Raw genomic sequence first — 57,671 nt, forward strand, 5'->3', positions numbered from 1 at the left:
GATGCCCTCGACATCGGACAAGGCGCGCGAGACGATGGCGGTCAGAACATCGGGCGAAATGCCGATGCCGTCAATCTTGATTTCCTGGGGCATGAGTCCTCCTAGAAGAGTTGGTTGCTAGACGCGGGAGACGAACTTGCCGTCGCGGGTGTCAACCTTGATGACCTCGCCCTCGTTGAGGTACATGGGGACCTGGATGACAGCGCCGGTGTCGATCGTGGCCGGCTTGGTGGAACCCTGGACGGTGTCGCCCTTAAAGCCCGGGTCGGTCTGGACGATGGTGGTCTCGATGAACATCGGCGGAGTCACGCCCATGAGCTCATCGTCGGCGAAGAGCAGCTGGCAGATGTCGTTCTCGCGCAGCCACTTGGAGTTCTCGCCCACCATGTCCTCGGGAACGGGAACCTGCTCATAGGATTCGTTGTCCATGAAGATGTAGTCGGTGCCATCGTTGTAGAGGTACTGGAACTCACGGGTGGTGAGCATGACGCTCTCGAACTTGGTGCCGGCGTTGCAGGTGTTCTCGACGACGCGGCCGCTCTTGATGTCGCGGGTCTTGTAGCGCACAAACGCGCCGCCCTTGCCCGGCTTGACATGCTGGAACTCGACGATGGTGTAGACCTTGTCCTTAATGCGGAGACCGAGGCCGTTCTTGAAGTCGGCGGTAGAAATGGTAGGCATAGCGACCTTTCTTGTTATGGGCAGAACGCACAAGCGTCCAAATTACATACGAGCGAAATTATACACTTGCAGACGGCGCCTGCAGCGAGCGCATAAAAAGAGAACGCGGGGCGTCCGAATTGCTCCGGAGGCCCCGCCCCAAACTATCTACCGAAGTAGACTAGCAATCGATGACGTGAAGGTCATGCGGCGTCTTGGTGAAGGGCTCGTAGCCGTTCTCGGTGACCACGCCGTAGTCCTCCAGGCGCACGCCGCCCACACCGGGCAGGTACACGCCGGGCTCCATGGTGATAACCGAGCCGACCTCGATGATGTTCTTGCTGCGGTTGAAGTTAGGCAGCTCGTGGATGTCAATGCCCACGCCATGGCCCAGACCATGGTTGTAGTAATCGCCATAGCCGGCATCGCCAATGATCTTCTTGGAAAGCTTGAAAATGTCGTTGCCCTCGACGCCCGGATGAATGGCGGCAACGCACTCCTCGTGCGTACGGCGCACGAGCGCGTACAGGTCGAGCTGCTCCTGGGTAGGCTCGCCCATCACGACGGTGCGCGTCATGTCAGAACGATAATCGCAGTAGCCCGCGCCGTAATCCATGAGGACGAAGTCGCCCTTCTCGATCACGCGGTCGCTCGGAACGGCATGCGGGTTGGCGGTATTGGGGCCGCTCGCCACGATGGAGCCAAAGGCCAGGCTGTCGGCACCGTTGGCGAACATAAAGTTCTCGAGCTCGTTGCGAACCTGCTTCTCGGTCATACCGGGCTTAATATAGCCGAGCATGTGCTGGAAGGCGGCGTCGGTGATCGACTGCGCGTGGCGCATGAGCTCGATCTCCTCGGCGTCCTTGATGGCGCGCATCTTACGGATGTCGTCATGCATCAGCGGCAGCATGCAGGCAACGGAGCGGTCCTCCAGGCCACGCTGAATACCCTGGTAGAAATTGATCTGCATGTCGTCCTCGACAGCGCAGACGCGGCACTTGTTGGCCGCGATCTTGCCGGCGACCCAACCGGGGATGGTGCCCTCGTCCATGTCGTAGACCCAGGGGCTGCCGGCGGGCGTGTTCTCCTCAAAGCTGTTGAGATAGCGCGAGTCGGTATGGAACAGGCACTGGTCGGCCGTAATAAACGCAGCATGCGGGAACTCGAAGGTGTAATCGAAGACGCCCTTGACGCCCGTAAGCCAACGAAGGTTGGCCTCGTCGCGCACCACGATGGCATCGTAGCCGCGCTCGACCATCAGGGCACGGACACGCTCGATACGACCGGCAGGACCGGCAGCAAACTCAGACATGCAGATTCCTTTCTTGTTGCCTCTATAAAGACGGGACGGGTCTCAACCGAACGACAGAATCGCATGCGATCCGCAACCGACTGAAAACCCGCCCCTCAACATGATACGAAAGACAATGGATGTCAATAAATCTTAGAGAAGTTCTTTGCGAGAAGCCAAGTAGGCGTGAGCATGGCGCTCAAGAACCTCGTCCTCAACGCTCGTGAGACGAATGGCGCCGAGTGCCGCGGGCAGCGGCAACATACTGCGGTTCGAACGGACAAACTGCTGCCTGCGGAACTCCTCGATATATGCGGCAGGCTCCAGATCGAAGGCAAGCTCCTCGATACCAAAGTCCTCCAGGCAGTCATCGACCTCAAAGACGTAATCGATATCGAAGTCGCAGGCATCATGTGCTAGGCGCGCCTCAAAGCGCATGCCCTCGGACAACAGCTGGTAGGCAGGGACCTGCGAAGCGGCATCGCCCAAGCAAGCGCGCAGGGTACGCTCCCCCGTCTTGCCAAAATCGAGCGCATGGCGAGCGCTCGGGTTCGTGGCCATCAGTACGTCCTTGCGGGCAGTCTGAGACCATTGGACGGCATTGACGAGCGCGACCTCCTCGCCCGCGAGAATCTCGGGGACGGTCTCAGCAAACTGATTCCAGCGGGATTTGCTGCTCGAAAGCATGGTGCCAACAAGTACCGCATAGCCGAGTTTGAGGTCCTCGGGGTCCGCCTCGCGAACAAGGTCGAGGTCGCACACGACCAAGCCCGGTTCGGGACGGAACGCGATGGCGGGATGCGCATTCGCCGACGATGCGACGAGCGGCTTCATGGTCGTCGCGACCGTGAGCATGGCGTCGAAGGTCGTCGGCAACAGCGCGCACTCAGTTCGGCCGCACCACTGGTTGGCGCACCAGCTAACAACCGAGCAGGTTGCGGCATCGCCAACGGCGACAACCAGATCGTCGCAGGTAACGCCGTTGGCAGACAGGGCGCCAAAGATAGCATCGGCATCGGCCAGCGTAGCACCGGCAGGCGAAACCTCGAAGACGAGCGGCGACACGGCAAAGCCGGCATCGACCAGAGCGTGCTCAACGATCTCGCCAAAGCAGTCGGAAACAGCGCTGTTCCAGACAACCATCGCACGCTTGGGCTTGCCCACGGCCGAGGCAAACATACGCGACAGCTCACTAAAAGCGTTAAAGCCGACGCGAACATCGACACTGCGATTTTGGAAATTGATCAGTTGACGGCGAATCATAGCAGTCCACGCTCCAAAAGCATCTCGGCACAAAGGTAGGAAACGTCCTCGAAGGACTTGTTGCGAATATCAAGGGTAATATCTGCGGCCTGGCGATACAGCGGACGGCGATGCTCAAACAGGCGCGCGGCATGCTCGGGCGAGCGGAAATCGGGGCGCGTGTCGGACCGACGAATCTGGCGAATCGAATCCTCGAAGTCGCCCTCGAGGTACACGCACGTACCCATATCGTGCATCAGCTCAATATTCACCGGTGTCTCGACGATACCGCCACCGCACGAAACCAACAGGCTGCGCTCGCTTTGGAGCGAACGGAGCGCCGAGGTCTCGAGCTCGCGAAAACGATCCTCGCCCTCGGTCTCAAAAATCTCGGTTACCGACTTGCCGCAACGGCGCACGACCAGGCGGTCGGTATCGATAAAACGCCGCTTGAACATGGTGCCGACGTTGCGCGCGAGCGTCGACTTGCCCGCGCCCAAAAAGCCGATAAAGAAGATATGGTCGCAGCCGTGTTTGATGTGCTGAGACATGGCGAAACCTATTCCTCGCAGGGAAGGTCGCGCAGGGCCCGGCGCTCAAAAATACGGAAGATCTGCGTATACCACAGGTCCTGCGTCGCCTGCGGCTTTACCAGGATGGTATCGACGCCGGCTAAATTGCCACTCCACACGTCAGTGTAGAGCTGATCACCGATCAGTACCGCCTCGTCGGCCGTGGCGCCGAGGCGCTTAAGACCCGCCTTAAGGGCAAACGGCGCCGGCTTCATGGCGTGGCTAATGGCCTCGAGTCCCAGCTCGCGTGCAGAGCTCATGACCTGGTCGCGATGCCAGTTGTTGGACACCATGCACAGCTTAAAGCCTTTGGCGCGGGCGGCGTCAAGCCAAGCGGAAACCGCGGCGGGAACCTGCTCGGTGTCGCGCGGCACCAGGGTGTTATCGCGATCGAGCAGAATGGCGCGTTTGCCGTCGGCCCACAGGGTATCAAGGTCGATGCGATCGACCGAGGCAACGTATCGTTTGGGGCTAAAAATCCTCATGCTAATTCCAAGACTGTTGATGCTCTTCGTAGGTTTGCGAGAAGTACTCCTCGTCCTGTGTAATGTAGAAATACAGGTCATCGGAGTCGGTCGGCTCAAGGGTGGCCTTGAGCGCCTCGAGCGACGGAGAGCAGATGGGCGTGGGCGGCAGGCCCTCGTGCTTATAGGTGTTATACGGGCTATCGCTCTGCAGGTCGTCGGCGGTAACCTCTCCGCCGGTGACATACATCATGGTCGCATCGCTATTGAGGTAACGCAGGCCATCGAGCTTGCCCGCCAGACGGTTATAGAAAACCGATGCCACATGCGCGCGCTGATCGGCGTTGAGGCCCTCGCGCTCGACGATCGAGGCAAGGTTAACGATGTCGTAATCGGACATCTCCACGCCATAGCGCTCCTTGATCTTGGCCTCGCAGCTCGCAAAGTCAAGCGACTTGTACTCGGTGTTGAACTGGTCAAGCATGGCGCGAATCACATCATCGGCAGAAGGGTCCTTACCCAACGAATAGGTCTTGGGGAATAGGAAGCCCTCGAGTGAATCGTTTGCAGCGTCTTTAAGGAAAGCGTAATCATTCACATAATTGCTCGCCTTGGCCTGGTTAAGGAAATCTTCCTTAGAAATGCTGTCGTATGCCGCGGCCACACGATCGGCGACCTGGTCGACCGTCAGGCCCTCAGGGATAGTCAGTGCATCGGAGCCCGCATTGGGGCCTTCCATGAGCTGCTGAACAACCTTGGTCGCGTCCATGAGCGTGGTAAACGAGTAGGTGCCAGGCTTAAGCGACATATCGGCATTGAGCTTTTTGACCGCCGCGTAATAATCCTTGGGGTCTTCGACGATATGGTTCTCGGAGAGAATCGAAGCGATGGCATCACCCGAGGCGCCATCGGGAATCGTAATAGTAACTTGCTGGCCAGCAGCGACTTTCGCATCCTCGCCGGCAAAGAAGCCCTTGACGGCCGGCACAACAAAGAAAACGATCGCGACAAGCGCAAGCACGGCGATGACGCCACCGATAATCATAGGCACCGGAGAGCTTTTCTTTTGGACGCCACGGCGGGCATGCGTGTTATAGCTCGAGCGCGTGGCCGGAGCAACGCCGTGCGAGCCATGAGCATGATGTGCGTGGGGGCGTGATTGCCGGGCCTGCCCCTGCGTGCGCTGGGCAGGAGCCTGCTGCTTAAAACGAGCGCCGCCAGCGGGCTGCGCGGGACGAGCTGCGGGCTGTTGAGCGGCACGCTGAGCAGGTTGAGCCGAACGCTGCGTCGGCTGCGCCGGGCGCTGGCCAGGCTGAGCAGGGCGCGGCGCAGGCTGCCGTGTACGATTCTGCTGGCGCGGATCGGAAGCGCTAGGCATGCGAAACCTCCTCGTTTTTACGATCGAGCCATGTCTGCAAGAACAGGCTGGCGGCGATCATGTCAATCTTGCCCCTCATCTGCTTTTCGTTGAGTCCCTGCTCTCGCAGGATTCGCTTGGCCTCCTGCGAGGACAGACGCTCGTCCTCAAACTCCAGCGGAAGTTCGAGCTCGTCGGCAATCTTTTGGGCCACTGCGGCGACGCGCTCGGCCTGGGGGCCGGGCTCACCTGCCATGGTCAAGGGACGTCCACTTACCAGGATATCGGGCTCATAGTCCTCGACCAGGTAGCGAAACGTCTTTGCCATACCAGTGACCTCGGCAGCCGGAAGCACCTTGACAGGCATCGCCATCTTGCCATCACGGCTCGAGACGGCAATGCCAATCCTGGTCTCCCCTATGTCCAGTGCGAGCGCGACCACAGCGACTACTTAGGTTCTTAGGCGCCGAGCGCGGTCTTGGCGGCCGCGAGGGCATCGGCGATACCGGCAGCATTCTTGCCACCGGCCTGGGCCATGTTGGGACGACCGCCACCGCGACCATCGACCAGGCCCGCGATCTGCTTGATCACGTTGCCGGCGTGGAAACCGGCCTTCACGGCGTCATCGGAGCCGGCGGCGAGCAGGGCCGGGGTGCCCTTCTCGGTAACGCTGGCAACGACGCAGGCGACGGGGCCGGCAACCTTCTGGTGCACGGTATCCCACACATTGCGCAGGTCAGCAGCCTCAAGACCCTGAAGCTCAGCGACGACGAGCTTGTAGCCGTTCAGCTCGACAGCGCCCTCGATGGCGCCAGAGATAGCGTCGGAGGAGCCACCGGTGAGTGCCTTCTTGAGCTTGTTGGACGTCTCGCGCAGCTCGGCCTGCAGGTTCTCCACGCGGGCGGGAACCTCGTCAACACGGCACTTGAGCGCAGCGGCAGCGGCGTCAACGAGCGCCAGGCGGTCGGCCATGTAGTCGAGAGCGCCCTTGGAGGTCACGGCCTCGATACGGCGGACGTTGGAGCCCGTAGAGGACTCGGAAATGATCTTGAACAGGCCGATCTCGGCAGTATTGGCGGCATGCGTACCGCCGCAGAGCTCACGGGAGAACGGCTGATCCTCGGCGCCCACGGAGACGACGCGGACGACGTCGCCGTACTTCTCGCCAAAGAGGGCGACAGCACCGGCGGCCTTGGCCTCGTCGATGCCCATGACGCGGGTCACGACCGGTTTGGAAGCGAAGATCTGCTGGTTGACCAGGTCCTCGACAGCCTTGAGCTGCTCGGAGGACAGGGCCTCGAAGTGCGTGAAGTCAAAGCGCAGGTGCTCGGGCGTCACCAACGAGCCAGCCTGGGAGACATGCTCGCCCAGGACCTGCTTAAGCGCGGCGTCGAGCAGGTGCGTGGCAGTGTGGTTGCGGCGCAGGAAGCCACGGCGCTCGGCGTCGAGCGCGGCTGTCACGGTAGCACCGACGGTCAGTGTGCCCTCGGCAACGTGCGCGACGTGAGCATACAGGCCATTGTGGTTCTTGGTGTCGGCAACAGTCAGCGCAACGCCCTCGGCGGAAAGCTCACCGGCATCGCCCTGCTGGCCACCCATCTCGGCGTAGAACGGGGTGCGGTCGAGCACGACCTCGACGTCCTCACCGGCGGAAGCAGACTCGACGGACTCGCCGTTGCGAACGATGGCGACAACCTTGGCACCCTCGATCACATCGTTGTCATAGCCGTCGAACTCGGTCGCGGCAACCTTGTCGGAAAGCTCGACCCACACGTCGTTGAAGCTGCCCCAAGCATCGCCCTTGGCGTTGGCGCGAGCGCGGGCCTTCTGGTCCTCCATGCAAGCGGTGAAGCCGTCCATATCGACGTTGTGACCGGCGGTGCCGGCGATCTCGACGGTCAGGTCGATGGGGAAACCAAAGGTGTCGTGCAGCTTAAAGGCAACGTCGCCCGGAAGGACAGTACCCTCGGCAAGCGCGGCCAGGGCCTCGTCCAGGTAGACGCGGCCGTTGTCGAGCGTCGTGGAGAAACGCTCCTCCTCGGAAGCGACGATACCCTTAACGAGCGCGACGTTCTTGAGCAGCTCGGGATAGGCCTCGCCCATCTGGGCGTTGACCTCGTCAATGAACTTGGTCAGGAAGGCGCCCTCGATGCCCAGCAGGCGACCGTGGAACACGGCGCGGCGGAGCAGGCGGCGAAGGACGTACTCGCGACCCTCGTTACCGGGGAGAATGCCGTCCGAGATCATAAAGTCGACGGCACGAGAGTGATCTGCGATGATGCGCAGGGAGCGGCTAGCACCGGAGTAATCGTCGGCGTCATAGGTCTTGCCGCTGATTTTCTCGCCCAGCTTGATGAGGTGCTGCATCAGATCGCCGTCGTAGTTAGCGGTCTTGTGCTGCATGATGGCGGCCATGCGCTCCAGACCCATGCCCGTATCGAGGTTGCGGTGCGGCAGCTCCGGCATGGAGCCATCCTCCTGGCGGTCGTACTGGGTAAAGACGAGATTCCAGAACTCCAGGAAGCGGTCGCAGTCGCAGCCGGGCTTGCAGTCGGGGCTGCCGCAGCCGACCTCCTCGCCCATGTCAAAGTAGATCTCGGAGCACGGACCGCAGGGGCCGGTGGGGCCAGCGGCCCAGAAGTTGTCGTCCTCGCCCAGGCGGGAGATGTGATCCTCGGCAACGCCCAGGGAGCGCCACACGTCATGGGTCTCGTCGTCCTCGGTAAAGACGGTGAAGTACAGGCGATCGAGCGGCAGCTTGAACTCCTTGGTAATGAGCTCAAAGGCCCAAGCGCAGGCCTGCTGCTTGGAGACGCCACCAAAGGAGAAGTCGCCGAGCATCTCAAAGAAGGACAGGTGACGGCCGTCCTCGCCGATGCAATCGATGTCGTTGGTGCGGACGCACTTCTGGCAGGAGATTGCGCCGATCTCCTTCATGGTCTTCTTGCCCTGGTAATACTCCTTAAACTGGTTCATGCCGGCGTTGGCAAGCAGCAGCGAAGGATCGTCGGGGACGAGGGACGAAGAAGGATAGAGCTTAAGACCGCGCTCCTCAAAGAAGTTGAGGAACTTAGAGCGAATCTCGGCCGTAGTCATTGACGGGTAGTCAGCACTCATAGAGGGAATCTCCTCGGTTTCACATCGAAACAGTTCAAACGTAACGATATTACCATCCCACCGCGCCTGTGCAAAAAAGAGGGCCGCCAAACAGCGACCCTCCAGCGAAAGTGCACGTTATATAGTACTGTGCGATCCTTTGAAAAAGGGCTGCTGTAGAATTACATATAAGAGTCACCCGGAAGGAGCGATCAATGAAAAGCAAACGATTTTTCCTCAATGCACTTCTGTTAGCGGCACTTTTAACGCTTTTGGCTTTCACCTGCTGGTACGCAAACCAACCAGCATTTGGCTACGTGTTGTATGCAGTAATGTCCGGCGATAAGGCTTATTACACTCTACGCGCAATTGACATTCTCTTTTTCTATGTTGCCGGCCCCTTATCAATCGCTTTGCTCGCGTTTCTTGTCATTTTCAACTTCAAGAAACGTTAATAGGACCTATTTAGAATCCGAGTCGTCCATGGAGCCGTCGATGCCGGTTTTGGTATCGTCGTCAGTGTTGGAGTCATCGTCCTTGGCAAAGGGGTTCTTGAAGAAGCCCGTGGCATCGGGCTGCAGACCAGAGAGCTTAATCCAGGGATTATCGAGTTCGGGCTTGGGCATGGCCTTGGCCTCGGGCGCGGTCTCGTTGCCGATGAGCTCGGACTCATAGATGAACGTATCGTCTCCAAGCGCGTCGTAGGCGGCGACCGGGTTGCCCTCGGTATCGCGATACGGCGTGCCCTTAAACACGGCGCCATCGTATGCCACGAGCTGACGCCCGGTCTCGTTCTCAAAGTAGTAGACGAAGACGCCCTTGAGGGCCGCGCACAGCGGAATGGCGATAACCATGCCGATGGGACCCATGAGTGCCGAACCGATAACGAGAGCCGTCAGGCTCATAACGGGATGCACCTGCACCGAGCTCTGCATGACCTTAGGCGAAATGACATTATCGGTGACGTTTTGAGCCACCATGGTCACGACAAGCGTCCATAACGCCAGCATAGGGCTGAACATAAAACCGAGCACCGTGGCGATCGCCGCGCTCACCCAGGGACCGACAACCGGAACCAAATGCATGATGCCGGTAAAGATGGCCATGAGCGCTGCGTATGGATGGCCAATGAGCGTAAAGCCGATAAAAGCCAAAAAGCCACCGCAGATGGACGTCACGACCATGCCGCGCATATAGCCGCCGACCGAGCGTGAAAGGATGGCAACCATAAAGCGGTACGAGGTCTCTTTTTCCTGTCCGATGATGGTGCAGACCTCGTGGTGCATGCGGGGATAATCGCAGGCAAGCCAGTAGGCAAGCACCAGACCCAGGAAGATGACGAACAGCTGCGAGGCCGTGTTGGTAATGAGCGGAAACACGCCGCGGCCGAGCTCCGCAGCGATTTGCGAGACGTACTTGGACGCTACGGTAACCAGCGAAGAAAGATTGTCGTCCAGATACTCCTTGAGCGGCGTGTTGTTGAGCGTCTTAGCGTGCGAGAGCATCTCGTTGAGATCGCCACCCGCAACACGAAGCTGCTCGGGCAGGCGGCTCAGGACTTCCATGATTTGACCGAGCAAAATAGGCGAGAGGATGCAGACGACGCCGACGAGCACGGCAACAACCACAATGAGCGCGATAAGCGAACCGATGCCGCGATTCACGCCGTGATGCTCGAGCCAGTTGGTGATCGGCGACATGACAAAAGCGATGATGGAACCGACTGCCAAAAACTCGATGACCGGTGCCAGGATGCCCATAAGGTTAAAGATGACGGCAGCGATGACAATGCAGCCGACGACGCCCCAAATGCGCAGCGTCAGAATACGGGTATCGCGAAGCGTGCGGTCGATTTGTTGGGGGTGCTCACTCATGAACGAACCATCACTCCGTCGGGGTCGATCTTATCTTGAATCTTCTTAAGCGTGCGGCGCAGCAGACGCGAAACCTGCACCTGCGAGATGCCCAGCTTCTTGGCAATCTCGATCTGGGTCATGCCCTTCACAAAACGCAGCTCGATAACCTCGCGCTCGCGCGGCGAGAAATCGCGGATGGCTTCCTCGATTACCAGACGGTCATCGGTAAAGTCGAGCTCGTTGTCATCGTCGGCGTAACGATCGAGAATCGAAGGCGCATCATCGGAATCGGACGCACCGGGGGCCTCGATGGGCACCGAGGTGTAGGCCGAGGACGATTCCATGGCTTCGAGCACCTCGTCGACGGTTACGCCAAGATAATCGGCGATTTCCTCAACCTTGGGCGAACGCTGAAGCTCGTTGGTGAGCTTGTCGGTGGCCTGGTTAACCTTGGCAGAGAGCTCCTGCAGACGACGCGGCACGCGCACACTCCAGCCCTTGTCGCGGAAGTGGCGCTTAATCTCGCCCAAGATGGTGGGCGTGGCAAACGTCGTGAACTCGAGTCCGCGCTCGGGATCAAAGCGATCGATAGCCTTGAGCAAGCCCAAGTACCCGACCTGCAAAAGGTCATCGAGCGGCTCGCCGCGGTTCTTGAATTTGTTGGCAAGAAACCTTACCAGGTTCATATGGGACATGACGAGCTGCTCGCGAGCATCCGGATCACCGGTCTCCTTATAACGACGAAACAGCTCGCGGGTTTTCTCCTTGTCCCAAGCGGTCTTGCCGCTCCGGGAGCGTTCGGTCATATTAGATATCCGCCTTGAGGTCGAGGGAAAGCGTTAGGGGCGCTGTAGTCTTTTCGTAGGAGTCGCACACACTCGCCAAAATGAGCTCGGCATACACGGCAGCCTGGTCATCCTCATCGACGGTCGCCTGGTCGCCAAAGGTAAAGATCATGCCCACATGCGATTCGTCGACATCGAATTTGATCGAGATATCGTCGGAATCAACAGCCGTGCAGCCAAAGATGAAGGCTTCTTCGGCAGCCATACGAATGTCCTCGATGCGATCGACGGACATAGAGCACAGGGCGCCGACGTTGGCGGCCGTCATGCGCACCAAGCGCGCGAGACGCGGATCACCGGCAACGCTCAGCGTAATGGGGCAGGTTGCTTCGCTACTCATCGCAGGACTCCTCGGAGGTCTCGGCAGGCGTATAGGTGTAATACTGAGCAGGCTTAGCAGCGGGCTTCTGAACATCATCGTCGTCAGCAGCGGCATCGTCGTCGCCAATCAGAACGCGCTCAGTGGGCTGCTCGGCCTCGGCAGCGGCAGCGGCGAGCTTGCGATCGGCGTCGGCTGCAGGAGCCTTCACCTTATTGAAGAGCTTCTGCACGGCGCCAGCAGCAGAATCAGTCACGCTCGATACGGCATTGCTGGCCTCGGCCACGCTGCCCGTGACCTCGGAAATGTCGCGAACGACCGCCTCAACCTCAACGAGGTTAGACGTCAGAGCATCAACGGCAGTCTTGCTCGACTTGAGGAGCGGCTCCATCTGGGCAAGTGCCGGCGTAAGCTCGTCAACGGCGCCATCAAGCTTTGCCACCACGGGCTGCGCCTCGGCAATCGTATTGTTGAGGTCGGTTACCGTCTTGTCGAGCGAGTCGACAACGGTGCGGGTTTTGCGCAGGGTGAGCGCAAGCTCAACGATAGCCCACACGCCGGCAACGGCAAGCAGCAGCAAGGCGATTTGAATGGGACTCATACAAGCCTCCCAAAGGAATCGAAATACAAACGCTTTCCATGGTACCCCAAAGGGGACCGAACATGCCAAGAGCAGCAACGTGGGACAAAATTATCAGCAGCTACTTCGGTGCATTCCCGCTGCGGTCGCGTTCGCTTTGCTCTACGCGCCATTCTTCCCAACCGCGGCCGGCAGACTGCCAAAATGCACCGCGTTCTAAGCCTTCGGGCAAATAGCGCTGGTCGACCCAGCCTTCGGGATAATCGTGCGGATACTTATACACACCGTATTCATCGCTGCCCGGGCGATGGCGATCGCGTAGATAACTCGGCACCTCGCGAAGCCCACTAGAGTGGATATCGGCCAGCGCCGCATCGATCGAAGCCTCGCACGCGTTGGATTTAGGCGCCAAGCACACATAGAGTGCAGCCTGAGCCAGGTTAATGCGGCACTCGGGATAGCCAATGACCTCGGCAGACTTAAACGCGGCATGTGCCACCAAAAGTGCCTGCGGATCGGCATTGCCAACATCCTCAGAAGCCTGAATCATAATGCGACGGGCGATAAACTTAGGATCCTCCCCCGCGTCAATCATGCGCGCGAGCCAATAGATCGTGGCATCGGGGTCGCTGCCGCGCATGGACTTGATGAACGCACTGATAATGTCATAGTGCATGTCGCCGTTTTTGTCATACGAAAAACCGCGGCGCGGGTTGGCAATCTTCACGTCATCGACGGTGATGGGATAACGCTCCCCCGCCGCCGGCGCTGGCGTTCCCTCCGTATCGGGACGCGTGACGGCAATCTCGCTCGCCAGCTCAAGTGTCGTCAGGGCCGAGCGTGCATCACCCGCAGCCAGCGTACAAATGGTCTTGACCGTATCCTCATCGGCCGAGAACTTACCGTTCAAACCCTGCGGCGCCTCGAGCGCACGTTCGATAAGCGTGGCGATATCCTCATCCTTCAGATGTTCAAGCTCCACCACGCGTCCGCGCGACAACAGTGCCGAATTGACCTCGAAGTACGGGTTCTCCGTCGTAGCGCCAATCATAATGACGGTACGGTTCTCAACTGCATGCAGCAGGGCATCCTGCTGCGACTTAGAGAAGCGGTGAATCTCATCGATGAATAGAATGGTGCGGCGGTCGTACGTATTCAGGCGCGTCTTGGCCTCGTCAATCACGCGGCGCAAGTCCTTTACGGTGCCCGTCACGGCGCTGACCTCGACAAACTCGCTCTTGGTATGGTTGGCGATAATGTGGGCCAGCGTCGTCTTACCCGTACCGGCCGGCCCGTACAGAATCACGCTCGAAAGCACGTCGTGCTCGATCGCGGCACGCAACCATGAGCCCTTACCGACGGCCTTTTGCTGGCCCACATACTCGTCGAGCGAATTGGGGCGCATGCGCACCGCAAGCGGCGCATTCTGAAAGGAACGCTCGCGCGTCGAAGCAGAAAAAAGGTCGTCCATAGCCATCCCGTGCATCAATCAAAAACGTTTTCCACAAACAGTATACCGAATAAATACGAACTACCGTTCGTTAATATAGGTACGATGCGGAAACTTTAGACCCGGGAACAGCTTGCTCGTCAGCTCGCAGAAATAACCGTCCGTCATGCTCGCGATGTAATCCACCACGGCTTGATCCTTGTCGTCCTGCCAGGCATAGGTACGATCGTAGTAGGAAAGCTGCTGCTCAATGCGCGAAATATGGTGCTTAAAGATATAAGAGGACTCGTCGCCACTGTTTAGATCCCGCAGGCAACGGTCGTAGAGCTTTTCGAACGCCTCACGCAGCTCCTCCTCGGAATCGCCTTCGATACCGCCCTTGCTATAGATCTTCTCGTAGTTCTCGCGCTTGGCTCGGCGAATTTCCTCAAACAGGTCCTCGCTCATCTCGATGCGCGGCTTACCATAGCTATGCTCAACGATATCGATGGAAGCGTGCGTGAGGATCCAGCTGTTATAGGCGCCGCCCCGACCATCGTCAAAAGCGTCGGGCGAAAGCAGACCCGCCGCGATCGCATCCTGACGGTCACGACCGACGTAGGCAAGAATATCCGAGATGCGAACGACGCAGCCCTCGAGCGTCATGGGACGCAGGTGCCCAATGGCGCCATAACCCGTGGCGATGCAGTCCTCGACCGCCTGATCGAACTGGTCAAAGGAGCCCATATCCGACAATTCAAACACGCGCTGCTCGTACTCGCCGTTATGGCATAGCACGCCGTCGAGCGTCTGGAGTGACACGTTGCGGCCGTACAGCGCGTCGAGCACGCGGACCGACTGCACGTTATGGAAAAAATAACGCCCCGTACACTCATGATAGATATCGTTGAGGAAGCGCTCGCCGGCATGGCCGAAAGGCGTGTGTCCCAAGTCGTGGCCCAGGCCAATCGCCTCGATCAGATCGCAATTGAGCCCCAGGGCGCGACCAATATCGCGCGCAATGCGGGAGACAAGCTGCACGTGCAAACCGCGGCGTGACAGATCGTCATTGCTACGGAAGCTAAAGACCTGCGTTTTGCCTGCATAACGGGTGTACGCCGGAAGATGAAGTATCTTTTCGGTATCGCGCATAAACGCCGGACGCATAAGCGTGCCTTTGTCGGCGGCGCGATCAATACGACGAATGACCTGATCGTCGTTGCAACGATACGGGTTAACATAGCCCGAAGCACGATCGGTGGCAATGCGCTCGAAAAGTTCGGGCGACAACGCCGAGGGAATACGGTCCATGCGCGCCTTAATGACGGCCGTTTCTTGATTAGTTGCCATGGCATGCTCCTTAAGAAGGATGCGCAATCGGTTACAAAGTGCAGCCCACAACCTCGATTATGGCAAAAATCGGCACCAAAAACGGGAGCAATGGCAGGGAGCGCGATTTCGTGATGAGGCAGGAGAGGGCCAGGGCCAGGAGCGCGCCGGCAAATGCCACGATGCCACCCATAGGGTCGAGCGTGCAAAGCGCGAAAAGTGCCTTAGCATCTCCCATGCCGATGCCCGGGGTTTGGCGAAGACGACGCCAGAGGGACTCAGTCAGCACGAGAGCAAGATACACGATGACAGCAAGACCTGCGTGGTCAAGCGCTGTGTTCAAACCGAGATCGAACCAAACACCCGCTAACGCCGCCACCGCACACGCGCCGGCAAGCGAATTCGGGAACCGCCGATCACGAGCATCGATAACGGCGCCAGCAATAGCAAACAACCAAAACGGGATATAGACCATCGAACGCCTCCTCGAGTTACATCGCATAAACAAAAACCACCACAAAGGTGCCCCCTTTGTGGTGGTTTTGGTGGTGATTATTTGGCGCCTTGCATGACCTCGTCAAGGGTGACGTTGACGGCGTGCTGCGTCGGAACCCAGTCGACCTTCAGGAACAGCGCAGCCACCGTGATGGGGATATAGCTGAACATAAAGATCGGGAAGGTAAACAGGTTAGTCACCAGGCGCCACTTTTGCGCGCAGTGAATATGCTTGTACTCAAAGATAGTCGTGAGCAGCGCCAGGATGAAGAAAGTCTGATACATCATGGCGAAGGTCATAATGAGCGAAGCGGCGCACGCCTGCATCTCGACTTCGGTTGCCAAGAAACCATGCGAAAGGCCACCCACAATCAAGAACGTCGCATTAGCGAGCATCGAGATCAAGGACAGCAGCATACCCGGGGCGATGGTCATAAACATGTCGTAGGCGGCAAAGCGATGATAGCGGAAGGTCGATTTGACCAGGTGCTTACCGTAGGTAAAGAACACCTGGTAGAAGCCCTTGGTCCAGCGCATGCGCTGTTTCCAGGACGCCTTAAACGTCACGGGCTGTTCGTCAAAGAACTCCGCCGGCGCATAACCGATGCGAATGCCGTGAATGGCACAGAACGTAGTGAACTGGATGTCCTCGGTCAGCGTATGGAACTGCCAGCCGTGCATGCCCTCAATTACGCTGGCGGAGATGAGGTAGCCCGAACCAGAGACGGCACAAGACGTCTTGCAGATGTTGCGCGCGTTGTTGAGGAAGCGGGCCTCACGCAGATACCAGGTGGCGTTGGCAGACGAAATCCACGAGCTGCCGAAGTTCTTGGAGTTACGATAGCTCGTAACCACATGGAAGCCCTGGTCAAAGGCATCATTCATCTTGGAGACGTAATCGCGGGAGATAACGTTGTCGGCATCGAAGATAAAGTAGCCCTCAAACGTGTCGGGATACTCGTTGAGAATGCGATCGAAACCAAAGTCCATGACCCAGCTCTTACCCTTGCGGGCCAGGTCGTTGCGCTCATAAACGATGGCGCCCGCCTCGCGCGCGAGCTGCGCCGTATTATCGGTGCAGGCATCGGCGACCACGAAGACCTCGATAAGCTCGGACGGATAATCCTGGTCCTTGATGGAGCGAACGAGGTTGGCGATCACGGCCTCCTCGTTATGCGCCGCGATAAAGAAGGCATAGCGGTGGAGTTTTTTGGCCTTGGGAGGCGCGACCTCGCCACGAAGAGCGCCAATGACAAAGAAGACCACCTGGTACAGAAAGCAGACCGTGAGTAGCGTAACCACAATCTGGTTAAAGATCACGATGGGCGTGTTAGTTTGTAAAAAGGCGAGCATGCAGGCTCCCGAGAACGCGTTACGTAAACAACCGTATATCTTACCGTAGGCTAACCGAGTTCAAGAAACCACCTAATACTGGTTAGGCTTCGAGCAGACCGAGCTGCGGAACGATTTCGTCGCCGGCGGCAGTGCGGCCGAGCGAGCGCGGGGCTAAGTCATCCAGAACGGCGGCGAGATCCCACGGCAGCTCATCGCGGCACTCAATGCGCTCCCCCGTCACGGGATGATCGAACGCCACACGCCAGGAATGGAGGAATTGCCTGGTCAAACCCTGGTCGGCACGCGCATCGCACTTACCGTAGAGCGGATCGCCCACGCAGGCGTGGTTGATATGGCGCATGTGCACGCGAATCTGATGCGTGCGACCCGTAAACAGGTGGCACTCGACGAGCGTATAGCCATCGTCAAAACGCGTGGAATCGAAGCGCTCGAGGACCCTAAAGGTCGTAATGGCCTGGCGCGCGAAAGGATCGTCCGAAACCGCCATCTTGACACGGTCGCGCGTAGAACGGGCAATGCCGGTGTTAATGGTGCCCTCGTCCATGGCAATGTGGCCGTGGACGAGCGTAATGTAGCGGCGGTCGAGCGTGCGCGTGCGGATGAGATTCTGGAGCGCGCGCTGGGTGTCGTCGTCTTTTGCCGCGAGCATAAGGCCCGAGGTGTCACGATCCAGGCGATGCACGATGCCGGGGCGGTCCTCGCCCTGCACGGTGCCCAGATGGTCAATGCCACAGTGATAGACCAAGGCGTTCGCAAGGGTGCCGCTCTCGTGGCCATGGGCGGGATGGCACACCAGACCGCGCTGCTTGGAGAGCACGATGAGGTAGTCGTCCTCGTAGCGGATATCGAGGGGAATGGCCTCGGGAATCACATCGGTGGGATCGTGCGGCTCGGGCAAATCGACCGAAATACGGTCGCCGGAGCGCACGGCATACTTTTTTGACAGGCATGTCTCGCCGTTGACGGCAACGGCACCGCCCTCGATCAGATGCGCGCAGGCAGAGCGCGTAGGGCAGCCGTCATTAGCGCCCAGATAGGCGTCAAGACGCTGACCAGCGGCATCGTCGGCAACAAGGATATGGATGTCGGCCATTAGCGCTCGCTCCTTTCGCGAATCTTGCGGGCACGCTCCCCACGCTGCTGGGCCTTGCGCTTAGCGCGGGCCTCGTCACGGGCGTTGAGTTCGGCGGTCGCGTCGACCTCACGGGCCGCAGGACTCAAGAACATGTAGCCGATGAGGGCAAGCACCACACCGACCGTAATGCCGACATCGGCCACATTGAAGACGGGGAAGTCGATGAAGGTGGTGGCAATAAAATCGGTCACAAAGCCAAAAGCCAGACGGTCGATCGCATTGCCAATGGCGCCGCCCACGACCATAGCCATGCCCACAACCTCAAAGCGAGCAAGCTGGGGCGCGCGAAGCAAGTACACCGCGATCGCAACGATAACGACAAACGCCAGCACGGCAAACGCGAGGCCATGTCCCTCGCCCATGCTAAAGGCAGCACCGATGTTACGCACGAAAAGGAAGTCGATCACACCGGGGATAATAGTCACATGCAGAGCATCGCCGACGGCACGAACCGCAAGCTTGGTCAGCTGGTCAACAAGCAGCACGGCCAACGCCACGCTACCAGCAACACCCAACCGCCAACGCAAAGGCGGCGTCATATCCGCAGAACGACCCAAATCAATCCCCTACCCTCAAAAACATCGAATTACGTTTAACGCAATTAACCATCTTATATTGCCACACGCAGAACGCACGACATATCCACCAACGCAAGCGAAATAACCAGCTAAAAACGAAAGCGGCATTCCGAAAAACGGAATGCCGCTTTTATTCAGCGGAGCAAATGGGCCGAAGGCGCCCAAATTCTCCCTATAACTAAAATGCCGAGTTACCGTGCCTTAAAGGGCATTCGCACACCTCTCGCAGATGTGAGCGTGGCCGTTGTACTCGCCGACAGTGGTGCGGTAGTTCCAGCAACGGTCGCAGCACTCGCCCTCGGCAGCCTCAATGGCAACGGAGAGCTCCTCGCCCTGGGTCAGTTCAACAGCGGAGACGATGTAGAACTCGGCCAGGTCGACGGCCTTGTCGCCGGTCAGCAGCGCATACATCTCGGCGGGAACGACCGCCTTGACGCGGACCTGTTGGCTCTTAGTGAAGGTGCCGGCGGAGCGGGCATCCTCAAGGGCCTTGGTCACGGCGCTACGGAGCTCGAGTGAAGCCTCGAGCACGCCCTCAAACTCATTGGCCTCGTCGATCGTGATGGGCGACTTGTACCAATCGAGCAGCGCGGCGTACTTCTGGTGATCGACGCAGCCGGCGGGCGCATAGGCCATGGCCTCGTCGACCGTGTAGGACAGAATCGGCTGCAGGTCGCGCATGAGCATCGAGAAAAGCTCAGCCAGCACGGTCTGGGCGCTGCGGCGCTCGAGCGAGCCGGGCTTTTCGCAGTACAGACGGTCCTTCAGGGCGTCGAGGTACACGTTGGAGAGCTCGGTAACCACGAAGTCGTAGAGTGCACGGTAAGCGCGCGGGAACTCGTAGCTGGCATAAGCATCGTCAACCTCGGCCTGGACCTGAGTCAGGCGGGCAACCATGAGCTTGTCGAGCGGCAGCAGGTCGGCAAAGGCGACGCCGTCGGTCTCGGGCTCAAACTGACCCTCGAGCTCGGAGAGCAGGAAGCGCAGCGTGTTGCGGAAACGACGGTAGGCATCGGACGTACGGGCAAGGATCTCGTGGTCGATGGACACGTCGGAGCTGGTATCGACGGAGGCGACCCACAGGCGGATGATGTCGGCGCCCATCTCGTCGCAGACCTTGTTGGGGTCGATGACGTTACCGAGCGACTTGGACATCTTGCGGCCCTGGCCGTCGAGCGTGAAGCCCTGCGAGACGACCGCCTTGTACGGAGCGTGGCCGTTGGCACCCACCGAGGTAAGCAGTGAGCTCTGGAACCAACCGCGGTGCTGGTCGGAGCCCTCGAGATACACGTCCGCCGGGTACTCAAGCTCGGGGCGATACTCGCAGACAGCCTTCCAGGAGACGCCGGAGTCCCACCACACGTCGAGGATGTCCTTATCGGCCTTGAGGTGATGGCCGCCGCACTTGGGGCAGACGCAGGCCTCGCCTAGGTAGCTCTCGGGAGCGTCGGTGAACCAGGCGTCGGAGCCCTTCTCGTGGAAGAGCTTGATGACGGCGTCGAGCGTGGCGTCGTTCATGACCTTCTCGCCGCAGTCGGCGCAGGTGTAGCTGGGGATAGGCACGCCCCAGTTGCGCTGACGGCTGATGCACCAGTCAGGACGCTGCTCGACCATGGCGCCAATGCGGTTGGCGGCGTGAGCCGGATACCACTTGACGTTCTCACGGACCTCCTTGCCAGCCTGCTCACGCAGACCCGTCTTGTCCATCGAGACAAACCACTGGTCGGTAGCACGGAAGAGCACCGGGTGCTTACAGCGCCAGCAGTGCGGGTAGCTGTGCGTGATTTTCTTCTCGAGGACCAGGGTGCCGCGCTCGCGCAGGAACTCGATGATGTGCGGGTTGGCCTCGTCGGTATCCATGCCGCTGAAGGGGCCACCGGTGCCAAACTCCTCACCGGTGTAGAACTTGCCGTCGTCATCGACTGGCATGCAGATGTCGGTAATGCCCTCCTTGAGGCAGGCAAAGTAGTCGTCGACGCCGTGGCCGGGCGAGTTGTGGACGATACCGGTACCGTCATCGACACCGACGTAATCGGCCAGCAGCGCCACGCCCTCAACACCGTCAAAGATCGGCTGCTTGTAGTGGATGTGGTGGAAGGTCTCGGCGGGAACCACGTAGGGCTTGCCGTCGACCATAACCGGGGTGTACTCCCAGCCAAACTCCTCGCAGCACTTGGGAGCCAGGTCCTCGAGCATGACCTCGGCACGACCATCGTGCTCAACGGCGACATAGGCGGCGCCGGGCTTAAGGGAAACGGCCTGGTCGGAGGGAATGGTCCACGGCGTGGTCGTCCAGATGATAAAGTCGACCGGGCCATCGAAGCCCTCGAGGCCGGCGGGCTTGGAGGTCATCTCAAAGCGGACGAAAATGGAGGGGCTCGTCTCGTCGGAGTACTCGATCTCGGCCTCGGCCAGCGCGGTGTGGCAGTGCTTGCACCAGTGAACCGGCTTGTGGCCACGATAGATCATGCCCTTGTCGAACATGGCCTTAAAGACCTCGATGTCGGCAGCGTCATGCTGGTGATAGAGCGTCAGGTAGGGGTTGTCCCAGTCGCCGAGCACGCCCAGACGACGGAAGCCGGCCTTCTGCAGCTCGATGTTCTCGACAGCGAACTTGTTGCAGAGCTCACGGATCTTGGCCGTGGAAGTCTGGTTGAACTTCTCGGTGCCGAGCTTCTCCTCGACCTTGTGCTCAATCGGCTGACCGTGGCAGTCCCAACCGGGGACATAGGGAACCTCATAGCCCTGCATCATCCAGTAGCGGTTGATCATGTCCTTGGAGATCTTGTTCATGGCGTGGCCGATGTGGATCGGACCGTTGGCATACGGAGGGCCGTCGTGCAGCACGAACTTCTTGTGACCCTCGTTCTTCTTCAGAACCTGCTCGTAGACTTTGTTGTCCTGCCAGTCCTTGAGTCGCTTGGGCTCGGACTTGGAAAGACCGGCACGCATGGGAAATCCGGTTTTGGGCAGATTCATCGTCTGCTTGTACTCGTTTGCCACGGTACCCCTTTCATGTCATGGGCGCGCACGCCCTCTGGGCACCAAAAAAGCGCCCGTCCCTACAAGCTGGGACGAAGCGCCGCAAAACGGACTGTACGCCCGCAAAAGCTCTTCGCTTAACCACCCAGCTTAGATGCCCTCGCCCGCGTATTCGCGCGCTCGCATCCGTTACTCGGCTGGCCTGTATCGACGACCATCTCGGCGATATCTACTAAGACGAACCTGCGCGGCACGTCCGTTGGGACCGCAGCTCCGGGGTGATTTTCATCGGTCGCATGCACGGGTTCTCAGCGCTCCCCGCTCTCTGTAGCATGCGGACGGCCGACTACTCGTCCCCATCAACGCTTATGCGGAGTATGCTAGCACGTTCCGCGCCAGCGAAAAACCCTCAACACTGGTTTTATACGTTCGAAATTTCTTGCGGCCGTGGACTTTCTCCTGGAGCAAAATACCTGTAAGCACTTTATCGAACGAAAGAAGGTTGCTATGCGCACGATCGGAATGAGCGACTACACCGTTGGCGAGGATTGCTTTATCGAGCTGCCCGCCGCACTGGCAGAGTACGGAGCGACCAAGGTCGCCATCATTGGCGGCAAGCGAGCCCTGGCTGCGGCGCTGCCGGGTATCGCGGCGGCGCTTGAAGGTACCGATGTCGAGGTTCTGGAGACGCGCGTCTATGGCACCAACAGTACGCGTGCCAATATCGCCAAGGTCGTGAACTCCCCTGCCTGCCAGGAAGCCGACGTGCTCATCGCATGCGGCGGCGGCAAGGCGCTCGACACCGTGAAGACCGCTGCCATTGAGCTCAAGAAGATCGTCTTCACCGTCCCGACGATCTGCTCCAACTGCTCGGCCGCGACCGCCATTGCCGTTGTCTACAACGACGACGGCTCGCTCGAGGGCTATTCGTACCCCAACCGCCCCGCGCACATCTTCATCAACCCCAAGATCATCGCCGAGGCTCCGGCGGAGTACTTCTGGGCCGGCGTGGGTGATGCCCTGTCCAAGCAGCCCGAGGTCGAGTACGCCACGAGCGCCGGCAACCTGGAGCACACGGCAGGGCTTGGCCTGGCGCTCGCACACACCTGCTCCGAGCCGCTGTTTACCTATGGCGTGCAGGGTCTTGAGGACGTCCGCCAGGACCTATCCTCCGAGGCCGTCAAGCAAATCGCGCTCGATATCGTGGTCAACACAGGCTATGTCTCCAACCTGACCAACCAAAACGATTACTACTACAACTCGAGCGTGGCGCATGCGTTCTACAACGCCACGTGCAGCATTCCGCGCGAGGGCACCTACCTGCACGGCGAGGTCGTGAGCCTGGGCGTGCTCGTGCTTTTTGCCTACACGGGCGACACCGAGAACCTTGAGCGCTACGCCGCCTTTAACAAGCAGATGGGGCTGCCCGTAACGCTTGAGCAGGTCGGGCTTTCCGAGGCCGCTATCCCCGCCCTGTGTGAATACGCGCACGCCACCAACGAGTGGAAGCAGGGAAACCCCGAGCCCTTCACCGACGAAAAATTCGCCGCCGCCATCAAGGCTGCCAACGCTTACGGCCACACAATCTAGGACTGGCCCAAAACCACCACAAAGGGGGCGGGCACCTTTGTGGTGGTTTTTTTATTGCTCTAGCATTCAGTTCGTACTCGAACCCGATTCTTTACGAGAAAGGGCTCGGGTATGTTTTTTGTTTATCGGTAATCCTGCGGAAGGACTACTCGGAACGGTAAACAGGAACGAACAGAGGCAGGGTATCATCGTGGTGATGGTATCCTGCCTTTTGTTTTTCGGGATCAAGGTCGCTTTATGCGAACTTAATCGCCACTTATATGGCGCATTGATGGCAATTGCATCGTACGTGCATACCGGGAGCCTGTACACCTCTGGCAAGGCGTAACACACTAGACTTTGTTCCAAAGTCCGTGTGCTAAGGGGGCAGGCCCCTTAGAATTCCTGTGGAGTGTGTACGCACGTACGCAGGAAAACGGCAAAATTTCGCTATATCAGGGCGTTCTTTCATTGGAGAGTATGGTATACACGGCTTAGTTCAACAAATAAGAATTTATATATAAAGGAGAATATTGATGAAACTGTTTTTATGTTCTCACTTTTCAAGTGTAGGGAGTCTGATAAAGGAAGAAATTGAAAATAAAAAAGTCGCATTTATTCCAACAGCTTCGCTGCGTGAAGGCTACACCGGTTATGTCGGCTCGGCTCGAAAATTATTCAAAAAGTTGGGAGCAATCGTAACTGAGATTGACATTTCAACGGAGGCTTATTCAACGATACAGTCTCTTTTTGAAGATGCGGATGTGATCTATTTTACCGGCGGAAATTCTTTTTTCCTTATAGACCAGCTCCGTAAAACGGGAACGGATGAGCTGTTGAAGAAAGAATTGGCAAAGGGAAAACTGATGATTGGTGAATCGGCAGGTGCGATTGTATGCGCTCCAAGCATCCAATATATCGAGCAAATGGATGAAAAGCCGGAGGACTACTCACAAGAAGATGATGCAGGGCTTAATTTGATTGATTTCTATGTTCTTCCGCATTATTTTACAGCACCATTTAAGAAAGTCACCGAGAAAATAATGACTGAGTTTTCGGATTTGAATCTATGCCCAATTAACAACCGTCAGGGAATTGTAATTGATGGTGAATGTTCAAAGGTAATTTGCAAAGACTAATTTGAAAATACCAGTTTGCTGTACTCGTTCCTAGCAGGGTTTGGGGCGGGCACGCCCCAACAAGAAGCTCTCCCAAAGGGGCAAGAATGGGGACTGCGGACGATTTCTTGGACCGTTACGCGGCCCTTCCCAGCGCGGAGCGGAACTCGGCCGGCGTGCGGCCACCGAGCGCATCGCTGCGCCTCTCCGTATTGTATCGACCGATCCAGCCCCCGAGCTCCTCGATGAAGCTGGCGGGGGTCCAGTCCGACCAGTCCCTGCCGTGCCAGAACTCCTTCTTGAGCAGGCCGAAGAAGCCCTCCATCGCGGCGTTGTCCGGGCTGCAGCCCTTGGCGGACTGGATTGGCTACACTGATGTGGACAGTTCCGGGAGGGGCGCAAGAGACGGGAAGGCCGTGTGCGCGTTCCTGCGCGAGGGCCGCGGGGAGGGGCTGCCTGGGTACGGCGCCTGTCAACTCGGTCTACGTCTTTGATGACCGGGTCGTACTCAATATCAACTTCACGGATGATGCCAAAACGGTCACCCGTGAGGAAGTGTTGGGTTCGAGTGCTATGGACAATGTTCCAGCATGCTGGGGTCGAACTCACTTGCGGGAATCACACGATACCCGTGGTGCAGCAGTAGGTCGACAAAAACACCGTTGCCCGCAGTGAGCGTACCGCTGAACGTTCCGTCGTAGATGCGACCCGCGCCGCACGAGGGACTACGATCTTGAAGGATGCACGCAGCGATTTCGGACGGGCCGCCCGCCTGCTCGCACATATCGAGTGCGCGCTCTGCGCCCAGGCGAAACTCGCGATCGATCGAGACGCCCTCGCAGGTACGGACCTCGCCGTTCACAATCTCGGATGGCTTGCGCGGCGTGGGAAGGCCGCCAAAGACCTCGGGGCACACCAGCAGGACCTCGGCCCCCGTGCGCTTGCAAGCCTCGATCAGCTCGCGATGGTAGTTGTCGAGCCCGTTATACTTACAGTTCTCGCCCATCAAGCAGGCACTTACCACGATCTTCATATAACAACTCTCCTCACGCAAAATCGCCCCATTTGAGATGAACACTCAAATGGGGCGATCGACACTGCGCAACTAGTATTACTGCTGCTTTGGCATCAGCGGATTCTCACGCGTGAGGAGATTCATAAACTCCTCGCCCGTGATCGTCTCCTTCTTGTACAGATAACGAGCCAGCTCATGGAGCTTAAACTTGTTCTCCTTGAGGATCTGCAGGGCGCGGTCATGTGCGTCCTCGATCAGCTTGGCGACGATCGCGTCGACGCGCTCGGCCGTACCGGGGGCACAGGTGAGCGACGTGTCCTGGTTGAGGTAGGCATTCTGAACGGTACCGAGCGCCATCATACCAAACTCTTCCGACATACCAAAGCGCGTCACCATGTTGCGGGCGAGCTTGGTGGCCTGCTCGATATCATTGGCCGCGCCAGTCGTCATCTCACCAAAGATGAGCTCCTCGGCAGCACGTCCGCCGCAGTAGACGGCGAGCTTGTCGAGCACCTCCTGGCGCGTGGTCAAGAAGCGCTCGTCCTCCTCGACCTGCATGGTGTAGCCCAGAGCACCGCTCGTACGCGGCACGATGGTGATCTTCGTAACCGGCGCAGAACCCTTCTGGCGGGCGGCAACGATGGCATGGCCGATCTCGTGATAGGACACGACCTGTTTCTCGTGGTCGGACAGAACCGTGGACTTACGCTGCTGGCCGGCGATGACGACCTCCACCGACTCCTCAAAGTCATCCTGAGTCGCGCGCTTGCGACCCTCGCGGACGGCGCGCAGGGCGCCCTCGTTGATGATATTGGCCAGGTCGGCGCCCGAGGCACCGGGCGTGGCGCGGGCAATCGCGGTCAGGTCGATCGGCGGCTGCGTCTTCACGCTCTTGGCATGGAGCTCAAGAATGTTCTTACGTCCGGTCAGGTCGGGCAGCTCAACGGGAATACGGCGGTCAAAGCGGCCGGGGCGCAGCAGGGCCGGGTCAAGGCTATCGGGACGGTTGGTAGCAGCGAGAACGACAATACCCTTGTGGTTATCGAAGCCGTCCATCTCGGTCAGCAGCTGGTTGAGCGTCTGCTCGCGCTCGTCGTTGCCGCTAAAGCCACCGCCATCGCGCTTCTTGCCGATGGTATCAATCTCATCGATAAAGACGATGCACGGGGCCTTTTCCTTGGCCTGCTTAAACAGATCGCGAACCTTAGCGGCGCCGCGGCCAACGAACATCTCAACAAACTCAGAACCAGAAATACTAAAGAACGGCACGCCCGCCTCGCCGGCCACAGCCTTGGCAAGCAGGGTTTTACCGGTACCCGGAGGGCCAACAAGGAGAGCGCCGCGCGGCAGCTTGGCGCCGATTTCCTCGTAGCGCTGCGGCTTTTCCAGAAAGTCAACGACCTCCTTGAGAGACTCCTTGGCCTCTTCCTGGCCGGCGACGTCCTTAAAGGTCACGCCCACGTCCTTGGAGGCGATCACGCGCGCGCCGGACTTACCCAGTCCGCCGCCGCCAAAACCGCCGCCGCCAAAGTTCATCGACGGGCCGTCATCACCCATGGCCTTCTTCATGCGGCGGTTGAGCCACCAGCCAATCAGGAAGAAAATCGCCATGGGAAGAATGAGGGTGAGCAGGTAGTAGGTCATCAGGCCCGAGTTCTTATCGGGAACGACCGACTCAAGCGAAGCACCGGACTCAAGCACGCGATCGGTAAAGCCAGCGTCATTCGGCACACCGGTCGTCTTGTAGGCGATATTCTCGTCCTCGCCCTTCTTGGTGTAATAAATCGTGTAATCGTCCGTGTTGTACTCGACCTTGTCGACACTCTTCTTATCGAGCGCTTTGACAAACGTCGAGTAATCGGTCTTCGTAATCTGCTGCGTGTGACCGATGTTGGGGAACAGAACGGTCGAGAGCACGAGGTAGACGACGAAGGCGATGAGCACGTAGAGGATCATATTCCGTCTACGTTTATTGTCATCCATCTCCATCTGCTTGAACTCCATCTACTGGGGTTGATAATGTTTTCTAGAATACCCAACCCGGACGGCGATAAACCGACGCCGGGCACGAAAGGACAGAGAAGGCATCACTGGGAGTCGGCAAGGTTCAAATCTATACGGGCGACGGCAAGGGCAAGACGACGGCTGCGCTGGGGCTCGCGCTGCACGCCACGGGCTATGGACTTAACGTACTCATGCTTCAGTTTGCCAAGAAGCTGCACTGCGCCGAACATGACGCAGCTCCTCGATTGGGGCTACGCATCGTACAAGCCGACCGCGACACACCCGAAGCCTGCGCTGCACAGATCATGGAGCTGGCGCGCGAGCAGATATCACAGGTCGACGTTCTGATTTTGGATGAACTTGGCGAGGCCATGCGACGGGGCTTTGTGACGCGCGAAGATGTCGAAGCGTTGATCGCGATGAAACCAACCACCATGGAGCTCGTGCTGACCGGCCGCGGCCTGCTGCCCCTCGCCGACCTTGCCGACCTAGTTACCGAAATGCGCCCCGTCAAACACTACTTCGACGAAGGCCTCCTAGCCCGCCAAGGCATCGAATACTAAATGATCCGAAGGGGACGGAGGAAAACGGATCATTTGGCGGTGGCGCGGCCGAGCCAGTTGCCGCTGTGGTGGTAGATGGTAAACATCGTGGCCGTGATGAGCCAGGTTACGGGGTAAACCAGCAGCAGGTGCTCAAGCGACGGATCGAACGGCATAATCGCAAACACCCAGATCACCCTGAGCACGACGGTGCCAAAAATCGTGAGCAGCATGGGCTGCAAGCTCACGCCGGCGCCGCGAATGGAGCCCGACGCATTTTCGATAATCGAGAAGATCGCGTAGAACGGCGCGATGAAATGAAGAATCGTCGTGGTGTACGCCGAAATCGAAGCATCGTCGACAAACAGACGCGACAACGGGCCCGAGAACACCATCAGCACGGCAGAGAGGCCACCGATCAGCGCAAACGAAAGCACGAGCGACGTGTGGTAGCCCTTGCGCATGCGCTCGTAATTACGCGCGCCAAAGTTCTGCGCCGAGAACGTAGTGATCGATACGCCGAGCGCCTCGGTCACCATCCAGATAATGCCATCCAGGCGCCCAGATAGACCCCATGCCGTGGTGACATCGGCACCAAACGAGTTGACCGACATCTGGATCAGCACGTTCGAGATCGAATAGGCAGCCGATTGAAAACCGAGTGGCAGACCGCACGAGATCATACTCTTACAAATACCGCGATCGATGCCGAGCTTAGACAGCGAAAGACGCCATGCACCCGGAGCGCGCATCATGCGCAACACGATCATCGTTGCATTGGAGCAAATGGTCAGCGCTACCGCGATGCCGCAGCCCAGCGCCTCCATATGCAACACAGCAACAAAGATGATATCCAGCACCACGTTAACAAGGCAGCCAGAGGCAATGATCACAGCGGGACCGCGCGTATCCCCCACGGCACGCAGCAGTGCGGTTCCCATATTAAGCAGCAGTGCCGCAACCATCGCGGCAAAATAACAGCGAGCATAGGCAACGCCCTCGGCAAGTAGCTCGTGCGGCGTATTCATCAACACCAGCATGGGCTCGACAAAAACCATGCCAAGAATGGAAACGACGATGCCGCCCACCAAAGCAAGCGTCATGGCTGTATGGACCGAACGGCTCAGACGCTCGCTATCGTGCTGGCCAAAAAACTGACCCGTGATAACGGCACAACCGGCGCCAACGCCAACGCAAAAACCAATGCAGAGCTCGGTGAGCACCATCGTGGCTTGAATGCCGCCAAGCGCAAGCTTGCCGCCAAACTGACCGACGATATAGGTGCCGATAAGCGTGTAAGCCTGCTGAAAAAACGAGCTAAAGAAGATAGGGACGCACAGCGAAAGCAGCTGCTGCCAAATGACACCCTGCGTCACATCGATAGCCGTAGATTTCTTAGCCACACGCCCTCCCCACCAGCGTACGTCAAACAATAAAACGGCAATTTAAGACCAAAGCCAATACCAGCTTAGCACCGACCGGGATCGGCCGATACACCCCGAATCAGAGCCCGGTGCGAAATATCTGCCTAGTGATACAGCCCCGGCTGGTAGTGGTACTCGTTGCTCACATGCGGACACAGCTGCCAAAAGGCAACAGCACTTGCCGCGGCCACGTTGAGCGAATCGACCCCATGCGCCATCGGAATACGCACGGCGCGGTCGCAGCCGGCAATGGTCTTGGCGCCCAAGCCGGCACCCTCGGTACCCATAAAAATCGCCAAGCGATCAATCTTCTGCAGCACAGGATCGTCCAGCGAAACGGAATCATCCGTCAACGCCATAGCGGCACACGAAAAACCGGCATCATGAAGCGCGGCCAGGCCATCATGTGGCCACACGCGAGCCTCACTGCCAATACGCGTCCACGGCACTTGAAACACGGTGCCCATGCTCACGCGGGCCGAGCGACGATACAGCGGGTCGCAGCACGTAGGGCTCACCAGAATGCCGTCGACATTGAGCGCGGCAGCCGAGCGGAAAATCGCGCCCACGTTCGTGTGGTCGACAATGCCCTCGAGCACGCACACGCGCACAGGGCGCTCCCCCGCCGCCTCGACAACGCCACCCAAGAACTCATCGACCGGAATCTGACGCGGGCGACGAAACGCCGCGAGCGCACCGCGCGTCACGTTAAAGCCCGTCAACTGCTCCATGAGCTCCATCGAGGCCACGAACACCGGGACCGGACCCGCTCCCTCGCGCACAACCAAGCGCTCAAACAGCGGCATCATCTGGTCGAGCCAGCGTTCACCCAAAAGAAAGCTCACCGGCTCGTATCCGGCACGCACCGCACGCTCGATGACCTTGGCACTCTCGGCGATAAAAATGCCCTTCTGCGGCTCCAGCACGCAGCGCAGCTCACGCTCGGTCAGTCGCACGTAGGCATCAAGCCGCTCGTCCTCGAGCGAATCGATTCGCAGCACCTCAACGGCATCAGTCATAGCAGCCAGCCCGCACCCTTCTTACAGCAGCATCTATATCAAACGAGGCGACGCCAAGCGCCGCCCCTCAATCATTCCAACCCGATAATACCGTGGGCAAATAGGAGATTTACGCCTCAACGCGACGATACGTCACGAACTCATAATCGAGGCCTTCGTCACCCTCGCCCGCGGCAATCGTGGCAACCCCTTCGCGCCGCGCAACTTCCCACGCGGGATCGGCGTCCAAGTCGGGAAAGTACGTGTCCACGGGATGGACGCAGTGGTTATGCGTGACCTCGGCCTCGGCGCAATGCGGCAAAAACTGCCGATACACCTCACCGCCACCGATCACCCACGCAACGGGCTCATCGGCTACCGCGGTGAGCGCTTCGTCGACGCTATGCACCACGTCGACGCCCTCGGCAGCATAGTCCTCATCGCGCGTGAGCACGATATTACGACGGTTCTTGAGCGGACGCCCGCCGGGAAAACTCAGCAGCGTCTTGCGTCCCATAATGACCGGGCAGCCTTTGGTGCGCGCCACAAAATGACGCATGTCGGCGCGATTAGACACGACCATGTCACCCTCGCACCCAATGCCCCAATCGTCACACACGGCGACAATGGCGGAAAGCTTACACGTCATGCGCGTCACCTACACCGCAATGGGGATGTTCTTGACCTGCGGGCCGTGCTCATAGCCCTCGACGATCAGATCCTCGGTCGTAAACGCATAGAAGTCATGTACATCGGGGTTAAGCGTTACCTTAGGCGCGGCAAACTGCGGACGCTCGATAAGCTCGCGGACGATATCGACATGACGGTCGTAAATGTGGGCATCGGCGATCACATGCAGCAGCTCGCCGGGAATCATATCGACCGATTGCGCGACCATCATCAGCAAGATGGCGTACTGGCACACATTCCAGTTGTTCGCGGCCAAAATGTCCTGGCTGCGCTGGTTGAGAATCATGTTGAGCGTCGGTTTGTCATCCTGCGGGCGCTGCGTCACGTTATACGTCACGCTGTAGGCGCACGGATACAGGTGCATCTCGGACAGGTCGCTAAACACATAGGTATTCGTCATAATGCGGCGGCTGTACGGCGTGTTCTTAAGGTCGTACAGAACGCGGTCCATCTGGTCGAAATCGCCCTCGGCATAATGGCTCTTCTGCCCAATCTGATACCCGTAGGCCTTGCCGATGGAACCGGTCTCGTCGGCCCACTCATCCCAAATATGGCTGTTGAGGTCATGCACGTTATTGGACTTCTTTTGATAGATCCATAGGATCTCATCCATGGCAGATTTGAGGGCCGTACGACGCAGGGTAAGCGCCGGAAACTCCTCGCGCAGGTCGTAGCGTGCCGTGACACCAAAGTTTTTAATGGTATAGGCAGGGGTGCCGTCCTCCCACACCGGACGGACCTTTTGGCCCTCGGTGGTGGTGCCATGGTCCAGAATATCGCGGCACATGGTTACAAACTGTTGATCAGCCTTGCTCATTGACCCTCCTGTCAGTCGCCTATAAGCGAGATTCATTGTAGCCCAGGCGCACGCGGCCCCACAGCCCAAACATAAGCCCTCGTTTTCTGACATATGCCAGAAATCCCTTGCGTAAATCTGCACGTTCGTTATTCTATTGTTGACATATGTCAGATAAGGAGTGCGTATGGCCGGAAGACGCGAGAAACTGCGTCGCGTTGGGATCATCCCCGAATATCGCGGTTTTACCCCCGATGGCCTGGCGAGCGGAGACGCCATCGACATGACGATTGACGAACTCGAGGTACTGCGCCTGTGCGACCTGGAAGGCCTTAACCAAGAGGCAGTCGCACAGCAGATGGGCATTGCCCGCGCCACGGTGGCGGCAATCTGCAGCCGCGCGCATCGCAAGGTGGCAAACGCGCTGGTCAACGGACGGGCGATCGTCATCGAAGGCGGTAACATCGCATACTCCCCCATCACCACGACAACGGCCGCATGGCCAGCAAAGGAGGTCGGCACCATGAGGGTGGCAACCACGTACGACAACGGCAACATCTTTATGCACTTTGGCCGCAGCGAGCAGTTCAAGATCTACGACATTCAGGACGGCAAAGTACTCAACGAGCAGGTCGTGGGCACCGGCGGCACCGGCCACGGCGCACTTGCGGGCCTGCTCGCCAACGGCGGCGTGGACACGCTCATCTGCGGCGGCATCGGCGGAGGCGCTATCAACGCGCTTGCTCAAGCCGGCATCACGGTATACGCAGGTGCCCAGGGCAGCTGCGACGCTTGCGTCGAGGCCCTTATCGCCGGCACGCTCGCACAGAACGGCGAGGCCACGTGCAGCTGCCACAGCCACGACCACGAGCACACCCATGAGCATGGCGGGTTCTGCGGCTGCCACGGCCACCACGACCACGAAGGCCACGAGGGCTGCGGCTGCCACTAACGGCACGGCACCGCGAGCTCGGGGCGCGAAGCCGAACGCAACCCAACAATCAAAGCCAACAACAAAGGCCACCCGGTAGCATCCGAGTGGCCTTTGCCATATCAAGCTGGAATTACAGCTCTATTTCTTATTACGCATCTGCGCTTCCATCTGGCGCAGCAGCTCCATATCGGACTTGGGACCGCCCGTACCCAGGCCGCCCATGCCGCCCAGACCCATAGCGTCCAGCCCAGGGATATTGGGCATGCGCATCTTTTTGCCCTTCTTGCCCTTTTTGCCCTTCTTGCCGCCGGCCTGTGCCTGATTGGCCATCGTGCGCATGCGGCCCATCATCTTATTCATCTCGCCCCACTGCTTCATAAGGCTGTTGACCTCGGTGGGGGTTACGCCGGCGCCCTTGGCAATACGCGCGCGACGCTGACCGTTGATGATGGAGGGACGCAGGCGCTCCTCCTTGGTCATCGACATGATGATGGCCTCGTTCTTATCGAAGATGCCCTCGTCCAGGTTGCCGCCCATCTGGTTGAGTGCACGCTGACCACCGGGGAGCATGCCCAGGATACCCTTCATGCCGCCCATCTTCTTGACGGCTTTCATCTGGTCGAGCATGTCGTTCATGGTGAAGCCCTCGCGCAGCATACGCTCGGCAGCCTCGAGCTGCTCTGCATCGGCTGCCTCCTGGGCCTTCTCGATGATGCCGACGACGTCGCCCATGCCCAAGATTCGCTTGGCCATGCGATCGGGATAGAACGGCTCAAGAGAATCGGGTTTCTCGCCCATGCTCACGAACTTGATGGGCTTGCCGGTCACCTGACGCACCGAAAGTGCGCCACCGCCACGGGCGTCACCGTCGAGCTTGGAGATGATCACGCCGTCAAAGTCGGTGCGATCGGCGAAGGTCGAGACGACGTTAACGATATCCTGGCCGGTCATGGCATCGACGACCATCAGCACCTGGTCGGGCTTGACGGCCTTCTTGATGTCGACGGCCTCCTGCATCATCTGCTCGTCGATCTGAAGACGACCGGCGGTATCGACAATGACCACGTCACGCAGGTGGTCGACGGCCTCCTGAATGGCACCCTTGGCGATGTCGACCGGGTGCGCGCCGTCGCCGCGGAAGACCGGAACGCCGATCTCTCCACCGAGCGTGGCCAGCTGGTCGGCAGCGGCGGGACGGTAGACGTCGCACGCGGCGAGCAACGGCGAGCGGCCCTGCTTCTTGAGCAGGTAGGCAAGCTTTACGGCAGCCGTGGTCTTACCGGAGCCCTGCAGGCCCACGAGCATGATGACATTGGGAATGCGGTTGCTAAAGACGAGCTTGCTCTCGGTTGAGCCGAGCATCTCGGTGAGCTCGTCGAGCACGATCTTGACGACGTTTTGCGCCGGCGACAACGACTCCATGACCTCGGCGGTCATGCAGCGCTCCTTGGTCTTGGCAACGAACTCCTTGACAACCTTAAAGTTAACGTCGGCCTCGAGCAGCGCCATGCGAATATCGCGCATGGCCGAAGTGATATCGGCCTCGGTCAGTTTACCCTTGCCGCGCAAGCGGTCAAATGTGTCGTTGAGGCGATCGCTCAGAGAATCAAACACTAGTCACTCCTTAATTGGACTCGCCCACCAGGGCGCGGCAGAAATCTTTGGCGTTAAACTCCTGCAGGTCATCGACCTGCTCGCCCACGCCGATGCGCAGGATCGGGAGCTTGAGCTTCTCGGCCACGGCCATGGCAATACCGCCCTTAGCCGTGCCGTCGAGCTTAGTCATGATAATACCGTCCAGGCCCAGCGCCTCGTTAAACTCAAGCGCCTGGTTCAGACCGTTCTGGCCAGTGGCGGCATCGATCACAAGCACGACCGAGACCGGCATGGGACCGGCGGCCATATTTGCGGCGCGCTTACGCGTCACGTTGGCCACCTTGGCGAGCTCGCGCATGAGTTCGGGGCTTGTGTGCAGACGACCGGCGGTGTCGATCAGCACCAGGTCGCTGCCGCGCTTATCGGCCTCATCGAGCACGTCGTAGCACACGCTCGCCGGGTCGGAACCGCGATCGCGCTTGATGACGGGGACGCCGGCGCGCTGACCCCACACATCGAGCTGCTCGATGGCGGCGGCGCGGAAGGTATCGGCAGAACCGATCACCACGTTCTTGCCGCGGGCAGCCATGGCGCTCGCAATCTTGCCGACCGTTGTGGTCTTGCCGGCGCCGTTGATGCCCACAAACAGCACGCAGCTCGGCGTATCGGAAAACGGATCACGCTCAACAGGCACAAAATGGCCCTCGAGCTGCTCGGCCAGAGCGCGGCGAAGCTGCGGGGCGGTCTTGAGGTTCTTCTTGGCAGCAGCATCGCGCAGGTCATCGGAGACCTGAATAGCGACCTCGGCACCCATGTCACCCATGACGAGGGTGTCCTCAAGGTCCTCCCAAAAGTCCTCGTCGACCTCGCCGCCAAAGTAGAAGACCTCGTTGAGGGCCTCGCGGCTGCGCTCAAGTCCGCGCGAGAGAGCGTCAAAGAATCCCATTATGCATTCACGACCTTTCCGGTTTCGCGATCGAGTTTTTGCGAGACGACGCGGCTGACGCCGTCGGCTTGCATCGAGACGCCATAGAGAACGTCAGCGTCCTCCATAGTACGGCGCTGATGCGAAATGACCAAGAGCTGTGTATCGGAACGCAGCACATCGAGGGCTCCGATGAGCTTGGACAGGTTGGCGTCATCAAGCGCCGCCTCGACCTCGTCCAGCACATAGAACGGCACCGTGCGCGTGCGGTACACGGCAAAGAGCAGGGCGAGCGCCGTCAGACTCTTCTCGCCACCCGACATGAGCATCATCTTAGTAATGCGCTTGCCGCGCGGCTGCGCCACAACCTCAATGCCCGTCTCGGCAGGATGCTCGGGATCGGTCATCTCAAGATGAGCCTGGCCACCCGGGAACAGCATGGCGAAGATCTCACGGAAGTTCGCATCGACCTTCTCGAAGGTCACCAAGAAGGCTTTACGCATCTTACGGTCGATGGCCACGGTAATCTTGGTGAGCGCCTTGCGCGCGCTCTCCAGATCGGCCAGCTGCTCCTCGATGTAATCGGCGCGGCGCTTGAGCTGCTCGTACTCCTCCATGGCAACCTGGTTCACAGGGCCCAGGTTGTTAATCTGGCGCACGAGCTGGTTGAGCTCGCGCTCGGCGGCGTCGCGGTCGGTGGGAGCAGGAAGCATGAGCGCTTCCTCGAGCACCGTAGTGCCATCGGCGGTAATGGCCTTGATGGCCGCCTCCACCTGCACCTCGAGCTTGCCGCGGGAAACCTTGAACTCGTTTTGCGTCGCCGTGGCGGCATCGACCCGCTCCTTGGCGCGGGAGACCTCGGCCTTGGCGTCTTCGATGGTCTTCTTGAGCGAGGCCGAGTCCGCCTCCTCGAGCGAAGCCTGATCACGCAGACGCGCGGCCCAATCCGATGCGCGATCCAGCAGGGCCGAATAGCGCTCGTGCATGGGGTCGACACGCAGGCGCAGCAGCTCGAGTGAGCGCGAGGCCTGGCGTGTTCCGCGGATACGGCGGTCGATGCCCTCGAGTCGATGCTCCAAGTCGGGCACACGGCCCTTCAGCGAACGCAGACGCTCGCTCGTCTGAGCCAGGCGGACCTTGGCATCGGCGAGCTTGCCGGCTGCCTCGGAATCGTCACGACGCACGCGATCGAGCTCGTCGTTGGCTTCGGCAATCTGGAGACCCAGGTCGCCTGCCTGCGCGCGGGCCTCGTCGCGCGAACGGGTGAGTTCGTCAACGCGCGGGCTCGCAGCGCGAACGGCCTCGGCGGCCTGCTCGCGGCGCTTGGAGATGCGCACGCGCTCGACCTCGGCGTTGTAGGCGCTTTGCTCCAGGCGGCCAATCTCGGAGAGCAGCGAGCGGCGCTCGCCCTCAAGACGGGCGATCTCGCCGGCGGCATCGCCCTCGGCGGCACGCGCCTCCTCAACGGCCGCATTGGCCTCGACGACCTGATCCGACACATGCTCAAACACAGCAGCTAGATCGGGCTCCAGGCCCTCCAGCTCGCGAATGCGACGCTTGCGCTCCAAGGCACCCGACGCCTCGCCAGCATCGAGGCCCACACGCACCAGGCCGCCGCAGGCGACGCGGGCGCCATCGGGGGTCACGTAAGTCACACCGTCAACGACAGGGGCAGCCAACGCGGCAGCCAAGTCATCGACCACGTAATAGCCGCCAAGAAGGGCCTCGACAACCGGGCCATAACCGGAGCGCACGGACAGACGATCGACCAGACGCGTACCGGCAGCGCCCTCGGCGGCAGCAGAGCCACTCACGCCGCGCGCCATCAGCAGTGCCTCGCCCGAGGCCTTCTTTTGGTCCAGAGCAGCACGACCGGCACGCTCAAGCGTAGCGGCGTCATCAAACAGTAGGGCATCGATATCGCCGGCAAGCAGCTGCTCGACCAGGCCCTCAAGCTCACGAGGAGCCTCGAGCACGTCGCCCAGACGGCCTGAGACATCATCGCCCAGTGCGCCCATCAGACGGCTCACCAGCGGCGAGCTGTCTGCCATGCGGGCATCAAGCTTCTTTTGGCTGGCAAGCTCCGAGCGCACCTCGGACAGCTTGTTGCGCGCCTCGCTCTCACGATTGCGCAAGTCCTTCAGGGCTGCACGGGCGACCTCGGTGGCCTCGCGCGCATCGTTCTGGGCCTGACGAGCCGCCTCAAGGGCACTCTCAAGCTCCTCAGCACGGTCGCGACGGCTATCAAGCGATGCTGTAACCTCCTCGAGCTGTTCATCAATCTGCTCCAGGCGCGAGGCGTACATGTTGTCCTCGACCTCGGCGTTGCTCAGCGAGTCCTTCACCTTGGCGAGTTCGAGCGCCGCGTTATCGGCCACACGCTGCACATCGCGTTGCTCACGCGTAAGCTGCGAAATCTGATTGTCGAGCGCCACGCGCCGCTCGTGGAGCTCAGCGGCGGCAGGACCAGCGGCGTCAACGTCCTCCTGGGCCTGCATGTGCGCGCCGGTCACTTCCTCAAGCTGTGCACGCGCGTCCTCGAGCTCCTCGACCACGCGACGACGCTGATGCTCGGAGCTCGAGATCTGGCCACGCATGTCGGACAGGCGCGACACCATGTTGTGGCCCTTTTCCTCGAGCAGGCGCATATCGGAGTTAATGCGGCCGACCACGTCTTGCATATGGCGGCGCTGCTCGCCCAGATCGCCCACAAACAGGCCCTTTTCCTCGAGCATGACCTGGAGCTTCTCGAGCTCGCGTTCCTTTTCGCCCAAGCGGTACTGCGCAAGCTCCAGCTCGGCGGCACCTTCCTTGGAGCGGCTCTCCAAGTCGTTCCACTGCGACTGCAGCGAACGCAGCTCGTCGACGGCTAGCATCTGCGTAAGCTCGTTCGCGCGCGAGGACAGCTCTTTGTACTTGCGCGCACGATCGACCTGACGCTCCAGAGGTCGCAGCTGACGGGCGATTTCCTTATTGATGTCGCGGGCACGCGTCAGGTGCTCGTCCATCGACTTAATCTTTTTGAGCGCACGCTCCTTGCGGCGTTTGTGCTTGGAAATGCCGGCGGCCTCCTCGATGAGGGCGCGGCGCTCCTCGGGGCGGCTCTGCAAAATGGCGTCGAGCTTGCCCTGGCTGATGATGGAATGCGTATCCTTGCCCAAACCCGAATCGTGCAGGATGTCCTGAATGTCCATCAGGCGGCACGGACTCGAGTTGATGAGGTACTCGCTTTCGCCCGAGCGATACATACGACGGGTGATGGCGACCTCGTCAAAGTCGACGGGCAGCATATGGTCCGAGTTATCGAGCACCAGCGTGACCTCGGCGACACCCACCGGCTTGCGCGCTGACGAGCCCGAGAAGATGACATCCTCCATGGCCTGGCCGCGCAGCTGCTTGGCGCTCTGCTCGCCCAGGACCCACAGAATCGAGTCAGAGATGTTCGATTTTCCCGAGCCGTTGGGACCGACGATGACGGTCAGGCCCGGCTCAAACGTCATATGGGCGCGGTCGGCAAACGACTTGAACCCTTTGAGCGTGAGGGACTTGAGATACACGGTTCCTCGCTTAAACAGGCTTCTTGTTGAGAATCACGCCGTTGGTGGTGTAGCCCATGCGGTCAAGTGCCTCGAGTGCAGCGGCTCCCTCGGCTTCCTTCTTTGAGGAGCCGGAGCCGCGACCCTGGCGAATACCATCGATCAACACCACGGCGGTAAAGGTGGGCGCATGCGCAGGGCCCTCGGAGCCGACCAGCTTGTACGCGGGAGGCTCGTGGCCGTCGGCCTGCACGCACTCCTGCAAATACGACTTGGGGTTCGCAGGGTGCTCGGCACGCTCGGATGCCAAATGTGGCTTAAGCGTACGGTGGATAAACTCCGCCGCGGCATCCCAGCCGGCGTCCAGATACAGCGCGCCCACGAGCGACTCGTAGACGTTCTCGAGCGCCGAGTGCAGGCCGCGCGCGCCGGTACCGGTCTCGGAGGCACCAAAGATGATGATGTCATCGATACCCAGCTCGTGCGACACCTCGGACAGCGTGGCGCCCGAGACAAGGGACACCTTCAGGCGCGTGAGCTTGCCCTCGTCAAACTCCGGATAGGACACAAACAGGGAGCGTGCAACAACGGCGCCCAAAATGGAATCACCCAAGAACTCAAGGCGCTCGTAGCTTGCCGAGACTGGCTGGCCTTCGACGGCCGAAGGATGCGTAAGGGCCGCGCGCAGCAGCACCTTGTCATTGAACTCGTGGCCCAGAATCTCCTGGGCGCGCGTAAGTCGTTCGGATAAAGCCAAGACCTAAGCCTCCCTGGCGTTTTCGATCGCGTCGACGGCGTCGGCGACAGAGTTGAGCGAGAGCAGGGTCTCGTCATCGATCTCGAGATTGAACTCGTCCTCGATAGCCGTAACCAGTTGCAGGCGCTCGAGCGAGTTGGCATCGAGGTCGTCAAAGGTGGTCTCATCGCTAATTTCGGCAACATCGACGCCCAGAACGTCAGCAGCGACCTCGGCGATCTTGTCGAAGATTTCGGAGCGGTCCATAGCGCTTCCTCTCATAGTGCATGAATACCAAAAGAATGGTACCGCCCGGGCGGTACCAAGACACGGTTCTGATTCTACCCCACGAAGCAGGCCGCGAGGCACATAACAGCGCTCTAACTCGCTCTTACAAAACGATGCCGTCCATGGAGTTGGCGACGTTCTCGACCAGCCCCGCGCGCACGGCTTCGGCCGCCGCAAGCGTACCGTTTTTAACAGCCTCGACCGAGGTGGCGCCATGGCCGATTAGGACCACGCCACGCAGGCCCAAAAGAATCGCGCCGCCCTTGGCATCACCAGAGAGCTTGGCCTTAATCTCGCGCATCTGCTTTTTGATGAGCAGCGCGGCGATCTTGGTGCCGAGCGAGGCCATAAAGGCGCCCTTGAGCTCCTGCAGCAAAAACTTGGCAGCGCCCTCGGTAGCCTTGAGAGCGATATTGCCCGACATGCCGTCGGCAACAACGACATCGAAATTGCCCGAGGTGAGGTCGGTGCCTTCGCAGTTGCCCACAAAGCCCGGAACTGCGGCCTTCATAGCAGGGAAGCAGGCCTTGGTAAAGTTAGAACCCTTCTCGTCCTCGGTGCCGTTACCAAGCAGGCCCACGCGAGGATGTTCGATGCCCAGGACGACGCGGGCATAGGCGCTACCCATCTGGGCAAAACGCACCATGTCATCGACCTCGACATCGGGGTTGGCGCCCATATCGCACAGCACCGTCAGACCGCCGGCGCGATTGGGCAACGCATTGGTCAGACAGGGGCGCACCGGCTGCTTCTTGCCTTCGGCCTGATACCTAAACGGCGTCACGTATGCGGTAGCAGCGGCGGTCATGGCGCCGGTGGAGCCGGCGGAGAAGAACGCGTCCGCGTTGCCCTTTTTGATGGCGCGGCAGGCAAGCACGATCGAGGACTTGCGCTTGGTCATCACGGCGCGAATGGGATCGTCATCCATGGCGATAACGTCGGGTGCCTCAAGAGCCTCAACACGTGCATGGGAAGCAGCAAAGGGATTGACGATTTCAGCGGGGCCAGCTGCCAAGACCTCGATATCGGGATCGGCGGCAAGCGCAGCCTCGATACCATCGAGAACAACCTGAGGTTTCTCGTCTCCGCCCACAACGTCTACACAAACGCGAACGTTACTCATATACATGCTCCTTATACAAAAATGGCCGACTCATTGAGCCGGCCATTGTGGTTCCATTTGGAACGGCATCGCATCCAGAGTATACCGTTACTCGGTAACGATAACCTCGCGGTCCTTGTAGAAACCGCAGCTGGGGCACACGTGGTGCGGAAGCTTGACAGCGCCGCAACGGGGGCACGTGGACTGAGCCGCAGCCGAAATCTTCATGTTGGCGGAACGACGGGTGTGAGTGCGGATACGACCCTGCTTTTGTTTAGGTACGGGCATAGTGACCTTCCTTATGAACTATCCAGTGTGGCGATTACGCGCAAGTAGCGATACTACCACAGTTTTACTCATCGAGCTTGAGATTCTTCAATGCTGCAAATGGATTTTCCGTGGCAGCGGCCCATTCTGCCTCTGCCTGGGCGGCGCAATCGCATTGCTCGATGTTGAGATTGCAACCGCAAGTGGGGCACAGACCGCGGCAATCGGGCTTGCACAGAACGACAAACGGCGTGTCCATAACGACCGCGTCGTTGATGGGCTCACCCAGATCGACGATGCGGTCCTCACCCAGGAGCTCGTAGCCGTCCTCGTAGGCCTCGGGATCCTCGGGCTCCTCAAAGAGGTAGAACTCCTCGATCTCGCCGGCGATATCAAACGAGGCAGGCTCCAGGCAACGGTCGCACTCGCCGATGGCGTGCGCGCGAACCATGCCCGTGAGCAAGACACCGGTACCGGCATTGGTAAAGACAACGTCGTAGTCGATGCCGTCCTGTAGCTGGTACTCCTTCTCGCCCACCGTGTAGGTGGCAACATCGACCTTGCCGGTCAGCGGATACGAATCACCAGGAAACTCGAGCTGCTCGGAAAGATCGACGGTAACGCTCGGGAACTCAGCCATTACCACTGACCATTCTGTTGGGCGGCACCCTCGTTGAGCTGCTGACGGCAACGGGTAACGGTGCCGGTCAGGCTCTTGAGGTTCTCCTCCAGGTGCGTAAAGACCTGCTCTGCGTAGTCCTCGGCAGCATAACGCGTCTCGCGCTCGTACTGCTGGGCACGATCGCGGATGTCGTCGGCCTGCTGCTGTGCCAAGCGGACGATCTCCTGCTCACCGGCAATGGTGAGGGCCTGCTGCTGAGCGTCGGCGATGATGGAATCGGCCTGGGCGGCGGCGGAAGCCATAAGCTCCTCGCGCTCCTTAAGGATACGGCGGGACTTCTGCCACTCCTCGGGATAGCTCATGCGGATCTCGTCGAGGATGTTGAAGAACACGTCGGCGTCGATGACCTTGAACTGAGCGTTCTTGCCGAAAGGCGGCTTGGCTTCCTCGATCAGCCCTTCGAGCTCATCGACCAAGCTGACGATCCTATCGCCAGGATAATTCTCGCCCGGCATCCGGTCTCCTTTCATAGGTAACATATCATCGTGCTAGTTTACCACATGCCACCAGGCAATAAAAAACGTCACGAAAAGCGGTGTCTGAGCGCTTCGACCACGTTGGGCGGGACAAACGTCGATACATCGCTGCCGAGCGAGGCGATCTGGCGAACGACCGAACTCGAGATATAGCCGTACTGCGGCGCACTCATGACAAAGATGGACTCCAGCTCGTTATCCAAGCGATAGTTGAGGTCTGCCTGCTGCAGCTCGTACTCAAAGTCGGTCATGGCGCGCAGGCCCTTGACCACGGCCCCCGCCCCCTGCTCGCGAGCGAAGTCGACCAAGAGGCCGGTAAAGGGCAGGACCTCGACGCCGTCGATATCACCGAGCGCCTCACGAGCCAGCGCTACGCGCTCATCCAGCATAAACGTGGTGCCCACACCGTTTTTACCCTGCGACTCGGCGACAGCGACGATCACGCTGGGAAAGATGCGGCGGGCGCGGCGGATGACGTCGATATGGCCAAACGTGATGGGATCGAAGGTGCCCGGGACGATCACGCGGTTGATGGTGTCATTCATGGGCGTTCTCCTGAACCGTCATGGCATCGTTGTTGTGAGCATCGGTGCCGGTGCAATCTTCCTCACCATCGTCATCGCCGACCCAACGAAGCAGGTCGACCGAGGTAATGCCGTAGCGCTTCTCGCGCACGATCTCAAAGCCTGCCGGATGCGCGCCCGCATCGGCGGCGGCATGCTCAAACAGGGCATAAGCGCCAGGTGCAAGCAGACCCTGCTGAGCCAGGTTCTGCAGCAGTATCTCGACCGGCTCGGCACCAAAAGCATAGGGCGGGTCGAGCAGGACCAGATCAAAGGGGCCGCCCGGCACACGACCGCGCGAGGCACTCGCCAGCATGTCGCCCGCTATCACGCGCCAACGCGCACGGTCACGGCAGAGCGACTCGATATTCTTGGTAATGAGCCGCGCGGCATTCCGATCGATCTCGAACGTCGTGAGCGAGCGGGCACCACGTGAGAGCATCTCTAACCCTAAGGCGCCGGAGCCGCCAAAGGCGTCCAGCACGCGGACCTCGTCCAGATCGAAGTCGAATGCCGACATGACCATAGATGCGCATGCCTCGCGCACGCGATCGGTCGTGGGGCGGGTGACATCGCGACCACGGGGCTCCTCGATCTTACGACCGCGCCATTCGCCGCCGATGATTCTCATCCTCCGCTGACCTCCTTAAAAATGTGTCGATATCGCATGGCGACCGCATCGCGCAGGGGGCGCGTCGCCACGGAGTCAAGGTTGCAAGCATACCGCAAGAGCTCAACCGCGTCCAAATGGGCCCATTCGATAAGGTCCTCATCGGCGTCCAGGTCCACAAAGCGCAAGGTCACACCGCCATGCTGACGGTACCCCAGGATTTCGCCCTCGTGGCGCAGACGCAGGTCCATCTGGGCGAGCGTAAAGCCGTCCGAGGTCTTCTCGAGCGACTGGAGACGGTCTTGCGCCGCCGACGCGCCGCCGTTGCCCTTGGAGTGCGTCATGACCAGGCACGTGCCCGACACGCCGCCGCGGCCCACACGACCGCGCAGCTGGTGCAGGGCAGCCAAACCAAAGCGCTCGCCGTTCTCGATGACCATGACGGTGGCGTTAGGCACGTCGACGCCCACCTCGACCACCGTAGTCGAGACGAGCACATCGATCTCGCCACGCTTGAAGGCGTCGATCACGCGATCCTTCTCCCCCGCTGGCATGCGGCCGTGAAGGCGCTCGATGGCAAGCCCCGGCAACGCCAGACGCAGGCGATCGAGCTCGGTCACCGTATCGTGCAGCGGCACGGGAACCGTCACGCGACCCTCGTCGTCGCGGGCGATGCCGGGCACGTCTTCCAGCTCATCGGCCGAGTCACTCGGCTCCACGAGCGGACAAATCACGTAGGCCTGCTGACCCTTTTCATGCGCCTCGCGGATGGCGCCATAGGCGAGGTCGCGGCTCGACTCGGTGAGAACACGCGTCGTCACACCAGCACCTGGAACAGGCCGATGGCGGATGATACTCGTGTCCAGATCGCCGTAGACCGAAAGCGCCAGCGTACGCGGAATGGGCGTTGCCGTCATAACGAGCAGATCGGCACCGGGGCCCTTCGCGCGCAGGGCGTTGCGTTGGCCGACGCCAAACCGGTGCTGCTCATCGATGACCACGAGCGACAGTTGCTTGAACTCAACGTCATCCGAAAGGACCGCGTGGGTTCCAAAGAGGACGTCGAGCTCGCCCGATTCCAGCTGGGCATGGATCTGCTCGCGCTCAGAGGCCGGCGTGGCACCCGTCAGAAGCGCCCAGGACATGCCGGCCTGCGAGAGCAGAGGGCCAGTCTTATCGGCATATTGGCGCGCCAGCACACCAGTGGGCGCCATAACGCAGGCCTGCGTGCCGCTATCGGCAGCCACAGCCAGCGCACAGGCGGCAACGGCGGTCTTACCGGTACCGACATCGCCCAGCAGCAGGCGGTTCATCACGCGCCCGCCATCGCACATATCGCGCAGGATATCCTGGAACGCGGCCTCCTGCTCGTCGCTCAGCGAAAACGGCAGGGCCTGCTTGAGCGCGGCCAGGTGATCGCCCGCGGTGTGGGCATAGGGCACCACATCGACCAGGCCGCCGTCGTTGCGCAGGCGCAGCGCCAGCTGCAGGTAGAGGCACTCCTCGTAGGCAAGCCGTGCGCGCGCGATATCGCGCTCAGCCATGCTCGATGGAAAGTGGATCGAGCGCAGCGCGCGGGCATTGCTCATCAGGCGGCGCTTGACGCGCAAGCGTGCGGGAATCGGGTCGAAGGGATTGCCGACGACCTCGAGCGCGCCGCTAACGATGCGGCGCATCCACGCCTGGCTCACGCCATCACTGACGTAATGGACCGGCAGGATCGTGCCCGCGGCACGCCCTTCCTCAAGCTTTTCAAAGTGCGGCGAGGCCATCTGCTTAAAGCCGTAGGCAAACTCGACCTTGCCCATCACGGCCAGGCGGTCGCCCTGCTTAAGCTGCTGGGCAATCCAGGGCTGGCGGAAAAAGGCGACCTGCAGCACGCCCGTCTCGTCAACGAGTGAGACCTCGGTCACCTGCATACGCGGACGCGGCTGCTTTTGAACGATACGGTCGACCGTGGCGATGATAGTGCACACGGTACCGATGGGCGCCATCTCGATAGACCAAGAACGGGTAAAGTCCAGGTATCGATGAGGGATATGGAGAAGGAGGTCCCCCACCGTCCGAATTCCCAGACGGCGAAGGGCCTCCTCACGTTTACCCGAAACATATTTGAGTCGCGCGATATCCTCGTCGAGCGCATTGCTCTGGGCAAAGCGCTCCGAGACGCGCGGCACGGAGCACAGCTCGGACATAGGCAGAGCCTACTCGATCGAGAAGATCACGGGATAGAGCGGCTGCTCGCCACGATGGGCGTCGATCTCCAGATCGGGCTGAGCCTCCTCGATGGCGTCGACGATCTCCTGGAAGGCCTCGTCGGATAGCTCCTCGCCGGCCAGAATCGTCAGCGCGTCGCCTTCCTCTTCCTCCTGCATGCGGTTGATGCAGTCGAGCGTGACCTGCTTCACGTCGGAACCGACCACGTCGATGGAGCCGGCGATGATGCCCATGACGTCACCGGAGTGAATCGGAGAGCCGTCCGAGGCGCTGGAGTCGCGCACGGCGCGGGTGACCTCGCCATCGCGGACCTCGCTGATGGCGTCAACCATGGCGGCAACGGCGTCCTCGAGCTCAGAATCGGGCAGGACGGCGAACAGCGCGGAGAACGCCTGCGGGACGGTCTTGGTGGGAACGACGGCGACCTTCTTGTCGGTGCAGGCAGAGGCTGCGGCCTCGGCAGCCATGCGGATGTTGCCGTTATTGGGCAGGATGATGACCGAGGTCGCGTTGACCTGGTCGACGGCGCCCAACAGGTCGGCGGTCGAGGGGTTCATGGTCTGGCCACCCGAGACGATCACGTCAACGCCGAGGGACTTGAGGATGTCGGCCTCACCGGAACCGGCGGCAACGGCGACAAAGCCCAGGGCCTTCGCGGGCTCGGCGGCCTTCTCCTGATCCTCGTGGATCTTAGCGGTACGGTCGTGGGCCTCCATCTCCATGTTGTGGATAAAGACCTCATAGATCTGACCAAGCTGCAGCATGTGCTCGAGCACCAGGTTGGGGGTGTTGGAGTGCACGTGGATCTTGTAGTCGGGATAGGCACCCACGAGCAACTCGCAGTCGCCCAAGGAGCCCAGGAACTTAAGGCACTCGTCCTCGTCAAACGGGGCATCGGCCTTAAAGAGGAACTCGTTGCAGTAGCGGAACTCCGAGCCCTCCCAGTCATCGTTGGCCTCGATCTCAACGCGACCGAGGGCCGCATCGCGGGCAGAGCCGGCAGAATCAAACGTGGCGGAGAAATCCTCGACAACGGTGCTACGGCCGAGCGCAGCGGCAACAAAGTTCTCCAGGAAGATGGCAAAGCCAAAGGCGCCGGAGTCGACCACGCCGTTCTCCTTCAGAACCGGCAGCAGGTCGGGCGTGCGGGCGACAGACTGGTAGGCCTCGACAACGATGGCATCGAGCGCGTCCTCGGCCGAGAACTTCTTCTTTTCGCACTCGTCGGCCTTGGTCGAGACATCGCGCAGTACCGTGAGGATCGTGCCCTCGATGGGCTTGCGGACGGCCTGGAAGGCGACCTTGACGGCACGACGGAACGCATAAGCGATGTTGGCGGAGGTGATGGGCTCATCGGCAGAGACGAGGCCCTCGGCCACGCCGCGCAGAATCTGCGACGTGATGACGCCGGAGTTACCGCGGGCGCCCATGAGGGAGCCGTGAGTGATGGCGCCGGCGATGGCCTCCATGTCGGCATCGGCGGGAAGGGCGGAGAGCTCCTTGGTCACCGAGGCGAGCGTGAGCGACATGTTGGTGCCGGTATCGCCGTCGGGTACGGGGAAGACGTTGAGCTTGTTGATCTCCTCGGCCTTGTCGGAAACGGCAGCCGCAGCGATCGGAAAACAGGTGCGAATGGTCTTTGCAATCATGGGTATTTGAATCTCCGTTTTCGGACGCTAGTTCAGACGGCTCTTGAGCGCGTCGATATGGATGCCGATCTTAAGGCTGGCGGGATCGATCTGGGCGATCTCCTGCAAAGTGAAGGCAACGGAGCTCGAAAGATTGTGGCAGACGGACTTCATGTTGACGCCGTTCTCGAGCACGACGTGAAGATCGACCGTAAGGCCGTCCTCGTCGGCGGAGACAAGCACGCCCTTGCGGAGGCGCTGACCGGCAAGCAGGCGCACGCTCTCGGCGCCCTGGAGCTGCTCGGCCATACCGACGACGCCATAGCACGTCATCGCGGCATAACCGGCAATATCGGCAATAACGTCGTTCGAGACGCTCAGGCTGCCGTTAATGGTCTCAGACACAAGAATCTCCTTTTCTTGGTGCTCGCGGCACCATGTCGTGGGAGCAATCATTGCAATATTCTACAACGACCGCGCCATGTTGAGGTGGCGGGCCTCGGGATTACATCCTCGACACGAAATGTTGATATGGTAACGTTCGCGCCAGGCGATCGCGGTATGAAAAAACCCGCCGCATAAGCGACGGGTTTTACAACCTGGCTCCCCGGGTAGGACTCGAACCTACAACAGCGCGGTTAACAGCCGCGTGCTCTACCATTGAGCTACCGAGGAATTTAAAAGCCCAGCGGAATGGGCTGAAAAATTCTGGCTCCCCGGGTAGGACTCGAACCTACAACAGCGCGGTTAACAGCCGCGTGCTCTACCATTGAGCTACCGAGGAATAGGTGCGTGCTCTCAAGCAACGAAGTTTATTATACGGACGATCGGGCGAAGGGCAAGAACTTTTTTGAGAAATTTTCCGCCTAGTCGTTGGGGACGTTCTTAAACGACTAGTCATTCAAGAACGTCCCAAACGACTACATAAAAGCGCCCCCAAGCGGATGTGCTTGAGGGCGCTTCTTGCTTGACTAGCTTTCGATATAGTCCTTCAGCTTGCTCGAGCGGCTCGGGTGGCGAAGCTTGGCCAGGGTCTTGGACTCGATCTGGCGGATGCGCTCGCGCGTGACGCCAAACTCGCGGCCGACTTCCTCGAGCGTGCGGGGATGTCCGTCGACAAGGCCAAAGCGCAGCTCGATAACCTTGCGCTCACGATCGGCAAGCGAGTCGAGCACCTGGGTGAGCTGCTCCTGCAGCATGGAGAAGCTGGCCGCATCGGGCGGAACGATGGCCTGGGAGTCCTCGATGAAGTCGCCCAGCTGAGAATCCTCTTCCTCGCCGATGGGGGTCTCGAGCGAAACGGGCTCCTGCGAGATCTTCTGGATCTCGCGGACGCGGTCGGCGCTCATGTCCATCTCGGCACCGATCTCCTCGGGGGTCGGGTCACGGCCCAGGTCCTGAAGGAGCTGACGCTGCACGCGGACGAGCTTGTTGATGGTCTCGACCATGTGCACGGGAATACGGATGGTACGGGCCTGGTCGGCGATAGCGCGCGTGATGGCCTGACGGATCCACCACGTGGCGTACGTGGAGAACTTAAAGCCCTTCTGGTAGTCGAACTTCTCGACGGCGCGGATCAGACCGAGGTTGCCCTCCTGGATCAGGTCCAGGAACAGCATGCCGCGGCCAACATAGCGCTTGGCGATGGAGACGACCAGACGCAGGTTTGCGCTGATGAGTGCCTGCTTGGCTTCGAGGCCCACGTTCTCAATGCGCGTAAGACGACGCATCTCGGCACGCGTGAGCTCGAGCTCGCCTGCTTCGGCAGCCTCGAGCTTCTCGGTGGCCTCGAGACCGGCCTCGATCTTCATGGCCAGATCGACCTCTTCGGAAGCGGTCAACAGGTCGACCTTGCCGATCTCCTTAAGGTACATACGAACCGGATCGCCGGTCAGCATCACCGTGGAGGCATCGATGCCACGCACGCGGGAGCGTGAACGGGACGTGCGCACGGTGCGCTTCTTCTTGCTCTTGGAAGAACCCATCTCGGCGTCGGCCTGACGGGCCATCTTGAGCTCGTGATCGTCGAGCGAGCCGGAATCGTGCTCGTCATCGTCATCGAAATCGTCGGTATCGGTATCGTTATCGTCATCGTCGACATCCATGGGGGCGTCGTCGTTACCGCTCGCGGAGATAATCTGGATGCCGCTGTTGCGCAGCGCGGAATACACCGCGGTGAGCTGCTCGTCAGAAACATCGATATCCTTCAGGGCGACCTGAATCTCGTCCTCGGTTACCGAAGTCCTGTTTGAGCCGTTGCCCATGAGCTTTGCAACGTAGGATTCCAGCCCAGTACCCGTGCTCTCAGTCTTTTTTGGCACAGATTCTCCCTTCATAGTCCACAGGACTCAATACTTTAGCACACACATTGACGTCTATACCCAAAAAGAGGACTGGATATAGGCGAGAATACGCTGGTTGACCACAACATCTAGGCTTGTTCTGTGCCTGCGGCCTCCAGGCCGATCAAACGGAACGGGTCCGCCACGCCGCCGATCGACTTTTGCAGCTCGCGTTGACGCTGCGAATCCTGCGCGGCCTGCACGGTCAGCGCGCGACGGGCCTCATCGTCGAGCGAACGATCCTGGCGCAGCTTGGCCTGTGCGGCACGCATGCGGCGCTTGATGGTGTAGAGCTCGAGCGTATCGAGCATAAACACGATGTTCGTCTCGGTGGGGTGCTTGCTCGTTGCCGAGATGCGCCCGGCACTCACAAGCGTTGCCGCCTCGGGACACACCGAGCGCGCCGCATCCATGCAGGCCGCAGGATCGGTGCCCGGGGGCGTCGCCAGTACGGCCCATGCGATGGACTCGTGACGTGGGTCGACCCACTCGATGGAGCAGATGCGATCGGCATACGTGCGGAACAGGTCGGGGTAGCTCGTGAGCATGGTCAGCAGCTCGCGCTCCCCTGCCAGGGATTTCCGCTCCAGATTGGTCAAAACAATCGGCATCGACGGAGCTGCCGCCGCGCTTGAACTATCGGCAACGGTCGCAGCGCTTTCCATCCCCGCTGGCACATCGATTGGCGGCAGGTCCTCGTCGACCTGCACCGGAGCGGCCCCATAGGCATCAAGCGGAACGTAGTCGTACGGGCCCTCCTCGACCGGTGCGGACACCGGCGGCGTCGCGCCCGATGCCCAAGCACCGCGACCGGCATCGTGAGAACCCGACGCCCGACCGCCCGCGCTACCGGACCGCTCAGCCTGTGCCCGCTGGCGCTCATAGTTCTGCTCACGACGTCGTTCCGCATCCTCGCGCTTGGCGACATCGCGAAACACACGGCCCGAGCTCGCACGCACTGTCTCCAGATCCAAACCCAGCAGATCGGCAATCTGGATAAAGTACGTGTCGATCATATAGCTGTCGCGCAGCGGATAGATGAGCGTCAGCGCATCCTCCAGCGCCTTGGCACGACCGCCCGGCGTGGTGATGTCGCTCGACTCCTGCAGCGAACGGTACACAAAGTCCATAAGCGGCTCGGCAGCGTCGATGCGCGCCTGCAGTGCCTCGCCACCATGCGCCGTGATGAACTCCATGGGATCGTTGCCGTCGGGCAGCACCACGCAGCGCAGGCCCATCGAATCCTGCTCGATAAACTGAATCGCGCGGCGCGCGGCCTTTTGACCAGCGGCGTCGCCATCGAACATATACACGATGCGCTTGGCAAAGCGGGTGAGCGTCTTGACGTGATGCTCCGTGAGCGCGGTGCCCAGCGTGGCGACAACGTTTTTAATCCCCGCTTCCCAACAGGCGATGCAGTCGGTATAGCCCTCCACCACAATGGCGGTATCCTGCGCGACGATAAACTCCTTGGCCCAATTAAAGCCGTAGAGGTTTCGCTTTTTGTGAAACACGCTCGTCTCGGCGGTGTTGAGGTACTTAGGCTGGCCGTCACCCATGATGCGACCGCCAAAGGCAATGTTGTGACCCTGCTCGTCAAAGATGGGAAACATTACGCGGTCGTAGAAGCGGTCGGCAAGCTGCCCGCGCCCGCGGCTCACGGCAACGTTGGCATCGATCATCTCCTGCGGGGTAAAACCCGCCTGGGACAGGTGCGACACCAGCGCGTTGCGGCCAGGCGCAAAGCCCAGGCAGTAGCGGCGGCAGACGTCGCCACCCATGCCGCGGCTGGCAAAGTACTCGCGCGGACGGCCGTCCTTACCGCGCATAAGCATGGTGTGATAGAACTGGGCGGTCTCGGCGCACAGATCGTAGATGCGGGCACGCTTGGTACCGCGCTCGCGGCGGTCTCCGGTGTCGTGCAGCTCAATACCCGCGCGATCGGCCAAATAACGGATTGACTCGGGAAAGCTCAGGTTCTCGCGCTTCATGATATAGGTGAAGACGTCGCCACCCTCGCCGCAGCCAAAGCAATGCCACACCTGCGTGGCGGGAATAATGTGGAAGGACGGAGTCTTTTCGCCATGAAAAGGGCAGCAACCCCAAAACTCATGACCGCGGGGCTTGAGCTCAACCGTTTCCTGCACGATGGCGACTAAGTCGGACGCAGCGCGTACCTGGTCTTTTTCCTCATCGCTAATCACGGACACTCACCCCCTGCTCGCCCAAGTTGTGACGAATATCTTCGATATTACCCTCGACGGTCGCGATCAACTCATCCAGCGAATCGAACACGCGCGACGGACGCAGCCAGCGCGTAAACGCCAGCGAAACGGAAGCGCCGTACAGGTCGCCCGTATAACCAATTAAGTTAGCCTCGAGATGCGATGAAGCGGCATCGTCGGCATACGTCGGCGGCAGTCCGACGTTAACGGCAGCAGGCCATACGGTGTCATCAACGAGCACCAGGCCCTCATACACGCCATCGGCAGGCACCTGAATGCCGTCGGGAACCTGTAGGTTTGCCGTGGGAAAACCCATGCCAGAGCCCTCGTGACGGCCGCGAATAACACCGCCGCGCACCATATACGGGCGTCCGAGTAACCCAGCAGCAAGCCCCACATGGCCCTGTCCCAGCTCGTGACGAATGCGGGTGGCGCAAATGGCCTCACCGCCCTCGCAAAGCAAGTCGTGCCCGTATACGTCAACGCCGCGCTCGGCACCCCAGGCGCGCATCTCGGCAACACCAGAAGCACCGCCGCGACCCAGCCTAAAGTCGCTGCCAACGCGAATCGAGCGAATGTCGACCACGCGTGACAACAGTGCGAGAAAACCGACATGGTCGAGCGCCGCGACCTCAGGCGTAAAGGGAACGGCCACCACTGCATCGACCCCGGTTTGAGCCAGGGCATGCAGACGGTCGGCCGTCGTCATCAATTTTTGAGCGGGCGAAGGGCTCACCACGACGTCCGGGTCGGGATCGAAAGTGACCACGACCGCCTTGCAACCATGGGCACGGGCATCACAGACAAGTGCTTCGATGAGTTCCTGGTGTCCACGGTGCACACCATCGAAAACGCCGATGGCGATGGAGGCAGCACCCAAGTGATCGCACTCATCAAATGCATCGGCAGCAACGATGCGAGCCTCGTCCGACTCGCCCGCGAAAAAGATACGCGCGAGCTCGCGAGCGGACAATATCATCGAACACCGCCGATTGCCTGCGGAAACACGTGCTCCATGACAAAGCGGCCACTCTCAATGCGGGCGAGCGCCTTGAGTCCCCCATCGAGCACCAACGCAAAAGGCGCCTTCGCGGTATCGAAATCGGCAAGCGCACGCTCAACGGGAATGCGTCGGCCGCAGAGCAGGTCGTCGGCAAGATTGCCCGGCAAGCCAACACGCGTGGCGCCCAGGGCCGCAATGGGATCCAGGGCAAAGCCAGCCGCGGACTCGGGAGAAAGCTCCTCGACCGCATGACAAGAGCCAATGGAAACAACACCGGAGGCCGTGCGACGCAGCGCGGAAATGTGCGCCGCGCTCTCGCAGGCGCGGCCCAAGTCGCGAGCGAGCGCACGGATATAGGTACCCTTGCTCACTGAGAACGCCACGGTCCACACACACGTATCACCTTCGCCTCCCACGGCGATCAGGTCGGCGGCATAGACCTCGACGGGGCGCGGAGGTAGGTCCACCGCATTGCCCTCGCGAGCAGACTTGTAGGCGCGAACGCCATTGACCGAGATGGCCGAAAACGCCGGCGGCACCTGCATCTGCGGACCCAGCATGGCCGCCAAGCGCTCACGGGCATAGGCAGGATCGCGCAGCTCGTTGGCAATAGCCACCGTGCGGACCGCCTCGCCCTCCGCATCATCGGTATTGGTCTCGGCGCCAAACGAGATGTCGGCGACATAGCTTTTGGTATCGAGCGTGAGCATGCCCAGCAAACGAGTAGCCTGGCCAACACCCACCACCATGACACCCGATGCCATGGGGTCGAGCGTGCCGGCATGGCCGACGCGACGCTCATGAAGGGCGCGCCGACATTGCGAGACCACATCGTGGGACGTGCAGCCAACCGGCTTATCGACGGCGAGCAGCATATTCAGTTGAGAAGGCGTACGACGAGCCATGTACCATCCAAAAAGTTAAAGCTCGACGGTCACCGAAGCGGGATCCTCCCCCACCAGCTCGGCCAGCATGGGAAGTGCCACGGTAAGCGTCTCGAGAATCGTTCCGTTGTTGGAGAAACCGGCGGCAGCGGGATGTCCGCCTCCGCCAAAAGCAGCAGCGATCTCGGACACGTTGAGGTCGCCCTTGGAACGCAGGTTGCCGCGCACCTTGGTATCGCCCTCAATGCCCTTCAGGAACAGGCAGACCTCGACGCCCATCACCGAGCGCACCACGTCAACCAGGCCGTCGCACTCATCCGAGGTGACACCGCAAGCCTCAAGGTCACTCTGGTACGCGTAGCTATACGCGACGCGCCCGTGGGCCACTGTCTTGATGCGGCCCATAACGATGGACTTAAGATGCAAGAACTCGACGCGCATGCTCTGGTAGACCTCGAGCGCAACGCGCGCCGGATCGGCACCGTGAGCGACCAGGCGCGAGGCGGCATGGAACGCGGCGGCATCGGCGTTTTGATACTGAAAACGACCGGTATCGGTCACCAGGCCGCACAGCAAGCAGGTCGCGACACCATCGCGAGCCACAATGCCACAATTGTCCAAAAAGCGGTCGATGATCATGGCGCAGGCCGCGGCGCCAACGCACCTCAGGCTCAGCTCGGCAAATTCCTCACGCGCCGGATGATGATCGAAGCACACCACATGGGACGAGCGGCGGAGCACCTCGGCGGAGTTATTCAGACGCTCGACGACCGGCACGTCCACTGAGATGAACAGGTCCGGATTGCCGGTATACGCAGATGCCGGCACCAGACGGTCGGCGCCCTCCATAAAGCGGTAGATGCGCGGAACCGGGTCATCGTCTGCCAGCAGCAGGGCAATGTCCTTGTTGGGGAAAAACTTCATAAGCGATAAGCCCAGACCCAGCACGGAGCCCAGGGCGTCGCCATCGGGAGACGTATGTCCCGAAATCGCAATGGAGGACGCACCCTCGATGAGCTCGAGGATGCGTCGCTGAATATCTGCAGACTCGCACGATGCGAGGTCGGCGGAATTACTCATCTAAAGCTGCCTCCTGGGCGGCATCCGCTATGGGGTAGCCGTCCTCGTCCTTTTCGATCGCAAGCGTGGCTGGAACGTTTTCCAGCGCACGAGTGATGCGCTCGGCCTCATCGGTCGAGCGGTCGATGCGAAAATCGAGCTCGGGCGTGACACGCCAATCGAGCGAGCGAGCCAACAGGCTGCGAATACGGCCCTTGGCGCTTGCGAGCGCCTCCATGACCTCATCGTAGCGGCTCGCATCGCACGATACGTACACGCGCGCGAACGAACGGTCCACCGCGACCTCGACCGCGGTCAAAGTAACCAGGTCGAGACGCGGATCGGAAACCTCAAAGAGCAGGATATAACCGAGCTTCTCGCGAAGCTGCTCGCCCAGACGGCGGGTTGCCTGCGTTTGCTTCATAGCGCTACCCCCTACTCGGTACGGGCAACCTGGTCGATACGGTAACCCTCGATCTGGTCACCGGGCTTGATGTCCTGGAAGTTCTCCAGGCCAATGCCGCCCTCGGAACCGCTCTTGAGGCTCTTGGCCTCGTCCTTGTAGTGGCGCATCGAGGCGATCTTGCCGTTGAAGACCACGATGCCGTCGCGCACCAGGCGCACGGAATCGGTCGCGGCGATCTCGCCCTCCTCGACGCGGACACCGGCGGCGATACCGACTTTGGGCACCTTGAAGGTGTCCAGGACGGTCGCGGTACCCGTGGCGACCTCGACCTCGGTGGGCTTGAGCATGCCGATACGGGCGGCGTCGAGCTCCTCGAGGCACTTGTAGATGACGTCGTAACAACGGATCTCGACGCCCTCGCGCTCGGCGGCGGAGCGGGCCTTACCGTCGGGACGGACGCCAAAGCCGATGATGATGGCGTTGGAGGCGTCGGCCAGGACGACGTCGGTCTCGTTGATGGCGCCAACGGCGGAGTGGATCGTGTTGATGCGAACCTCGGACTGATCCATCTTGTCGAGCGAGTCCTGAAGGGCCTCGATGGAGCCCTGGACGTCGGCCTTGATGATCAGGTTGAGCTCCTTGACCTCGGCATCGGCAATGGTCTCGAAGAGGTTCTCGAGCGTGACGTGCTTGACGCGGCTCTGCTCCTCGATACGGGCCTTGAGCGAACGCTCGTCGGCCAGGGCGCGAGCCTCGCGCTCGTCCTCGAACACGCGGAACTCGTCACCGGCGTTGGGCACGGACTGCAGACCCAGGATCTCGACGGCGTCGGAGGGACCGGCCTCGGTGACGGCGCGACCCTTGGGGTCGAGCATGGCGCGGACGCGGCCGTAGGTAAGGCCGGCGACCAGCGTATCGCCCACGTGCAGGGTACCGCGGGTCACGAGCACGGTAGCGACCGAGCCGCGGCCCTTGTCAAGCTTGGCCTCGAGGACGTTGCCGGAGGCAAAGGTGTCCGGGTTGGCCTTGAGCTCGAGCACGTCGGCCTGGAGCAGCACGGTCTCCAGAAGGTCGTCGATACCGATCTTCTGCTTGGCCGAGATGTTGACGAACATGTTCTGTCCGCCCCACTCCTCGGGGATGACACCGTACTCGGTGAGCTCCTGACGCACGCGGTCGGGGTTGGCGCCCGGCTTATCGATCTTGTTGACGGCGACGACGATGGGTACGCCGGCGGCCTTGGCGTGGTTGATCGACTCGACGGTCTGGGGCATGACGCCGTCGTCGGCAGCCACGATCAGAATGACGATGTCGGTCACCTTGGCGCCACGGGCACGCATGGCCGTAAAAGTGGCGTGACCCGGGGTATCGATGAAGGTGATCTTGCGGTCGTTGATCATGACCTGCGAAGCGCCGATGGCCTGCGTAATGCCGCCCGCCTCGCCGGCAGCAACGCCGGTGTGACGGATGGCGTCGAGGAGGCTCGTCTTACCGTGGTCGACGTGGCCCATGACGGTGACGACCGGGGCGCGCGGCTTAAGGTCGGCGGGATCGTCGTAGAACGAGAAGGTGTTCTCCTCCTCGGGGGTGATGATCTTGATCTGACGGCCCAGGTCGTCAGCGACGAGCTCGACAAGGTCGTCGGACATGGACTGCGTCATGGTGAGCGGCGTACCAAGCAGGAACAGGCGCTTGATGATGTCGTTAGCCGGAACGTCGAGCGCCTCGGCGAGCTCCTGGACGGTAACGCCCTGGGAGACCTTGATGGCGTCGAGGTCCTCGGGGTTCACGCCCTGGGCCAGCGCCTCCTCTATCTTGCGCTCCTCCTGAGCCTTGGCAGCCTCGCGCTCGCGCTTCTCCTTGCGCTTCTTGCGGCGACCGGTGGACTCGCGAGAGGCCTCCTCGACGGCAGCACGAGCCTCCTCGAGCACCTTCTCGCGGCTGTACTCCTCGGCCTCGCGAGCCATGCGGCTGTAGTGGTCCTCTTCGTTGTTGTGACCGCCCTTGCGCTTCTTGCCCTTGCCCTGCTTGTCGGGGTTGGGGAAGTCCATGCCGGCAGCGACGTTGTTGCTGGCGTTGGTGCGATGGCTGTGCGGACGGCTCTCGGAGGCGTTGCGCTCGGAGTTGTTGTCGGAGGCGTTGCGATCGTTACGACGGCCACCGCGGCGGTCGTTGTTGCCGCCACGACGGTTACCGCGCTCGGCGGCGCGCTCGGCCTTGGCCTTGTCCTCGGCGTCCTTCTTCTCCTTGAGCACGGTCTCCTGTGCGGCGATCTGGTCAAGCAGCGAACGGAAGCGCGAACCGGAGTCGGAAGCGGGAACGGCGCGGCGCTGGGCCTCGCGGGCAGCCTCCTCCTTCTCGCGGGCAAGGCGCTCCTGCTCGGCCTTCTTCTTGGCCTCGGCCTCAGCGCGGGCAGCCTCCTCGGCGGCCTGGGCTGCGGCAAACTGGCG

The 57,671-nt window shown here is 60.3% G+C and carries 53 protein-coding genes and 2 tRNA genes (2 of these 55 cut by a window edge); 5 read left to right on the forward strand and 50 right to left on the reverse strand.

What is annotated here, in order from left to right:
• From DW171_RS02475 to alaS, 9 genes are all read right to left on the reverse strand, one after another.
• On the reverse strand, nt 1-93 hold the beginning of the coding sequence (locus tag DW171_RS02475; protein WP_118270317.1) for an Asp23/Gls24 family envelope stress response protein. 270 nt of this gene lie to the left of the window's left edge; the window shows 93 of its 363 coding nt (coding positions 1-93); its start codon is at nt 91-93; the stop codon falls past the left edge of the window.
• 24 nt (nt 94-117) lie between these two features.
• A complete protein-coding gene (gene efp, locus DW171_RS02480; RefSeq protein WP_006233983.1) occupies nt 118-681 on the reverse strand; it encodes an elongation factor P in 564 nt (187 codons plus the stop codon).
• A 160-nt stretch (nt 682-841) separates the two neighbouring features.
• Nucleotides 842-1,972: a Xaa-Pro peptidase family protein gene (locus DW171_RS02485; protein ID WP_117637706.1), complete on the reverse strand. Its 1,131-nt coding sequence runs from the start codon at nt 1,970-1,972 to the stop codon at nt 842-844.
• A 132-nt stretch (nt 1,973-2,104) separates the two neighbouring features.
• A complete protein-coding gene (locus tag DW171_RS02490) occupies nt 2,105-3,214 on the reverse strand; it encodes a hypothetical protein (protein ID WP_118065365.1) in 1,110 nt (369 codons plus the stop codon).
• The gene (locus DW171_RS02495) at nt 3,211-3,744 is read right to left on the reverse strand and encodes a shikimate kinase (protein ID WP_117806183.1); all 534 of its coding nucleotides are present in this window, start codon (nt 3,742-3,744) and stop codon (nt 3,211-3,213) included. The genes DW171_RS02490 and DW171_RS02495 overlap by 4 nt, the downstream gene beginning before the upstream one ends.
• Before the next feature lie 8 nt (nt 3,745-3,752).
• Nucleotides 3,753-4,250, reverse strand: a complete 498-nt coding sequence (locus DW171_RS02500) for a YqeG family HAD IIIA-type phosphatase (protein WP_118065361.1) — start codon at nt 4,248-4,250, stop codon at nt 3,753-3,755.
• A gap of 1 nt (nt 4,251) precedes the next feature.
• Nucleotides 4,252-5,607, reverse strand: coding sequence for an endolytic transglycosylase MltG (gene mltG / locus DW171_RS02505; RefSeq protein WP_233539075.1), 1,356 nt, complete (start codon nt 5,605-5,607; stop codon nt 4,252-4,254).
• Nucleotides 5,600-6,028, reverse strand: coding sequence for a Holliday junction resolvase RuvX (gene ruvX, locus DW171_RS02510; RefSeq protein WP_089571740.1), 429 nt, complete (start codon nt 6,026-6,028; stop codon nt 5,600-5,602). Before ruvX ends, mltG begins: the two co-directional genes overlap by 8 nt.
• 17 nt (nt 6,029-6,045) lie before the next feature.
• Entirely contained in the window at nt 6,046-8,703 is a 2,658-nt protein-coding gene (alaS, locus tag DW171_RS02515) for an alanine--tRNA ligase (protein ID WP_118065357.1), read from the reverse strand.
• Nucleotides 8,704-8,897: 194 nt separating this feature from the next.
• Between alaS and DW171_RS02520 the strand changes: the two genes are divergently transcribed.
• Nucleotides 8,898-9,137 (forward strand): hypothetical protein, encoded by a 240-nt coding sequence (locus DW171_RS02520; protein ID WP_118270318.1) that lies wholly within the window; start codon nt 8,898-8,900, stop codon nt 9,135-9,137.
• Nucleotides 9,138-9,143: 6 nt separating this feature from the next.
• On the opposite strand, the gene DW171_RS02525 is transcribed toward DW171_RS02520, so the two are convergent.
• From DW171_RS02525 to ileS, 11 genes are all read right to left on the reverse strand, one after another.
• Nucleotides 9,144-10,556 (reverse strand): AI-2E family transporter, encoded by a 1,413-nt coding sequence (locus DW171_RS02525; RefSeq protein WP_118270319.1) that lies wholly within the window; start codon nt 10,554-10,556, stop codon nt 9,144-9,146.
• Nucleotides 10,553-11,344, reverse strand: a complete 792-nt coding sequence (locus tag DW171_RS02530) for an RNA polymerase sigma factor SigF (RefSeq protein ID WP_117635146.1) — start codon at nt 11,342-11,344, stop codon at nt 10,553-10,555. Before DW171_RS02530 ends, DW171_RS02525 begins: the two co-directional genes overlap by 4 nt.
• Before the next feature lies 1 nt (nt 11,345).
• Nucleotides 11,346-11,723 carry an ATP-binding protein gene (locus tag DW171_RS02535; RefSeq protein WP_118270320.1) on the reverse strand — a complete coding sequence of 126 codons (378 nt, stop codon included), beginning with the start codon at nt 11,721-11,723 and terminating at the stop codon, nt 11,346-11,348.
• The gene (locus DW171_RS02540) at nt 11,716-12,303 is read right to left on the reverse strand and encodes a hypothetical protein (protein WP_117639347.1); all 588 of its coding nucleotides are present in this window, start codon (nt 12,301-12,303) and stop codon (nt 11,716-11,718) included. Before DW171_RS02540 ends, DW171_RS02535 begins: the two co-directional genes overlap by 8 nt.
• 100 nt (nt 12,304-12,403) lie before the next feature.
• Nucleotides 12,404-13,753, reverse strand: a complete 1,350-nt coding sequence (locus DW171_RS02545; protein ID WP_199586805.1) for a replication-associated recombination protein A — start codon at nt 13,751-13,753, stop codon at nt 12,404-12,406.
• Between the two features lie 60 nt (nt 13,754-13,813).
• Nucleotides 13,814-15,061, reverse strand: a complete 1,248-nt coding sequence (locus DW171_RS02550) for a deoxyguanosinetriphosphate triphosphohydrolase family protein (protein ID WP_118270322.1) — start codon at nt 15,059-15,061, stop codon at nt 13,814-13,816.
• A 31-nt stretch (nt 15,062-15,092) separates the two neighbouring features.
• Nucleotides 15,093-15,515: a prepilin peptidase gene (locus tag DW171_RS02555; protein WP_158563991.1), complete on the reverse strand. Its 423-nt coding sequence runs from the start codon at nt 15,513-15,515 to the stop codon at nt 15,093-15,095.
• Nucleotides 15,516-15,592: 77 nt separating this feature from the next.
• Nucleotides 15,593-16,888 (reverse strand): glycosyltransferase family 2 protein, encoded by a 1,296-nt coding sequence (locus DW171_RS02560; RefSeq protein WP_118270324.1) that lies wholly within the window; start codon nt 16,886-16,888, stop codon nt 15,593-15,595.
• Between the two features lie 82 nt (nt 16,889-16,970).
• A complete protein-coding gene (locus tag DW171_RS02565; RefSeq protein ID WP_089571720.1) occupies nt 16,971-17,984 on the reverse strand; it encodes an RluA family pseudouridine synthase in 1,014 nt (337 codons plus the stop codon).
• The gene (gene lspA, locus DW171_RS02570) at nt 17,984-18,583 is read right to left on the reverse strand and encodes a signal peptidase II (RefSeq protein WP_233539076.1); all 600 of its coding nucleotides are present in this window, start codon (nt 18,581-18,583) and stop codon (nt 17,984-17,986) included. The genes DW171_RS02565 and lspA overlap by 1 nt, the downstream gene beginning before the upstream one ends.
• Before the next feature lie 222 nt (nt 18,584-18,805).
• Entirely contained in the window at nt 18,806-21,583 is a 2,778-nt protein-coding gene (ileS, locus tag DW171_RS02575; RefSeq protein ID WP_369832457.1) for an isoleucine--tRNA ligase, read from the reverse strand.
• 510 nt (nt 21,584-22,093) lie between these two features.
• On the opposite strand from ileS, the gene DW171_RS02580 reads away from it, so the two are divergent.
• Nucleotides 22,094-23,176: an iron-containing alcohol dehydrogenase family protein gene (locus DW171_RS02580; protein WP_118270326.1), complete on the forward strand. Its 1,083-nt coding sequence runs from the start codon at nt 22,094-22,096 to the stop codon at nt 23,174-23,176.
• Nucleotides 23,177-23,691: 515 nt separating this feature from the next.
• Nucleotides 23,692-24,294 carry a Type 1 glutamine amidotransferase-like domain-containing protein gene (locus DW171_RS02590; protein WP_118270328.1) on the forward strand — a complete coding sequence of 201 codons (603 nt, stop codon included), beginning with the start codon at nt 23,692-23,694 and terminating at the stop codon, nt 24,292-24,294.
• A gap of 115 nt (nt 24,295-24,409) precedes the next feature.
• Here the strand turns inward: DW171_RS02590 and DW171_RS02595 are convergent, their stop codons facing one another.
• From DW171_RS02595 to ftsH, 3 genes are all read right to left on the reverse strand, one after another.
• Nucleotides 24,410-24,637, reverse strand: coding sequence for an IS3 family transposase (locus tag DW171_RS02595; RefSeq protein WP_369832458.1), 228 nt, complete (start codon nt 24,635-24,637; stop codon nt 24,410-24,412).
• A gap of 207 nt (nt 24,638-24,844) precedes the next feature.
• Complete coding sequence (locus DW171_RS02605) at nt 24,845-25,306, reverse strand: DUF523 domain-containing protein (RefSeq protein WP_118270330.1); 462 nt, start codon at nt 25,304-25,306, stop codon at nt 24,845-24,847.
• A 78-nt stretch (nt 25,307-25,384) separates the two neighbouring features.
• Complete coding sequence (gene ftsH, locus DW171_RS02610) at nt 25,385-27,277, reverse strand: ATP-dependent zinc metalloprotease FtsH (RefSeq protein ID WP_195363938.1); 1,893 nt, start codon at nt 27,275-27,277, stop codon at nt 25,385-25,387.
• Nucleotides 27,278-27,399: 122 nt separating this feature from the next.
• On the opposite strand from ftsH, the gene DW171_RS02615 reads away from it, so the two are divergent.
• Complete coding sequence (locus DW171_RS02615; protein ID WP_255413383.1) at nt 27,400-27,855, forward strand: cob(I)yrinic acid a,c-diamide adenosyltransferase; 456 nt, start codon at nt 27,400-27,402, stop codon at nt 27,853-27,855.
• Between the two features lie 29 nt (nt 27,856-27,884).
• Here the strand turns inward: DW171_RS02615 and DW171_RS02620 are convergent, their stop codons facing one another.
• From DW171_RS02620 to thyA, 4 genes are all read right to left on the reverse strand, one after another.
• Nucleotides 27,885-29,237: an MATE family efflux transporter gene (locus tag DW171_RS02620; RefSeq protein WP_118270332.1), complete on the reverse strand. Its 1,353-nt coding sequence runs from the start codon at nt 29,235-29,237 to the stop codon at nt 27,885-27,887.
• A gap of 125 nt (nt 29,238-29,362) precedes the next feature.
• Nucleotides 29,363-30,277 carry an RNA methyltransferase gene (locus tag DW171_RS02625; RefSeq protein ID WP_117629296.1) on the reverse strand — a complete coding sequence of 305 codons (915 nt, stop codon included), beginning with the start codon at nt 30,275-30,277 and terminating at the stop codon, nt 29,363-29,365.
• 109 nt (nt 30,278-30,386) lie between these two features.
• Nucleotides 30,387-30,905, reverse strand: coding sequence for a dihydrofolate reductase (locus tag DW171_RS02630; RefSeq protein ID WP_118270333.1), 519 nt, complete (start codon nt 30,903-30,905; stop codon nt 30,387-30,389).
• Nucleotides 30,906-30,914: 9 nt separating this feature from the next.
• Nucleotides 30,915-31,763, reverse strand: a complete 849-nt coding sequence (thyA, locus tag DW171_RS02635; RefSeq protein WP_118270334.1) for a thymidylate synthase — start codon at nt 31,761-31,763, stop codon at nt 30,915-30,917.
• 166 nt (nt 31,764-31,929) lie between these two features.
• Between thyA and DW171_RS02640 the strand changes: the two genes are divergently transcribed.
• Nucleotides 31,930-32,694: a NifB/NifX family molybdenum-iron cluster-binding protein gene (locus DW171_RS02640; RefSeq protein WP_118270335.1), complete on the forward strand. Its 765-nt coding sequence runs from the start codon at nt 31,930-31,932 to the stop codon at nt 32,692-32,694.
• A 120-nt stretch (nt 32,695-32,814) separates the two neighbouring features.
• Here DW171_RS02640 and ffh read toward each other — a convergent pair whose 3' ends face one another.
• The 23 genes from ffh to infB all read right to left on the reverse strand — a co-directional run.
• Complete coding sequence (gene ffh / locus DW171_RS02645) at nt 32,815-34,290, reverse strand: signal recognition particle protein (RefSeq protein WP_117816780.1); 1,476 nt, start codon at nt 34,288-34,290, stop codon at nt 32,815-32,817.
• A 10-nt stretch (nt 34,291-34,300) separates the two neighbouring features.
• Complete coding sequence (ftsY, locus tag DW171_RS02650) at nt 34,301-35,218, reverse strand: signal recognition particle-docking protein FtsY (protein WP_118270336.1); 918 nt, start codon at nt 35,216-35,218, stop codon at nt 34,301-34,303.
• Complete coding sequence (smc, locus tag DW171_RS02655; RefSeq protein ID WP_118270337.1) at nt 35,218-38,754, reverse strand: chromosome segregation protein SMC; 3,537 nt, start codon at nt 38,752-38,754, stop codon at nt 35,218-35,220. The genes ftsY and smc overlap by 1 nt, the downstream gene beginning before the upstream one ends.
• Nucleotides 38,755-38,764: 10 nt before the next feature.
• Complete coding sequence (gene rnc, locus DW171_RS02660; protein WP_089571704.1) at nt 38,765-39,490, reverse strand: ribonuclease III; 726 nt, start codon at nt 39,488-39,490, stop codon at nt 38,765-38,767.
• A 3-nt stretch (nt 39,491-39,493) separates the two neighbouring features.
• Nucleotides 39,494-39,736 (reverse strand): acyl carrier protein, encoded by a 243-nt coding sequence (locus tag DW171_RS02665; protein ID WP_055309519.1) that lies wholly within the window; start codon nt 39,734-39,736, stop codon nt 39,494-39,496.
• Between the two features lie 124 nt (nt 39,737-39,860).
• The gene (gene plsX, locus DW171_RS02670) at nt 39,861-40,880 is read right to left on the reverse strand and encodes a phosphate acyltransferase PlsX (protein WP_118270338.1); all 1,020 of its coding nucleotides are present in this window, start codon (nt 40,878-40,880) and stop codon (nt 39,861-39,863) included.
• Between the two features lie 87 nt (nt 40,881-40,967).
• The gene (gene rpmF / locus DW171_RS02675) at nt 40,968-41,147 is read right to left on the reverse strand and encodes a 50S ribosomal protein L32 (RefSeq protein WP_022094017.1); all 180 of its coding nucleotides are present in this window, start codon (nt 41,145-41,147) and stop codon (nt 40,968-40,970) included.
• 64 nt (nt 41,148-41,211) lie between these two features.
• The gene (locus tag DW171_RS02680; protein WP_118270339.1) at nt 41,212-41,766 is read right to left on the reverse strand and encodes a DUF177 domain-containing protein; all 555 of its coding nucleotides are present in this window, start codon (nt 41,764-41,766) and stop codon (nt 41,212-41,214) included.
• Entirely contained in the window at nt 41,766-42,263 is a 498-nt protein-coding gene (locus DW171_RS02685; RefSeq protein ID WP_118270340.1) for an ATPase, read from the reverse strand. The genes DW171_RS02680 and DW171_RS02685 overlap by 1 nt, the downstream gene beginning before the upstream one ends.
• Nucleotides 42,264-42,331: 68 nt before the next feature.
• Complete coding sequence (gene coaD / locus DW171_RS02690; protein WP_117564151.1) at nt 42,332-42,829, reverse strand: pantetheine-phosphate adenylyltransferase; 498 nt, start codon at nt 42,827-42,829, stop codon at nt 42,332-42,334.
• Nucleotides 42,822-43,478 carry a 16S rRNA (guanine(966)-N(2))-methyltransferase RsmD gene (gene rsmD / locus DW171_RS02695; protein ID WP_118270341.1) on the reverse strand — a complete coding sequence of 219 codons (657 nt, stop codon included), beginning with the start codon at nt 43,476-43,478 and terminating at the stop codon, nt 42,822-42,824. The genes coaD and rsmD overlap by 8 nt, the downstream gene beginning before the upstream one ends.
• On the reverse strand, nt 43,475-45,652 hold the full coding sequence (gene recG / locus DW171_RS02700) for an ATP-dependent DNA helicase RecG (RefSeq protein WP_118270342.1): 2,178 nt from the start codon (nt 45,650-45,652) through the stop codon (nt 43,475-43,477). Before recG ends, rsmD begins: the two co-directional genes overlap by 4 nt.
• A 9-nt stretch (nt 45,653-45,661) precedes the next feature.
• The gene (locus DW171_RS02705) at nt 45,662-47,323 is read right to left on the reverse strand and encodes a DAK2 domain-containing protein (protein ID WP_118270343.1); all 1,662 of its coding nucleotides are present in this window, start codon (nt 47,321-47,323) and stop codon (nt 45,662-45,664) included.
• A 27-nt stretch (nt 47,324-47,350) separates the two neighbouring features.
• Entirely contained in the window at nt 47,351-47,707 is a 357-nt protein-coding gene (locus DW171_RS02710) for an Asp23/Gls24 family envelope stress response protein (protein ID WP_233539077.1), read from the reverse strand.
• A 195-nt stretch (nt 47,708-47,902) separates the two neighbouring features.
• A tRNA-Asn gene (locus tag DW171_RS02715) sits at nt 47,903-47,977 on the reverse strand.
• A gap of 34 nt (nt 47,978-48,011) precedes the next feature.
• Nucleotides 48,012-48,086: transfer RNA gene (locus tag DW171_RS02720), tRNA-Asn, on the reverse strand.
• Between the two features lie 187 nt (nt 48,087-48,273).
• Nucleotides 48,274-49,623, reverse strand: coding sequence for an RNA polymerase sigma factor RpoD (rpoD, locus tag DW171_RS02725; RefSeq protein ID WP_117798136.1), 1,350 nt, complete (start codon nt 49,621-49,623; stop codon nt 48,274-48,276).
• 110 nt (nt 49,624-49,733) lie between these two features.
• The gene (gene dnaG / locus DW171_RS02730) at nt 49,734-51,848 is read right to left on the reverse strand and encodes a DNA primase (protein WP_118270363.1); all 2,115 of its coding nucleotides are present in this window, start codon (nt 51,846-51,848) and stop codon (nt 49,734-49,736) included.
• A complete protein-coding gene (gene ribF, locus DW171_RS02735) occupies nt 51,841-52,848 on the reverse strand; it encodes a riboflavin biosynthesis protein RibF (RefSeq protein ID WP_118270344.1) in 1,008 nt (335 codons plus the stop codon). The genes dnaG and ribF overlap by 8 nt, the downstream gene beginning before the upstream one ends.
• Entirely contained in the window at nt 52,845-53,777 is a 933-nt protein-coding gene (truB, locus tag DW171_RS02740; protein ID WP_118270345.1) for a tRNA pseudouridine(55) synthase TruB, read from the reverse strand. The genes ribF and truB overlap by 4 nt, the downstream gene beginning before the upstream one ends.
• A gap of 15 nt (nt 53,778-53,792) precedes the next feature.
• Nucleotides 53,793-54,836 (reverse strand): bifunctional oligoribonuclease/PAP phosphatase NrnA, encoded by a 1,044-nt coding sequence (locus DW171_RS02745; protein WP_118270346.1) that lies wholly within the window; start codon nt 54,834-54,836, stop codon nt 53,793-53,795.
• The gene (gene rbfA, locus DW171_RS02750) at nt 54,829-55,239 is read right to left on the reverse strand and encodes a 30S ribosome-binding factor RbfA (protein WP_117647311.1); all 411 of its coding nucleotides are present in this window, start codon (nt 55,237-55,239) and stop codon (nt 54,829-54,831) included. Before rbfA ends, DW171_RS02745 begins: the two co-directional genes overlap by 8 nt.
• 11 nt (nt 55,240-55,250) lie before the next feature.
• Nucleotides 55,251-57,671 carry the 3' portion of a translation initiation factor IF-2 gene (infB, locus tag DW171_RS02755; RefSeq protein WP_006234040.1) on the reverse strand. The gene runs 294 nt beyond the window's last position, so the window shows 2,421 of its 2,715 coding nt (coding positions 295-2,715); its start codon lies beyond the right edge, outside the window; its stop codon occupies nt 55,251-55,253.

The organism is Collinsella sp. AM15-2 (assembly GCF_003471985.1).
Taxonomy (GTDB): domain Bacteria; phylum Actinomycetota; class Coriobacteriia; order Coriobacteriales; family Coriobacteriaceae; genus Collinsella.

Coding starts and splice junctions, on each gene's coding strand:
- DW171_RS02555 (WP_158563991.1), bottom strand. CDS start 15,515: ATGGTCTATATCCCGTTTTGGTTGTTTGCTATTGCTGGCGCCGTTATC.
- DW171_RS02680 (WP_118270339.1), bottom strand. CDS start 41,766: ATGGCTGAGTTCCCGAGCGTTACCGTCGATCTTTCCGAGCAGCTCGAG.
- DW171_RS02605 (WP_118270330.1), bottom strand. CDS start 25,306: ATGAAGATCGTGGTAAGTGCCTGCTTGATGGGCGAGAACTGTAAGTAT.
- DW171_RS02500 (WP_118065361.1), bottom strand. CDS start 4,250: ATGAGGATTTTTAGCCCCAAACGATACGTTGCCTCGGTCGATCGCATC.
- ftsH (WP_195363938.1), bottom strand. CDS start 27,277: ATGGAGATGGATGACAATAAACGTAGACGGAATATGATCCTCTACGTG.
- DW171_RS02745 (WP_118270346.1), bottom strand. CDS start 54,836: ATGAGTAATTCCGCCGACCTCGCATCGTGCGAGTCTGCAGATATTCAG.
- DW171_RS02530 (WP_117635146.1), bottom strand. CDS start 11,344: ATGACCGAACGCTCCCGGAGCGGCAAGACCGCTTGGGACAAGGAGAAA.
- DW171_RS02640 (WP_118270335.1), top strand. CDS start 31,930: ATGGCCGGAAGACGCGAGAAACTGCGTCGCGTTGGGATCATCCCCGAA.
- rbfA (WP_117647311.1), bottom strand. CDS start 55,239: ATGAAGCAAACGCAGGCAACCCGCCGTCTGGGCGAGCAGCTTCGCGAG.
- ftsY (WP_118270336.1), bottom strand. CDS start 35,218: ATGGGATTCTTTGACGCTCTCTCGCGCGGACTTGAGCGCAGCCGCGAG.
- rpmF (WP_022094017.1), bottom strand. CDS start 41,147: ATGCCCGTACCTAAACAAAAGCAGGGTCGTATCCGCACTCACACCCGT.
- DW171_RS02580 (WP_118270326.1), top strand. CDS start 22,094: ATGCGCACGATCGGAATGAGCGACTACACCGTTGGCGAGGATTGCTTT.
- ileS (WP_369832457.1), bottom strand. CDS start 21,583: ATGAATCTGCCCAAAACCGGATTTCCCATGCGTGCCGGTCTTTCCAAG.
- DW171_RS02490 (WP_118065365.1), bottom strand. CDS start 3,214: ATGATTCGCCGTCAACTGATCAATTTCCAAAATCGCAGTGTCGATGTT.
- DW171_RS02520 (WP_118270318.1), top strand. CDS start 8,898: ATGAAAAGCAAACGATTTTTCCTCAATGCACTTCTGTTAGCGGCACTT.
- ribF (WP_118270344.1), bottom strand. CDS start 52,848: ATGATATTGTCCGCTCGCGAGCTCGCGCGTATCTTTTTCGCGGGCGAG.
- plsX (WP_118270338.1), bottom strand. CDS start 40,880: ATGAGTAACGTTCGCGTTTGTGTAGACGTTGTGGGCGGAGACGAGAAA.
- efp (WP_006233983.1), bottom strand. CDS start 681: ATGCCTACCATTTCTACCGCCGACTTCAAGAACGGCCTCGGTCTCCGC.
- DW171_RS02630 (WP_118270333.1), bottom strand. CDS start 30,905: ATGACGTGTAAGCTTTCCGCCATTGTCGCCGTGTGTGACGATTGGGGC.
- rsmD (WP_118270341.1), bottom strand. CDS start 43,478: ATGAGAATCATCGGCGGCGAATGGCGCGGTCGTAAGATCGAGGAGCCC.
- DW171_RS02485 (WP_117637706.1), bottom strand. CDS start 1,972: ATGTCTGAGTTTGCTGCCGGTCCTGCCGGTCGTATCGAGCGTGTCCGT.
- coaD (WP_117564151.1), bottom strand. CDS start 42,829: ATGAATGACACCATCAACCGCGTGATCGTCCCGGGCACCTTCGATCCC.
- alaS (WP_118065357.1), bottom strand. CDS start 8,703: ATGAGTGCTGACTACCCGTCAATGACTACGGCCGAGATTCGCTCTAAG.
- DW171_RS02665 (WP_055309519.1), bottom strand. CDS start 39,736: ATGGACCGCTCCGAAATCTTCGACAAGATCGCCGAGGTCGCTGCTGAC.
- mltG (WP_233539075.1), bottom strand. CDS start 5,607: ATGCCTAGCGCTTCCGATCCGCGCCAGCAGAATCGTACACGGCAGCCT.
- thyA (WP_118270334.1), bottom strand. CDS start 31,763: ATGAGCAAGGCTGATCAACAGTTTGTAACCATGTGCCGCGATATTCTG.
- truB (WP_118270345.1), bottom strand. CDS start 53,777: ATGGCTCGTCGTACGCCTTCTCAACTGAATATGCTGCTCGCCGTCGAT.
- DW171_RS02545 (WP_199586805.1), bottom strand. CDS start 13,753: ATGGACGACCTTTTTTCTGCTTCGACGCGCGAGCGTTCCTTTCAGAAT.
- DW171_RS02590 (WP_118270328.1), top strand. CDS start 23,692: ATGAAACTGTTTTTATGTTCTCACTTTTCAAGTGTAGGGAGTCTGATA.
- DW171_RS02705 (WP_118270343.1), bottom strand. CDS start 47,323: ATGATTGCAAAGACCATTCGCACCTGTTTTCCGATCGCTGCGGCTGCC.
- DW171_RS02535 (WP_118270320.1), bottom strand. CDS start 11,723: ATGAGTAGCGAAGCAACCTGCCCCATTACGCTGAGCGTTGCCGGTGAT.
- DW171_RS02540 (WP_117639347.1), bottom strand. CDS start 12,303: ATGAGTCCCATTCAAATCGCCTTGCTGCTGCTTGCCGTTGCCGGCGTG.
- DW171_RS02495 (WP_117806183.1), bottom strand. CDS start 3,744: ATGTCTCAGCACATCAAACACGGCTGCGACCATATCTTCTTTATCGGC.
- DW171_RS02565 (WP_089571720.1), bottom strand. CDS start 17,984: ATGGCCGACATCCATATCCTTGTTGCCGACGATGCCGCTGGTCAGCGT.
- recG (WP_118270342.1), bottom strand. CDS start 45,652: ATGTCCGAGCTGTGCTCCGTGCCGCGCGTCTCGGAGCGCTTTGCCCAG.
- DW171_RS02560 (WP_118270324.1), bottom strand. CDS start 16,888: ATGCTCGCCTTTTTACAAACTAACACGCCCATCGTGATCTTTAACCAG.
- DW171_RS02625 (WP_117629296.1), bottom strand. CDS start 30,277: ATGACTGATGCCGTTGAGGTGCTGCGAATCGATTCGCTCGAGGACGAG.
- DW171_RS02550 (WP_118270322.1), bottom strand. CDS start 15,061: ATGGCAACTAATCAAGAAACGGCCGTCATTAAGGCGCGCATGGACCGT.
- DW171_RS02685 (WP_118270340.1), bottom strand. CDS start 42,263: ATGCCGGGCGAGAATTATCCTGGCGATAGGATCGTCAGCTTGGTCGAT.
- DW171_RS02525 (WP_118270319.1), bottom strand. CDS start 10,556: ATGAGTGAGCACCCCCAACAAATCGACCGCACGCTTCGCGATACCCGT.